The organism is Hymenobacter ruber, assembly GCF_054783255.1.
The window spans coordinates 1206268-1262859 of the sequence record NZ_BAAGQX010000002.1; the positions used below are offsets into that span (position 1 = coordinate 1206268).

Genomic DNA, 56592 nt, shown 5'->3' on the forward strand with positions numbered 1-56592 from the left:
CCGAAACACCAGCACCCGCAGTAACGCGGAAAGCCAGTGCCATCGCCCCTTCTGTTGCTGACTCTCCTGGCCAACAGCCGGCGGTGGGCAGTACTGCTGGGCACGCCGCAGCCCCGGCCGCAGCCACTACGGCAGCCGTTGCTTTGGGCCGGCAGCAGCGCGAAAGCTCACTGCCTTTGCTGAGCCGGGCAACCGTTTCCGGCGCGGCAACGCCAGTTGATGCGGCACCGGAAACGGCCGCTGAGACTTCCGCAGCGGTTGCGCCGCTTGCGCCCATTGCGACCCGGCTTGCGGTAGCTGCTACGGCTGGCCTGCCCGCCCCGCTGCTGGCGGCCGCCACGGTGCCCGCCAGCTTGCCCGTACCACCGCTTCGGCAGCCCCGTTTCTATGTTGGGCTGGTGGCTGCGCCGGACCTGAGCACGGTAAAATTTGTGGACGTAGAGCGCCCTAAACTGAATGTTGGCGTGGTGCTGGAATACCGCCTTACCAACCGGCTACTCGTGAGCACCGGCCTGCTGCGCGTCAACAAAGAATACTATGCCCGCCGCGAAGACTACGACTGGAGCGCTTATCCGAAAGCGACTACGCGCAATTTCTATTGGGTCGACGGTGCCTGCACGGTGCTCGACGTCCCACTGAACCTGCGCTACGATGTCGTGGTGCGGCCGCAGGCGCGGCTGTTTGGCGCTGCAGGTTTGTCGTCGTTTTTTATGCAGCGCGAGCGGTACAGCTACGACTACACCGAGAACAACTCGACTTACCTCTGGGAGCGCAGCTACGTGAACGAGAACCAGCACCTGTTCAGCGTGCTCAATCTGTCGCTTGGCTACGAGCACAGCTTCGGCCCCCACTGGCGCGTGCAGGCCGAGCCCTACGCCAAACTGCCTCTGGGCGGCGTGGGGGCCGGCAAAGTGCGCCTGACCAGTGGCGGCGTGTTCTTCGGGCTGAAGTACGGTTTCTAGCCACCGGGGCCGTCTGGGGCTTGTACTGTACTGGCCCAAAATCACCTCACTTTTCGTTGTTTCAACTTTGTCCTTTTTTGGCATGCCCTTTCCCGCCCCTTATTCTGCATTTATCCGGCCGGCTTTGCTGAGCGCCGTGGCCACGGCGCTGCTGGGCCTGGCGGCCAGCTGCACGTACTCGCACGGCGACCCCGCTCCGGCCTGCGACGTGCCCAGCGAAACCATCACCTACGCCGGAGTCATTTCCCCCATTTTCGAAGCCAACTGCCGCCGCTGCCACGGCGCGGCGGTGTACGCCACGCTGGGCGGCGGCAACGATTTCAGCAGCTACGCGGCCATCAGTAGCTACCCACAGGGCATCCTGCTGGGCTCCATCAAGCATTCCCCCGGCTACGATTTTATGCCCAAGGACGGCGGCAAGATTTCGGACTGCGACATTGCCCGCATCGAAGCCTGGTATGCCAAGGGCAAACCCCAGTAACCCCACTTCCTCCCCTCCTTGCTATGAAACGCTCCTTATTTCTGCTATCAGTCTGCCTGTTGTTCTCGGCGCTCGCGGGTGCCCAGGCGCAGAGCAAGTACATGACCAAAACGGGGCGTGTGTCGTTCTTTTCGGCCACCCCGATTGAGGACATCGAAGCCAAAAGCCAGCAAACGGCCGCCATTCTCGATTTTGGGACCAGCCAGCTGGCCTTCTCCGTGCCCATCAAGAGCTTTGTGTTCCGGCGCACGCTCATGCAGGAGCACTTCAATGAGAACTACATGGAGTCGGACAAATTTCCCAAAGCCACCTTCACGGGGCGGTTCGTGGGGTTTGATGCCGCTACGCTGCCCACTGCCGGCCCGCACAACGTGCAGGTAGAAGGCGACCTCACCCTGCACGGCGTGACGCACCACATCCAGGTGCCGGCCAGTGTGGAACTGAAAGGCGGCCAACTGATGGCCTTTGCTACCTTTCCGGTGGCTTCGGCCGACTATAACATTGAAATTCCGCTGCTGGTGCGCAACAACATTGCCAAGGTCGTGACCGTGCGCGTGGCCCTCTCCTGCGACCCCGTGGCGGGAGCCGTGGGTGCCACCACCGCGCCACGCTAGTTGCCGTCGTTCTGTTCTTCGCTTTCTTTCCTGCTTCCCTTATGACTCAAAATCTTTACCCTTCCCGTGGCTTCCTGGGCTTGTTGGTGGCCGGGTTGCTGGCATTGGCCAGCCCCGCCCGCGCCCAAACCGACCTGCTGCAGGACCTCGAAAGACAAACCGCCGACTCGACCAAGCGCGAGGTGGTGGCCGCCACGTTCAAGGGCACGCACATCATCAATTCGCAGTCGGTCGAAACCCCGGGACAGGGCACGCTGGCCTTCCTTATTCAGCACCGCTTCGGCACCCTGAACAGCGGCGCGTATAACTTTTTCGGCCTCGACCAGGCCGTGCTGCGCCTGAGCTTCGAGTACGGCCTGACCAACCGGCTGGCCGTGGGCATCGGCCGCAGCAACATCGAAAAAACCTTCGACGGCTTCGTGAAATACCGGGCCTTGCGGCAAACCAGCGGGTCGCGGCCCATGCCGGTATCGGTCACGCTGTTTGGGTCGGCGGCCATCACCACGCTCAAGTTTGGCACCCTGCTCACGGAACGCACCACGGCGTCGCGCCTCGACTATACCTACCAGGTACTCATTGCCCGCAAGGTTAGCTCGGGCCTGTCGTTGCAGCTCATGCCCACGCTCATTCACCGCAACTACGTGCCGCTGGCCGGGATGCAGAACGACGTGTATTCCATCGGCGGGGGCCTGCGCCAGAAGCTCACCAAGCGCATTGCCCTTACGGCCGATTATTTCTACGTGCTGCCCGGCTACGCGGCGGATAATTTCCGCAACGCCCTCGGCGCGGGGTTCGACATCGAAACCGGCGGCCACGTCTTCCAGCTGCACGTCACCAACGCCCAGGGCATGACGGAGAAGTTCTTCGTGCCTCAAACCAGCGGCGATTTCTTCAAGGGCGACATCTACTTCGGCTTCACGGTGGCGCGGAATTTCACCGTCAAGTCGCAGCTGAAATAGCTTGGTATTAAACAATCAAAAAGGCCCGCCTGAATTATCAGGCGGGCCTTTTTGATGTCGTTGAATTATGTGCAATTATACTGTAATGCCTTCGGCTACGACGCTTTGCACTTCGGGCACCATGCGCTTGAGCAGGTTTTCGATGCCCGATTTTAGAGTAACCGTAGCCGAGGGGCAGCCCGAGCACGAGCCTTGCAGGTTCACGGTCACGATGCCTTCGTGGTAGCTTTTGAAGGTGATGTTGCCACCATCCTGCTCCACGGCGGGGCGCACGTAGTTATCGAGTAGGTCGATGACTTTCTGGGCAATCTGGCCTTCCTGCTGGGTAGGGTCGCCGGCGGTGGCGGCCTGCGCGGCCTTCTGCTCAGCGGCGGGGTCGACCAGGAAAATGGGGCCACCGGCCTCTACGTAGCTTTTCAGGAACTGGCGCAACTCGGGAATGAGCTGGGTCCAGGCCAGCTCGGGCTGGGATTTGGTGACGGTGACGAAGTTCTGGGCGATGAACACGCGGCCCACGTAATCGAACCCGAAAAGCTCCTGCGCCAGCGGCGAGTTGGCGGCGGCTTCGAGATTGGGGTAGTCCACGCTCACACCATCCACCAGCAGGTTTTGGTTGAGGACGAATTTCATGCTCTCCGGATTGGGAGAGGCTTCGGCATAAATGGAAACAGCAGACATAGTTTCGGGGCTTAAAATCAGGGGGAAGCGCCACCGTGGCGGCAGCTGCAAAGGTACAACCACAATGGGGTGGCGGAGGTTGCAAATGTACCTACATCATTTCAGTTATACCCGGTTGGCGCGGGCGCGCAGCAGCAAATCGGCCAGCACGAGTTGCGTCATGGCTTCCACGATGGGCACGGCGCGGGGCAGCACGCAGGCATCGTGGCGGCCCCGGCCCACCAGCGTGATGGCCTCGCCCTGGTCGTTGATGGTTTGCTGGGGCTGCAGCAGCGTAGCCACGGGCTTGAAGGCCACCCGGAAATAAATATCCTGACCATTGGAGATGCCGCCCTGGCTGCCGCCGCTGTGGTTGGTGCGGGTGCGCACGGCCCCCACGGCATCGGTGTAAAACTCGTCGTTGTGCTGCGAGCCGGGCAGTTTCGTCCCCTCAAAACCGGAGCCAATCTCAAAGCCCTTCACCGCATTGATGCTAAGCATGGCCTGGCCCAGCAGGGCCGGCAGCTTGTCAAATACCGGCTCACCGAGGCCGGCAGGCACGTGGCGCGCCACGCCCGTAATCACGCCGCCCACGGTGTCGTGCGCGGCCTGCGCGGCCCGGATGCGGGCTTCCATCAGGGCGGCGGTTTCGGGATGCGGGCAGCGCACCAGGTTGCTGTCGATGAGGTTCAAATCCAGCAATTCATAGCCCACGGGCACTTCTACCTCGCCCACAGCCGAAACGTAGGCTACCGTTTCAATGCCGAAATGGGCCAGCAGTTTTGCCGCCACGGCCCCGGCGGCCACGCGGGCGGCCGTTTCGCGGGCCGAGCTGCGGCCGCCGCCGCGATAGTCGCGGCGGCCGTACTTGGCGTCGTAGGTGTAGTCGGCGTGGCTGGCGCGGTAGGCGTGCGCGATGTGCGAGTAGTCGTCGGAGCGCTGGTCGGCGTTGGGGATAAACAGGCTAATGGGCGTCCCGGTGGTCACGCCCTCGAACAGGCCCGACTGAATGTGCACGGTATCAGCTTCCTTGCGCGGCGTGGTGAGGTCGGACTGACCAGGCCGGCGCCGGTCGAGCGCGGCCTGAATGTGGGCGGCATCCACGACCACGCCCGCCGGGCAGCCGTCGATAATCACGCCGATGCCCGCCCCGTGCGACTCGCCAAAGGTGGTGATGCGAAAGAGGGAGCCGAAAGTATTGGACATAAGTTATTATTGATTAATGCTTAATGGTTAGCGGTTAATGTTATTGGAAGCGCGGTCCTGACTCAGAAACACACAGATTAACCATTTATCACTAACCGTTAACCACTGACAAAACTACGCCCGCCGCCCGGCCCGCCACCAGCCAAAGGCCGCCACGCCCGCCAGCCCGATGAGCAGCCAGTCGGCGTAGCGGCGCACGTCGCGGTACACGTCCAGCGCCTGCATGGTGGTGTCGGCCCCGGCCAGCGCCGGACCGTAGAAAGGGTCGTCCGCAGGCCGGGCCAATGGCTCCGCGGCGGCCACCACGCCCTGCACCAGGGGGCGCAAGCCGGGCCGCAGCACGTCGTAGCGGCCCGTGGTGGGGTTAAACACCGTTAGGTGCAACAGGCTGTCCAGGGGCAGTACGCCGGGCCGCCGGGCCACCAGCCGGTACCGGAACAGCTTGCGCCCGCCGCCCGGCGCAGGCTCCTCACGCACGTCGGGGCCGTACACGTCGAGCCCGGGCCAGGCAGCCACCGTCGGGGCCAGCACTGCCGCCAGGTTGCCCTGCCCCGCCACGCCAAAGGTGTACGTGAACGACTCGCCCACCCGAAACTTTGTCCGGCTGATGGCTTCCTGCAACTCGAACCGGCCCACGGCCACGGGGCCGCCGGGCGTGGCCGGAGGCAGCGGCTGCACGGCCACCGCCAGGCCGGGCGCGGTGTAGGTTTTGTAGCCCGCCAGGCGGTTGTCCTGGCCGGGCTCGGGCTTTTTCAGGAGCTTGAATTTCACCATCGTCAGGGCCAGGGGCGGGAAGCGCAGGGGCTGGGCCGTGAGGGGGTAGTAGAGGTTTTCGGCCAGCCGGAAGCGCAGGTACTTCTGGCCCAGGTGGCGCGCGGTGTCGGGCGTCACGCTGGGTTCGGGGCCGGGTTCCTGCCAGGCGGTGGGCTGGTGCAGCTCGTGCAGCAGCGGTGGCAGCTGGTCGGTAAAATCGTGGAAAGCCAGCAGGGCCTGGTCTTCGGGCTTGAGGTAGAAATACAGCCCCACGCGCACGCCTTCGCCCACATACACGCGCGGCCGGTCGGCCAGCACGGCCAGGAAGGCGTGGTCGGCACGCTCTTCATACAGCACCGGCTTGGGCTTGCCAAACATTTTGTCGAGGTCGCCCACGGCTTGTAGCGGCGCGGTGGGATTCACCGGTTTCGTAATGGAGCTGGGGTTGGGCGGGGCGGCCGGGCCCACCCGCACAGTGGCGGCCTTGCTGCGCAGCAGCACCCCGTTCACCGTCATTTGAAAGGGTTTGATAACGATTTCGCCCTCGCCGTAGGGCACGTAGCGCTGGGTGATGGTGAGGTCGGAAAAGCGCCGGCCCTGCACGATGCGCGTGGTGGTGGTGCTGGTTTTGCCGGTTTTCTTGAAGCCTTCCAGCTCCGGAAACTCCGAATACTTGTCGAGCGCGCCCCCGCGCAGCCGGAAAGCCAGCGTGAAAATGCCCGTGACGGGCAGCGTGGCCGGCCCGGGCAGCAGCTCTACATCGGCCGGATTGGTGGCGGGGGGCTTGGGCTGAGCGGCTGGCGCAGCTTGGCCGGGCTTGGCTGGGGTGGCCGGTGGGGCCTGGCCCAATTCGGCCAGCCAAAGCCCGGGCAGCAGTCCCAATACCCAAAAAAGTCCTCCCATAGTCGCTAGCGCATTATCACCCGCTAAAAGTAGCTCAAAACGCTGGGTTCAGCCATTCTGGCTAAAACCACAATTCATTATTTGCTACCCGGCGGCGGGGACCATAACAAAAAATACGGGCATAATCAATCCCTATCCCCAGCAATTGCCGTATCTGCTTTCAAATCACCCACACGGTTGCGGTTTAATTCTATTGCAGACGGGCTCCTGGCACCGTCCGGGACTGTATTGCCTTCTCCGTTGGTTCCAATTTCCACCTAACCACTTCACGCTCATGTCTGACAATCTCCAGCCCCGCGGCTCCGACGATACCTCGTTCGCTCAGCCGCTCTACACTCCCATCAAGCGTCGTTCGTTCTTTATGTATGCCGGCGCTACGGCTGGGGCCACGGCCCTTGTGCTGGCCGGTTGCTCGAAAGACTCTGACAACGCTACTCCGTCGCTGCCCGCCGGCAACAGCGTTACTTCCAGCGGTGCCATCAGCCTGGGCTCGGGCGATGTGGGCGTGTTGAATTTTGCTTATGCGCTTGAACAGCTTGAAGCTGACTTCTATAGCAAAGTGGCAGCACTGACTAATGGCTCGACTCTGCTTGGGTCTGATTTTGCCTACTTCCAGCAGGTAGCCAAGCACGAAGCCATCCACCGCGATTTCTTCAAGGCAGCCCTCACCCGCGACGCTAGCAGCCAGGTACTTCGTGGCCTCACGCCCAAATACCCTGCCCCAACGTTCACTGACCGCACCAACATCCTGGCGACGGCCAAAGCATTTGAGGACCTGGGCGTAGCAGCCTACAACGGTGCCGGCAAGCTCATAAAGAAGGCTGATTACCTGGTTATCGCCGGTCAGATTGTATCGGTTGAGGCCCGTCACGCCGCTTATATCCGCGACCTGATTACGCCTGGCTCGTTTGCGGCCGACGAAATTGTGAACAGCACCACTGGCTTGGACGATTCTAAAACGCCCAAGGACGTGCTTGCCATTGCCCAAGCTTACATCACGGAAACGCTCGACGGCAGCTACGTTGGGGTTAATAGCTAAGCGTCCTTTCCTTCATTCGTAATTCTCCTTCGCCATGGATTTCTTCAAAATAATTGACCAGCTTTCGGAAGTAGACGCCGACGTAATGGGCCGCTTCGATTCGCGTCGCTCCGTCTTTAATTCCCTCGGTAGCATGGCCAAGCGCACCGCGCTGGCAGCTACTCCCCTGTTTCTTGGCTCGCTTTTCCAAAAGGCCTACGCCGGCACTACCTCCACTGCGGTAGAAGTGCTGAACTACGCGCTGACTTTGGAATTGCTGGAAGCCGACTTCTACCGTCAGTTCATCGCCACCGGCTTTATTCCGACGGGTGCTCCGGCCAATGCCATTGCCCAAATTAAGAAGCACGAAGATGCCCACGTCACGCTGCTGACCGGGGCCATCAACCAAATGGGTGGTAAGCCCGTAGCTGGTACGGCTACCACGGGTGTTCGTTTTAAGGGCTTGCCGGCTGGCATCCCCAACACCTACGCGGGTTACCTGAGTGTGGCCCAGCTGCTGGAAGACGCCGGGGTGCGTGCCTACAAAGGCCGCGCCGGCGAACTCATTGGCACCGATTTGCTGACTACGGCGCTGCAAATCCACTCGGTGGAGGCCCGCCACGCCGCCCACATCCGCACCATGCGCAGCCAGACGCCTTGGGTAAGCCCCACCGACGACCTGGCTACCCATCCCGTGTACACCAGCGGCCTTACTTCGGGCAGCACGGCGCCCACCTCCATTACCGCCGGGGGCAGCAGCTATGGTATTCCTGCTTATTCGGCTGCTAGCCCGGTAGAAAACAACACGACTCAGTCGGGCGTAGCCATCACCACGGCTCTGGCCAACCAGTATACGGCTGCCGATGCCGCCGCCTCGTTCGACGAGTACCTGCAAGCCGCCGAAATACTGGACGCTTCGCGCGCTGGTGGTTTGGCATTGCTGTCTTAGAGTCTGTAGTGAGCTGCTTTTTGGCAGCAATTGTTTCAGAGCCGGTTCCGCACACGCGGGGCCGGCTTTGTCGTTTATAATACCCGCCGGGGCCGGGGTTTCGTTTCCGGGGTGTGCAACGAGTTAGCTTTGTATCGGCATCTTCTAACCGAATCTGCTTCGGCCTTCGGGAAAATGGGCTGGTTGCGGGTTTCGCACCGGCCCGGCCCCAAGCCAATGGCTTTTGCAGTTGCCCCTCCTTTTGCTCATCAAACGCTATTTACTCATGTCCGATACGCTTCGGCCCACTGATTCTCAAAGCCTGCAGCCGGTGCAGCCCTTGCTGGCACGCATCAAGCGCCGGTCCTTCTTTATGTATGCCGGCGCCACGGCTGGGGCCACGGCGCTGGCCCTGGCCGGCTGTTCGAAGGATGAAACCACGCCCAGCAGTGCCGCCACCAACGTCAGCTTCGGCACCGGCGATGCCAGCGTGCTCAACTACGCCTACGCCCTCGAGCAGCTCGAAGCCGCCTTTTACGCCAAGGTGGCCGCCCTCACTACCTCGCCCCTGCTGGCGGCCGAAGTACCGTATTTTGCCAAAGTGGCCACCCACGAGGCCATTCACCGCGACTTTCTGCGCACGGCCATCAACCGCGACTTTGGCGGCACCATCATCCCCGACCTCACGGTGAAATTTGACAGCATCGACTTCACCAAGCGCGTGAAGGCCGCCACCGATACCAAGCTGGGCATTCTCGATGCTGCCAAGGCCTTCGAAGACCTGGGCGTGGCGGCCTACAACGGCGCGGCCAAGCTTTTCAAAGGTTCGGTGTACCTGGGCATTGCGGGCCAGATTGTGTCGGTCGAGGCGCGGCACGCCGCCTACGTGCGCGACCTGATTACCCCCGGCTCCTTCGCCACCAACGAGGGAACCGACGTGCTTGGCTTCGACCGGCAGCTGACGCCAACCGCCGTATTCGCCATCGCGCAAACCTTCGTGGAGCAAAAGCTCGACGCCAGCACCATCGGCCAGTAATCTTCTTCTTCCGACTTCTTTTTTGCCATGAATTTTTTCAACATCATTGACCTGCTGGCGGAAGCTGACCCCGACGTACTGGACCGTTTCAGCTCGCGCCGCGCCGTGTTCAACTCGCTGGGCACCGTGGCCCAACGCGCGGCCATGGCCACCTCGCCCCTGTTTCTGGGCGCTCTGTTTCAGAAAGCCTACGCTGGCACGGCCTCGCTGCCCACCGACATTCTGAACTACGCCCTGACCCTGGAGTTGCTCGAAGCCGACTTTTACCGCCAGTTTCTCGCCGCCGGCCAGATTCCGGCCGGTGCGGCCTTCGATGCCATCACCGTCATCAAAACCCACGAGGACGCGCACGTAGCCTACCTGCGCAACGCCGTCATCGCGGCCGGGGGCACGCCGGTCGCAGGCTCTGCCACCACGGGTATCCGCTTCAACCCCAGCTTGCTGCCCGCCACCTACGCCGACCAGCTGAAGTACGCCCAGGTGCTGGAAGACACCGGCGTGCGCGCCTACAAAGGCCGCGCTGCCGAACTGATTGGCACCGATTTGCTTACGCCGGTGCTCCAGATTCACTCCATCGAAGCCCGGCACGCGGCGCACATTCGCACCATGCGCGGCCAGCAGCCCTGGGTGAGCCTCAGCGATGACTTGGCCACCAATACAGCCTACACCAGCGGTGTAGCCAGTAGCACGCGCACCACCATCGCCCTCGGCGGCACCACCTACGGCATCCCGACCTTCAACCCGGCCCTGCCCAGCCCCCAGGAAAGCAATCTGCAGCAGGGAGCTGCTGGCACGAAACTCGCCCTGCTCATCACCACGGGCATCGGTAGCACCACGTACCTGCCTGATGATGCCGCCGCCGCCTTCGACGAGCCCTTGCAGGCCGCCGAGGTACTGGACTCTTCCCGCGCCGGCGGGCTGCTGGTTTAAGCCAGAACCACACTCTGAGCGGCACTCTTTCGGCCGCCAGCCGGTTCTGCCCCGCGCAGGACCGGCTTTGTTTTTTAGGGCTTTGCAACCAATGGATGGGTAGCGAGTACCTTTGTAATGGCTGGAACCCGGCTTTTCGGGTTAGCGGGCTGGCTTGAATACTTTACGAATGTCTGACCACACTTTTTTGCCCGCTTGGCGGGAGCAGTCGCTGGGGCGACGCGTGTTTCTACGGGTTTCGGCGGCTTCGGCGGCCTCAGTAGCCCTGATTGCGGCCGGCTGCTCGGGCACTACCACCACCCCCACCCCTGCCGACCCTTACCAACTGGCCCTGCCAGCCGGCGACTCCGGCCTGCTGTACTATGCCTACCTGCTGGCCCTGGCCCAGATTACGCTCTACCAGAAAGTGGTAGACGCTCCGCCCTCGGACCTGACCACTGCCGAGCGCGCCGTTTTTACCGACCTGCGCGACCATGAGGTGGTGCATCAGAAAACCATTAGCTACCTCATCGACACGACGGGCGCTACGCAGCTGGTTCCTACCGACTTCGTATTCAATCTCAGCAAGTTCACGCTCAGCACCCGCGCAGGTGTGCTGGCAGCCGCTCAGCAGGTTGCCGACCTCGTGGCGGCTGCTTACCCGGTGCTGCTGACGTTGTTCACCACCAGCAGCGTGCCGCAGCGCACCATTCTGCTCAAGATGTCGTCGGTGCAGGCCCGCCAGGCCGCGGCCGTGCGCGACCTGCTCACGCCCGGCTCCTTTGCCAACAGCGACGTGGTGGACAGCGCCGGCCAGCTGCTCACCAAAACACCTACCGAAGTAATAACGGCCCTGGCCCCCTACTTCGCTCCTTACGTTATTTCCGTGGCCAGCCTGGCTGTTCCTGTATGAAGCTGATTTCCATCCTTGACCAGCTGGCAGCCACGCCCGCTACCACCGCGCCGGCTCCTCGCCGCGCCCTGCTGGCCCAGCTGGGCCGGGCCGCCGTAGCGGCTCTGCCGCTGGGGGCCGCTGCCCTGCCCGTCGCCGCCGCCCCGGCCGATACGTCGTTTGATGCCGTGACGCAGCTGCTCCAGCTCGAGCGCACGCAGGTAGCGCTCTACTCCCAGGCGCTGGCCGCTACCGGCCTCATTCCGGTGGCGCAAACGGCCGATTTCCAGCGCCTGCTGGTCCACCAGACCCAGCACGCCGCCCTGCTCCTCAAGGCTCTGCAGGATGCCGGTGCCCTTGTGCCCGCCCTGCCCCAGTTCGATTTCAGCGGCAAGCACGGCGTGGCCACCAACCCGGAGTTATTTCCCAACGTGCTCACGAACTTCGATGCCTTTCTGGCACTGGCCCAACAGCTGGAAGACCTGGGCGTGCGCCTCTACCAAACGCAGTCCATTAACATCAGCGACTCACAGCTGCTACGGGCCGCGCTGCGCATTCACGCCGTGGAGGCCCAGCACTCGGCCCACATTCGCGGGCTGCGCAAAGACCGGGGTGTGGTGGTACAAAACTGGCCCAGCGAGGAAGACGCTACCATCGTGCGGCCCGCCGCCGCCCAGGCCCTGACCACGGCCGCTACCGGCGGCGAAGAAAACGGTGTTCAGTACGTGACGCCGGGGGTGCCAATCCCATTCGCTTCTTTGCTGCTCATCAGTACCAACACGGCTATTCACGACCCGGCGCTGGCCGAGGCTTTTGATGAGCCCGTAAGCAGCGCAGTAGCTCAAGCAGCCCTGAATTTGTTCGTATAACCCGCGATTATAAAATTTTGGCTTTTTACCCAAAAAGAGTGGCCCTGGCTGCTCTTTTTGCGTATTCGGGCAGTTCGCGCTCTATTTCAAGAGCTCCAAGGATTGTGATAATATTAAGTATATATAGTAACTTTAAAACCTGACAGCGAAGCTCAACAATTAAAGCTGCTCGGCTCTTACTTACTATTCCACCTTCCTTTTTTCATACCCTATGATAGACTACATGAAAATGATTCTGACCAAGGTCAGCTTCAACAAGGCCCTGTTTGAGAAAGAATTGCGCAAAGCTCTTAAGATGATAAAGCCTGCCGAACTGCCCGATTTCCGCACGTGGTGCTACCGGCAATTCGTGCGCCTCTACCGCCGGGTACTGAAACGGGTATTTGCCAGCACCACGCCGGAAATCGGCTTGGCCTAGGAAAATCCCCCGCGCGGGCCGGCGCTATTCGGCCACAAACCTGATGTTGCGTTTCAGCCCTTCGTAACCCGTGCGCTTCACGGCCGACTGACGGAACAGCTCCGTAAATAATTCGTGGGTGATTTCGCGCCAGTCGCCGGGCGTCAGGTCCTTCAGGCCGGGCGCGGGGTTGAATTGCGGCTCGTTGTGCGGCTTCGCGAAGCGGTTCCACGGGCACACGTCCTGGCAGATGTCGCAGCCGAATATCCAGTTGCCGAACTGCCCGGCCACTTCGGTCGGAATCTGGTCCTTGAGCTCGATGGTGAAGTAGCTGATGCACTTGCTGCCATCCACTACGTAGGGCTCTGTTATGGCTTGGGTGGGGCAGGCATCCACGCACTTGGTGCAGGTGCCGCAGTAGTCCCGAATGGGGCCGTCGGCGGGCAGTTCCACGTCCACAATCAGCTCGGCGATGAAGTAGAACGAGCCCGTGCCGGGCGTAATCAGATTCGAGTTTTTGCCCACCCAGCCGAGGCCGGATTTCTTGGCCCAGGCCTTGTCCAGCACCGGCGCCGAATCGACAAAGCAACGGCCTCCGATGGCTCCGATTTCGGCTTCCATGTCGGCCAGCAGCGTTTTCAGCTTGTCTTTGATGACAAAGTGGTAGTCGCGGCCGTAGGCGTATTTGCTGATTTTGAGGGTATCGTCGGGCTGCTGGGTTTCGGGCGCGGGGTAATAGTTGAGCAGCAGCGAAATCACCGATTTCGCGCCGTCCACCAGCAGGCGTGGGTCGAGGCGCTTGTCGAAGTGGTTTTCCATGTAGCCCATCTTGCCGTTCATGCGGCGCGTGAGCCAGGTTTCGAGGCGCGGGGCTTCTTCCTCCAGAAATTCCGCCTTTGAAATGCCGCAGGCCATGAAGCCGAGCTCGGCCGCGCGGCGCTTGATGAAGGGAGCCCACTGGGACTGGGGAAGCATGGGCAACGAGATAACTGAGCTGCAAAGAAACAGGAAACGCGCCGCTGGGGGCGGCGCGTTCCGTTTGGGTTGTAGCGCGGACTTTGTAGTCCGCGACTAAACGATTCATTCGTGGACTACAAAGTCCGCGCTACAATCGCTACGACGTTATCTCGTCAAACAAGCTGGCGCCGTTGTTACCGCGCAGGTGGTTTGGTAACAGCCGCCCAAGGTGCTGATAAGCCGCCTCGGTAGCCTCACGGCCACGCGAAGTGCGCTTGATGTAGCCTTCCTGAATCAGGAATGGCTCGTACACTTCTTCTATGGTTTCGCCTTCTTCGCCGCAAGCCGTAGCGATGGTGCTGATGCCCACCGGGCCGCCCTTGAACTTGTCGATGATGGTGGTCAGGATGCGCTTGTCCATGTCGTCGAGGCCGCGGGCGTCCACGTCGAGGGCATTGAGGGCGAACTGCGCGATTTCGACCGTGATGGTGCCATCGCCCTTAATTTGGGCGAAGTCGCGGGTGCGGCGCAGCAGGTTGTTGGCAATGCGGGGCGTCCCGCGCGAGCGGCGGGCAATTTCGAAGGCCGCGTCCTCGTGAATGGGCGTGCCCAGAATCTCGGCCGAGCGCTGCACGATGGTGGTCAGCAGCTTGGAATCGTAGTATTCGAGGCGTGCCGAAATGCCAAAACGCGCCCGTAGCGGGGCCGTGAGCATGCCCGAGCGCGTGGTAGCGCCCACGAGGGTGAAGGGCGACAGCGAAATCTGCACCGAGCGGGCATTCGGGCCCGAGTCGAGCATGATGTCGATGCGGTAGTCCTCCATCGCCGAATAGAGGTATTCTTCCACCACGGGGTTCAGGCGGTGGATTTCGTCGATGAACAGCACGTCGTGCGGCTCCAGGTTGGTGAGCAGGCCGGCGAGGTCCGAAGGCTTGTCTAGCACCGGGCCGCTGGTCATCTTAATGCCCGAGCCCAGCTCGTTGGCAATGATGTGCGAGAGAGTGGTTTTGCCCAGGCCGGGAGGGCCGTGCAGCAGCACGTGGTCGAGGGCATCGCCGCGCATTTTGGCGGCGGCCACAAACACTTTCAGGTTCTCCAGAATCTTGTCCTGGCCCGTAAAATCGTCGAAACTGAGCGGCCGGAGGGCTTTGTCGATGTCCTTGTCGGTGGCATCGAATCCGTCGGTGCCGCCGGTGAGATAGGCTTCGCGCATAATGATATTGCTAAAATGATTGGTCGGCGCTTGCTAAGCGTATGAGTAACCGAAGCAAGGGTAAAAAAGCTCCTTTTGAAGGCAAAAATTCGTTTGTCATCCTGAGCGCAGCGAAGGACCTTATCACGTTGGAACAGAACGCTCGGGCGTGATAAGGTCCTTCGCTCCGCTCAGGATGACAAAAGCCCTGATGGAGCCCCGCCCTACTCGTGCAGCAGTACTTCGATGTCGAGGTGCAGCCAGTCGGTCTCCCAGGATTTGTGGTTGAGGCGGGCCGAGAGGTGCTTGCCGGCATCGAGCAGGCGGGCGACGGTCTCATTGCGGCCCTCGGGCAGGTAGCCGAGCCAGACGTTGGCGGGGTCGGTGGCGGGGGCGGTGTGCACCTGCACGGCCCAGTCGTCGTAGTGGTTATCGGCTTCGCGGCTGAGGTGCAGGGCCTGGCCGACCTTCAGCTTGGGCTCGTATTTCTCCAGGTTGGGGCGGTGCGAAGTGCCGGCCACGAGGCATTCGAGCAGCACAAGGGGTTCGGAAGCAGGGACGACTTTCATCATGGGGCCAAATTACGGCACCGGGATGGCTTCTGCTACCGGCACGGCGGCCACGGCCGGCGCAACGAGTGGCGGGACCGGCCCAAAACGACTCCGCTTGTACCGCGCCTTGATGTAGTGGTTGCAGGGCATTTCCACGAAGCGGTGCAACAGGTAGCTCAGCACTATGCTTAGCACGAAGATGAGGGCGGCCAGCACGTACATGTTATCGAAGAGCCCGCGATGGTCGTTCTCGTACTTCAGCCACCGGATTACCAGCTGGTGAATGAGGTAGAAGCTGAAGCTGATTTCGCCCAGCAACACCATCGTCCGGCCAGACAGCAGCGTCGACAGGTAGCCCCGCTGGTAGGAAAACGAGAGGATTACGAAGGCAATGGGCAGCCAGTAGTAGCACGAATACCGGTACACGATGGCGAAGTCGCGGTGAAAATGAAACACCGTGACGAAGGCCGCCAACGACAACACTTCGAGCGCGGTAGCACCCAGGCGGGAACGATAGGCCCGGCCCACGAAGCCCTGCTTGTAGACCTGGTGCAGGGCAATGCCCAGCAGAAAATCGACCAGCCGAAAGAACGGATTGATGTAGAACAGCTTGTGAAACTCGTCTTCCTGCGATACCTGCATTAGAAATGGTACCGCCAGAAACAGCACCCACCCAAAACGCAGCAGCAGCTTGTTGCGGACCAGCAGAAACACCACGAACGGGAACGTGAAGTAGAAGAACATTTCATCCGAAATACTCCACGACGGCCAGTTGTAGGAGAAATAGTAAGGCATCTCCGGAATGAAGGCCTGTAACAAGGTGGCGTTGGTGAACAGCACGTTGAGCCCGGTGGCCATGCTCTGGAAGGGGCCCGCATATTCCTCGGCCGAATAGAGCATGAGGCCAAGGGCCAGCAGCATGGTGACCAGGTGCAGCGGATACACCCGGGCAATGCGGGCTACCCAGAACTCACGAAACGACACCCGCCGGCTGAGCAGCCGCTCATCGTAGTTCAGCGACAGGATGAAACCGCTCAGGATAAAGAAAAAGCTGACCCCGATAAAGCCTTCGCCCATTATCAGTTCGTACCAGCGGGCATACCGGGGGTAGGTGGCCGCATCGAAGAACTGAATGTGGCTGGCAAACACCATGAAGGCAAACAGAAACCTCAGCGAGGTGAGCGGCTTAATCATTGAGCTGTGCGTAGCGGGACTGCGCCCGTATGGGTTAGTAATTGGGTGATTATGTGCCGGCCACTGGGGTAGAGGGGCGCTGGCAGGGCGTGAATACCCTGTAGTACGGGGCCGATGCCCCGGGTGGGAAAGATTAACTGTGAAGCGCTAGCCCTAACAGACAGTTCTGGTTAAAGCTGTATATCAGATAGCTGAACTGCCCGCCGGCATTGCTGTTCGTATTGCCGCTGAATAAGTCCGGTACCGAAGTTTTGCACCGATAACGCTGCGTAACAAAGAGTAAAACTACGGTACGGATGGCAGTTTTACCGTGCAGGCGCAGCTGAGTAGGCCGCATTTTCAGGTTTTCTTCCCAATTTACCGTAGCCATCGTGCGTGGCAACTCAGCCCTCCCCCCATGGCCGATTTTGATGATGACGACCTGGACGCAGATGCTGAAGAAGAGCGTACTGCCGAGCAGGCCGCACAGTTCGAAGCCGAGTTGCAGCGGCAGATTGCCCTACTGCCGCCCGAGCTTTACGAGACCATGCAGCCGCTGCTGCTGCTCGGCAGCGTGGCCAACTACATGCTGCTGGGCCACGACGACGACCCCGTGCCCCTGGCCCTGAGGGAGCTGCTGGGCTACGACATCGACACGCTGCAGTTGGTGGTAGCCGTGACCGACAACCCCAGCCTGGCCCGCGTGATGGCAGCCCATACCCTCCAGTTGTTCGACTTTGTGGTGGTGGGCCGGCTGGTGTACGAAAGCTCCCTGGATGAGCCCCTGCGGGCCTACCTGGCCCGCAACCAGGCCCCCGAGGAGGAGTTTGCCGGGCCGCGCGAGTACATGCTCACCTTTGGCGAGTCGCTGCTGGAAAATATTGCGCAGTACCTAGCCGGGACCGATGCCGAGCTACGCGAGGAGTTGCACCTGCGCCGCCTGCAAACCGAAAGCATCTTCGCACGCCTCGACGACACGCTGCGGCCCTACTACCCGCCCGGCCACTCACCTGAAGAGCTTCAGGCCGAGGCGCTGGATGCGGCCGACGAAGCCGAAGACGCAGAAGAACCAGCCGTGCACGTCACCTTCAACGAAGGCCAGCGCGTGACGCTGAGCACCGCCCTGCGCCTGCCCTACATCCTGGCCGAGCTGGGCGAAACCGCTTTTGGCCGGGCGCTGGGCGGCGTGCGCCGCCTGCGCCGCAAGGCCCTGAAGCGGCTGGCCGCCCGCCTGGCCTCGTCGGAGGCCGAAGAGCCATTCAGCCTCAGCCGCTCGGAGCTGCTGCGGCTGTACCAGGCGGCGCAGGTATGCGCCCTGAGCACCGTGACCGACGTGATGGCCGCCGGCAGCCTGGAAGACGTGATGCGCACCGCGGCCGCCGGAAACGAAGAAACCGCGGAAGAAATAGCTGCCTCGGCCCACCACGCCCGCGAGGTGATGCTGATGATGATGGCCGGCTTCGTGGAAGTGGTCGAAATCAACCACCCCGATGATGAGGAAATAGCCGAGGCAAAAGCCGAAATCTCGCAGCTGGCCGAGCTGCTGGCGGAGTGATACTCCGGCCGTAGGTGGCTTAGCTTTACTCTTGTAAAACCGTAACAATCCTTTCCAACCATCTTTTCCTATGACAAACTTTTACTCACTTCCTCGCTGGGCACTGCGCACCGGCTTGCTGCTGGCCCCGGCAGGCGCGGCGCTGGCCCAGGCCCCCGTCATCACGTCCGTTATTCCGATGACCAATGCGGTGGCGGCGGCCCGCAGTGGCCCCGTCACGGTCAACTTTAATCAACCGCTCACGGCGGCTTCGGCGGGAGCCCTCAAGGTATTTAGCAGCCAGCGGGGCGGACTACGCACGCGCGGCACCACCCCGGCCGTGGTGAGCGGCAGCACGTTGAGCTTCACACCGTCGGCCTACGACTTCCGGCCCGGCGAGACGGTGCAGTACACCGTGACCACGGCGGCGGCGAGTAGCGGCGGGGCGCTGGCGCGGGGCCGCGTGGTGCAGTTCACCACGGCGGTGGGCGGCACGGGCACGGGCGGGAGTTTTAGCCTCCCGGCCACCAACCCCGAAGTGCCCACGAACGACTATCCAGGAACAGTAGTGCTGGGCGATATGGATGGGGATAGTGACCTTGATTTTGTCGCGACTTGCCAAGGCTCAACGGTTAATCCCGGTTCGGTGAGAGTGTATTTCAACAATGGGCGGGGTGAGTTTACTAGCGGTCCGGATGTGGCTGTGGGCCGGATTTACTACAACACGAAGCTGGGCGACCTGGATGGGGACGGCGACCTGGATTTACTCATCGTTAGCGACAGCGGCATGGTGAGCGTACGCCTGAACAGCGGAAATGGCACGTTTGTCGTGCCAGGCAATACGCCGGAGGTGGCAGTGGCCAATAATGCAGGGGGTACGGTAGTAGGCGATGTAGACGGCGACGGCGACCTGGATGTCCTAATATCCAATGGGAATAACGCGAGCGTGCGGCTCAACAACGGAGCCGGCGTTTTTACTGTCCCGGCCACCAACCCCGACGTTGCCTTTATCAGCCCAGGAAACCTGACGCTGGGCGACGTGGACGGCGACGGCGACCTGGACCTGCTCACAATCAATTACAATGGCTCCGTCGCACCTGCCTCTCTGAGTGTGCGCCTCAACGATGGGCAGGGCAGCTTCACGGCATCACCGCTCATTCCTGACCTTGCCCTTACCTACTATCCTCCCAGTAGCCTGGTGCTGGGCGATGTGGATGGCGACGGCGACCTGGACGCATTTATGGCCATCCAGGCTGGCGGCTGGGCTGTCTTATGTCTTAACGATGGCCAGGGCCACTTCTCTGTATCAGGTTCCCTCAATGGCATCGAGACAGGTTATTATCCAGGTAGTGTAGCGCTGGGCGATATGGATGGTGACGGCGACCTCGACCTAATTATTACCAGACAAATTAGCGGAGTAGGGTACCCTACAGCGCGAAATGGCGTGGTTGCGATACGTTTCAACAATGGGCAGGGTGATTTCACGACCATGCCCATTAATGCTAATTTCTCCACGGGCCGCTTCTCCTCCAGCACAGCCCTGGGTGATATCGACGGCGATGGCGACCTGGACTTTGTGGTTTCCAACTACGAAGGCTTTTCGGTGAGCGTACGCCTCAATGGCGGCAGCGGCCCGTTGGCCACAACCGCCGGCCACCTCAACGCCCCAGCCCTCGCCCTCTTCCCCAACCCCGCCCATGGCGCGGCCACTCTCACCGGTGCCGCCCCAAATGCCCCACTCGCCGTGCTCGATGCCTTGGGCCGGGTGCTGCTCACCGCTACCGCCAATGCTGCCGGCATGGCGCGGCTGGCGCTGCCGGAAGGGCTACCGGCGGGCGTGTACCTGGTGCGCAGCGGCGGGCAGGTGCGCCGCCTGGCCGTGGAGTAGGTGTGTTGGCTACTTTTGCCTTGCTCCCACCTCACTCTTTTCCATCGTTCGCATGAAAAAAGCATTTCTCTCCGTGGCGCTGACGCTGGCCGTGGCTGGCTCATGGGCGTTTTATCCCAACGCTGCGCCCGCCCCTACGGGCTACCTAATGGTAGTGGGCAGCGGCCGCCCGGGCAATGAGTCCTACGTGCCCGAAGTCATCACCATTCAGCCCGATGGCAAGCAGCAGGTGCAGCGCCTGACCAACGTGAAGCCCGGCACCGACCGTACCAGTACCGACGTGGCCGTGGCCCTGCACCATGCCGAGGTATTACAGGTGAATGCCCTGGCCGCCAAAGGCTGGCGGTTGGTGAGCGTGGCCCAAAGCACCGTGGGCGTGGGGGCCACCACCGAAACCGTGTACATAATGGAACGGCGCTAAGGATTTCTTTTATCAAGCAAAAACGGCCGCCTCATTGCTGAGGCGTCCGTTTTTGCTTGGGGCATTGCACCCCCTGAATCAGGGCTTACTTGAATGCCTGGATGCCGGTGATGTCGGCACCCGTGATGAGCAGGTGAATGTCGTGCGTGCCCTCGTAGGTAATCACCGATTCGAGGTTCATCATGTGGCGCATGATGGGGTACTCGCCGGTGATGCCCATGCCGCCGTGAATCTGGCGGGCTTCGCGGGCCACGTGCAGGGCCATATCCACGCTGTTGCGCTTGGCCATGCTGATTTGGGCGCTGGTGGCTTTGCCTTCGTTTTTGAGCACTCCGAGGCGCCAGGCCATGAGCTGGGCTTTGGTGATTTCGGTAATCATCTCGGCCAGCTTCTTCTGCTGGAGCTGGAAGCCGCCGATGGGCTGCCCGAACTGCTCGCGCTGGAGCGAGTATTTCAGGGCCGACTCGTAGCAATCGATGGCCGCGCCGATGGCGCCCCAGGCGATGCCGAAGCGGGCCGAATCGAGGCAGGAGAGCGGGCCTTTGAGGCCGTCGACGTTGGGCAGGATGTTCTCTTTCGGGATTTTCACGTCCTCAAACACCAGTTCGCCGGTGGTGCTGGCGCGCAGGCTCCACTTGTTGTGGATTTCGGGCGTGCTGAAGCCTTCCATGCCGCGTTCCACGATAACGCCTTTGATGCGGCCCTGCTCGTTTTTGGCCCACACCACGGCCACCTGGCACTCGGGCGAGTTTGAAATCCAGAGCTTGGCCCCGTTCAGCAGGTAATGGTCGCCCATGTCCTTGATGTTGGTGGTCATGCCGCCGGGGTTCGAGCCGTGGTCGGGCTCGGTGAGGCCAAAGCAGCCCAGCCACTCGCCGGAGGCCAGCTTGGGCAGGTATTTCTTGCGCTGCTCCTCGGAGCCGTAGGCGTAGATGGGGAACATCACCAGCGAGCCCTGCACCGAGGCGGTGGAGCGCATGCCGGAGTCGCCGCGCTCAATTTCCTGCATGATGAGGCCGTAGCTGATGTAGTCGAGTCCGCCGCCGCCATACTCCTGCGGAATGGTGGGCCCGAACGCGCCCACGTCGCCGAACTTCTTCACCATCTCGCTGGGGAAGTGTGCGTCCTGCGCCCATTTCTCGATGTTGGGGCTGATTTCCTTCTTCACGAAGTCGCGAATGGACTGGCGGATGAGCAGGTGCTCCTCGGTCAGCAGGCCGTCGAGGTCAAAATAATCGGTGAAGCCGTTGGCGTTGGTGCTGCCTTTCTGGGCAGTGTGGGCTTTGGCTTGGGGGGAGAGAACGTCAGCTTCGGATGACATGGGGGCGGGGATTGGGGTGAGGGGTGGGAATGTGCCGGTAAAGATAACAGGCGGGCCGGAGCCGCCGGGAGTTGGTGTGGCGGACAGAGTCGGAGTGGGCGGCTTACATTTCGACACCTTTACTGGGGCTGGCAGATGGCTTCCCGCTTGCCGGCTTCGTTTAAAGCCTACTGCCCTTCTTTCTGCTCGCCGCGCTATGCCCAACCCGATGCCCACCCATCACCCTGAAAAGCTCAACGAGCTGGAGGCTACCGCCATTTGCGGCAACGATATTTCCTCGTCGTGCCTGTACGTGTCGGCGCTGGCCATTTCCTACGCCGGGCAATACGCCTGGCTGGCCCTGCTGATAGTGGGCGTGGTGCTGTTTCTGTTTCGCAAAATCTACGGCGAAGTGGTGGGCGCGCTGCCCCTGAACGGCGGCGCCTACAACGTACTGCTAAACACCACCAGCAAGCGCAATGCCGCCCTGGCCGCCACGCTCACCATCCTGTCGTACATGGCCACAGCTGTGCTTTCGGCCAACGAGGCCATGCACTACCTGCACACGCTGTGGCACGGGCTGCCCATTATATGGGCCACGGTGGGCCTGCTGGGGCTGTTTCTGCTGCTCACCATTCTGGGCATGTCCGAGTCGGCGATTGTGGCGGTCATCATTTTCATCACGCACCTGGCCTCGCTCACGCTGCTGGTGGGCGTGGCGGGGTGGTACCTGGCCACCCACGGCCTCAGTAATCTGACGCTCAACTTTGCACTGCCGGTGAAGGGCGGCAGCATCACCGACGCGCTGTTTTATGGGTTTAGTGCGGCCATGCTGGGCATTTCGGGGTTCGAGAGCTCGGCCAACTTCGTGGAAGAGCAGGCCCGGGGCGTGTTCCAGAAAACGCTGCGCAATATGTGGGTGGTGGTCACGGTGTTCAATCCGCTCATCGCGTTTCTGGCCGTGGCGGTGCTGCCCATGGTAGAAGTGGGCCAGCACACCGAAACGCTGCTCTCGTACCTGGGTACCGTCACGGGTGGGCCGTGGCTGGGCACGCTTATCTCGGTGAATGCCGTGGCGGTGCTGAGCGGGGCCGTGCTCACGTCCTTCGTGGGCGTGAGCGGCCTGATGAAACGCATGACCCTAGACCGCATTCTGCCGCAGTTCTTCCTGAAGGAAAACGGCCGGGGCAGCAACTACTTCATCCTGCTGGCCTTTTTCCTGCTCTGCATTTCGGTGCTGCTCATCACCAACGGGCAGTTGGGGCCGCTGGCGGGCGTGTACACCATCTCGTTTTTGTCGGTGATGGCCTTTTTTGCCTTGGGTAATTTCCTGCTGAAGGGCAAGCGGCCCAACCTGCCGCGCCCGGTGGTGGCGGGCATTCTGACGGTGACGCTGGCGCTGGCCGGCGTGCTGCTGGCCCTGTTCGGCAACGTCAAGATTCACCCCGAGTACCTGATTGTGTTCCTCGAATACTTCCTGCCGGCCATAGCGGTGGTGTCCGTCATGCTCAACCGCATTGCCATTCTGAGGCTGCTACTGCTGGCCATGGAGTGGCTGGTGCAGCACCTGCCGCGGGTGGCGCGCCTGGCCCGCCTCAAAATTCAGCGACACCTGCGCGAGCTGGCCCGGCAGGAATTCGTGTTTTTCACGAAAGGCGATAACGTGGCCAACCTCAACAAGGTGATGACCTACGTGGTTGAAAACGAGTTTACCAACCGCCTCAAAATAGTAACCCTGCTCCAACCCGGCGAGAAATACCCCGAGGAGTTGCTAAACGATATTAAAGTGTTGGACCGCGCCTACGAGCAGATTGAAGTAGACTTCGTGACCATGGAAGGCCATTTCGGCCCGACCCTGATTGAGGAACTGTCGAAGCGCTGGAACATCCCCAAAAACTTCATGTTCATTGGCTCGCCCGGCGACCGTTTTCCCTACCAGATTTCGGAGCTGGGCGGCGTACGGCTCATCATCTGACCACGGATTCGCTCGGATTTTTCGGATTTCACGGATTTTGTGGACGGCGCTATGTAGCCGAAAGCTCGAACAACATCAAACAAAAAGGCCGCTCGTTGAGCGGCCTTTTTGTTTGAAAACTCAACTGATTAATCGTCCACAAAATCCGTGACATCCGAAAAATCCGAGCGAATCCGTAGTCTAGAAACGCAGATTCAGCGAAGCCAGGAAATTGGTTTTGGCCTGCGGGTACACGTAGTTGAAGTACTGCGTCTGCCCGCCATACACGTAGCCGTAAGTGTAGCCGTTGTTCACGTATTCGGTGGCGAAAACGTTGTTGACCAGCAGGGCCAGTTCCACCTCACGCAGGCCGGCGAAGGCCGCCGGGTGCCAGAGGTAGCGCAGGCGCACGTCCTGCACGTAATAGGGCGCGATGCTACGGCTTGCGGTGCTGGTGTTGTCGAGGTATTGGCGGCCGGCGTAGCGGGCCAGCGCGGCCAGCTTCAGGCCGGCCACGGGCTCCACCTCGGCGGTGTAGGCAGCGGTGAAGTCGGGCGAGAAGGCGATGTTAGTCTGCTTGAAATAGGTGGCTTTTTCGCCGCCCTTGTCGTAGTCGGCCAGGTAATCGGTGTAGTTGTTGATTTTATTGCGGCTGGCCGTGGCCGTGGCCGTGAGGGTGAACTTGGATACCGGCTGCCAGGCAAGCTGGCCCTCCACCCCGGCGCGGTACGAGTCGGCCACGTTGGTGTGGATGGGGTTGCCCACGTCGTCGAGGTGGCCCGACAGTACGAGCTGGTTTTGGTAGCGCATGTAGTAGCCGTTCAGGCTGGCCTGCACCTTGCCGGCGGTGCGGCGCAGGCCGGCTTCGTAGTTGAACAGGGTTTCGGCCGTGGGGCGGCGCTCGGCGGGCGTGTCGGTGTAGTCGGTGCGGGTGGGCTCGCGCTGCGCCACGGCAAACGAAGCGTAAGCTTGCGTGCTACCCGTGAGCTGATAGGTGAGGCCGGCCTTCGGATTCAGGAACTGGAAGTTGATGGCCTGCTGGCTTTTGGCACCATCGGGGCGGCCGTCGGGCGCAAACAGCTCGTAGCGCACAGTGCGGTACTGCAAGTCGCCGAAGATGCCCAGGGCGTCGGTCAGGCTCACGTTGGCGCGGGCGTAGATATTGAAATCCGTCTTGTGGGCGTTGGGCTCGTCGTAGTAGCGCGTGCCGGTTTCGGGGATAAATGTGCCGCGCTGGGCCCAGGCCAGCTCATCGAAATGCTGGCCCCGGTAGCCCACGAACGCGCCGCCCAGCGTGGCCTCGGTCAGGCGGCCGGCGGTGGGCCGCAGCTGCAGTGCGTAGGTGGCGCCGTACAAATCAGTCTTGAGCCAACGCCGGCGAATGACGTCGGTGCTCGTGAGCGTATCGAGGCTGCCACTGGCGTTGGGCTGGAAAACCGGCCCGCTGATGCCGTACTTGGCGAAGTCCTGGTTGGCTTTGTATTCCTCGTAATAGCCGCCGCCCCGCGTCCAGAACGGCGTTACACTCAGGTTGAGGGTCTCAGTAAGCTGGTGCGAAATGAGGAACTGATAGTAGTCCTGCTGGTAGTTGTCGGTCTGGTTTTTATAGCCCGGCTGGTGCTGACCGGCGTCGGTGCCGGCTTCGTTGTAGCGGCGGTTTTTGTGCAGCAGCGAATCGGCCAGGCCGTACCAGCTTTGATAAGTGGTTTCGTAGCCGGTGAGGACGAGGGCGCGCAGCAGGGTCTTTTTATCGGAATACGTGCCGGCCAGGTACAGGCTTTTCAGCCGCGACCAGCCCCGGTCAATATAGCCTTCGCTCTGCACGCGCGAGGCGCGGGCATCAACCGTAAAATGGCCGTTTATCAGCCCCGTACCGGCCATAATGGTCGATTTCCAGGTACCAAACGAGCCGGCCGAGTTGTTCACTTCGGCGTAGGCTTTGGGCCGCAGGCCGAGGGTTTCCACGTTCAGGCTGGCCCCGAAAGCGCCCGCGCCGTTGGTGCTGGGCCCGGCCCCGCGCTGCACCTGAATGCTTTGGGTGGAAGAAGCCAAATCCGGCAAATCGACGAAGAACACGCCGTGGCTTTCGGCTTCGTTCACCGGCACGCCGTTCAGCGTCACGTTGATGCGGGTGCCATCGGTGCCCCGAATGCGAATGCCGGTGTAGCCCACGCCGGTGCCCGCGTCGGAGGTCGTGACCACGCTCGGCGTTTGGTCGAGCAGGTAGGGAATGTCCTGGCCGAAGTTGCGGGCCTGCAGCTGCTCGCGGCTCACGTTCTGGTAGGTGGTGCCAGTTTTGTCGGTGGCGCGGGTGGCCGTCACAATGGCCCCGGGCGTAAGAATGCGGCGGGCAATGGTCGTATCATTGGGCACGGTGCCGGACACGGGGACTTGCGCCCACGCCGGCGCGGTGGCCAGCGCACACAGCGCCGCCCCCGCAAAGAGTACAGTTTTCAAAAAAGGGTTGGGTAAAAAGTGGAACGCGCCGTCGCCCCAGGGGTCGGAGCGGCCGCGGAATCGTCCGTGGATTGTTTATTCCCTTCGCCGGCATTACCCGGTTCAGGTTCGATGGGTATCATCTCAGCCGATGTCGTGCACAACATCAGCACCCCTAAACATGGCGCAAAGATATAGCCTGCCGCTTTGGGGCGCATCTTTTTTATTTTTCAGGGCGGGCGCAGGCGGCGGTTTGCTGACTGTCAGTTAATTTAGGGACGTCGGCCGGCGGAACGCCGGGCCGGGGGCCTACGTTATAGACTCCGCACCGCTTTAGCCGCTTTCGCCATGTTCAGCTTAGTCTACGCCGTTGCTATTTGCGCCTTTTTCCTGTTCGTGCTGGTGCTGCCGCGCCGCCGCCGCGTAGTGCCCCCGCCCCCGCCCAGCGATGGCGACGACGACGGTGGCGAACCCCATGACCCGGGCCTGCCCGACCTCGACCTGCCCCCCGGCATTTCGCGCCCCATCAACGACTGGGAGCCCGACTACAACCGCCGCCGGGTGGAGATATAGACAGTTGATTTACGAAAAGAGGAGTTAACAGGCCAAAGCCCCGTTGAAGGCGGATTTGGCCTGTTAACTCCTCTTTGCTTATGCCTTCCTCACAGCGCCACGGCCATGCGCACGTAAGCCACGGAGCCTTTATAAAACGTTTCGCCCTCGGGCTGCAGGCCAAACCGGGCGTAGAAACCGGCGCTGTCCTGCCGGGCATCACACCAGATGCGGGTAGCACCCAACTGCCGGGCCTCCGTGAAAACGTGCCCGAGCAAGGTGCTGCCAATGCCCTGCCCCTGGCAGTCGGGCCGGGTGGCGAACTTGCGAAAACGGGCCGTCTCGTTCTCCACAAACAGGGAGATTACCGCCACCAATTCCTCTTGCCGAAACGCACCGAAGTGGTGGCCCGTGCTGTCATCTTCGATTTTGACGTAAGCCAGCGGCTTATCGGGCCACAGCACCTGGTGGCGCAGGGCATACGTGTCCTCCGGCCGGACGGGGCGGATATCAAAAGAGTCAGGCATTGGCTAACTGAAATCAGCCGACAGTGATGGTGTAGGCGGCGGTGAAAACCTGGCCGGGCTCCAGGGTCAGGATGCCTTCTTTCTCGCTGAGTTCGCCGGGCTTGCCGGCCGCGCTGGCGATGCCGTGCCAGGGCTCCACGCACACAAAGTTGGCTCCCGGGCCTTTAGTCCAGAGGCCGAGGTAGGGAAAGCCATCGAACTGGAAGCGCACGAAGTGGGACGATTTGCGCGAGCGCAGTGTGAGGCCGCTGAAATCATAGTGTTTGAACACCAGCGCGTCATCGGCAAACAGGCCGTAGCTGAGCGGCAATTCCTGTTGCCCGGTGAGCACGGGGGCCGTCTGGCCCGTGAGCAGGCCGCCTTGCAGCAGGTGGCGCTCCAGGGTCACGGGGTGGTCGAACTCGAAGTAGTAGTCCTCAAATTTTTCATCCGGCAGCAGGGGGCAGCGCACGGCCGGGTGCGCCCCAATGCTGAAGAGCAGCGGCGCATCGGTGGCCGGGTTGCGCACGTCCCAACGCACGGTGAGCTCGGTGTCGCGCAGGGTGTAGGTGATGGTGAGCTCGAAGGCGAAGGGGAAGACGGCGCGGGTGGTTTCGTCGTGGTGCAGGCGAAACACCAGTTCGGTGGCCGTATGGCGCACCACGGCAAATTCCTGGTCGCGGGCGAAGCCGTGCTGCGGCAGCTTGTAGGCACGGCCCTCGTAGGAGTAGGCGTCATCGGGCAGGCGGCCCACCAGCGGGAACAGCACGGGCGCGTGCCGGGCCCACACGGCAGGGTCGGCGGGCCAGATGTATTCGAGGTCGTCGGCGGTGGTGCGCAGGCTGGTGAGCTCGGCCCCGTGGGCGGCAAACGTGGCCTGGCAAGCGGGCGTGCTGAGAGTGTAGTGGGCGGGATGGTAGGCCATGCGGGGTTCTTCTAAAGTAAGAGCAGAATCAGCAGCAGAATAGTGGGCGGCCGTACGCAGCAGCTCATCTACTAGAAACCGGGCCTGGGCAAAGCGGCGCTCGCCGGAGCCGGAAATTTCGGCAAAGTTGGACATGCGCTCGCTCAGCTCGCGGCGGTAGAGGTCGTAGAAATGCTGGCGCAGGTGCGGGTGCTCGCGGAGCGGGTCGGGCTCCCAGGGCAGGTCGACGCCCATGAGCAGGGCCAGGTCGTACTGCTGCTGGTCGATGGTGCGCAGAATCCACTCGGGGCAGGAGCCGAAGGAATGCTCGGACCAGATTTTTATCACCAGCAGGTCGCTGTCGCAAAAAAATACGCCGTTGCGGGCGCGGGCAGCGGCTTCGGCTTCGGCGGCGAGCTGGCCGCGGGCTATTTCCTCCAGGTCCTCGGGGGTGTAGTGCGGGCCGGACAGGGCCAGGTACTCGCGGGCAAACTCGGGGGCAAAGGAGGTGCCGTAGTGCGCCGCCAGCTGGGCGGCCAGCGTCGATTTGCCCGTGGATTCGGGGCCGGTGAGGGAAACGCGGAGCAACGTATTGGGGTGGTGAAGAGGAAAACAGAGGGCAAGCAAGCGTCGGAAGCCATCATCTGGGTGGGATGACACGGGTGTCCCCCGGCGCAATTGGTCAATTTATCGGCGGGCCGAAACCGCTCATACGGCAGCCGGGGTGGGTGGTACGGCGGTGGGGTGCACTAATTCGCGCCGCCACTGCCAGTAGCCGTAGACAGCCAGCCCCAGGTAGAGCGCGTAGAGCAGGCTGGTGGGGTAAAGGTCTTTGTACCAGAGCACGGGCACGTAAATCAGGTCGACCAATATCCAGATGAGCCAGTTTTCGAGGCGCTTGCGGGTGAGCAGGTACTGCGCCACGATGCTGCCGGCGGTGGTGAAGCTGTCGAGGTGCGGCAGCGAGGCATCGGTGTTATAATGCAGGTAATAGCCGAAACCCAGCGTGAAGGTCAGGGCGAAGGCCACGCCCGCCAGCCACTCGCGGCGGGTAGCGTGCGTCACGCCCAGCTCGGTGGCGTTGCGGCCGCCGTACAGCCACTCGTACCAGCCGTAAATGCTGAGGGCGATGAACAGCACCTGGAGGTAGCAATCGGAATAGAGCCGCGCCCGGTAGTAGACGAAAACGTAGAGAAGGCAGCTGATAATGGCCACCGGGAAGTTCCAGATGGACTCGCGCGCGGCCAGCCACACGCAGGCAAACCCCGTAACCACGGCCACCAGCTCCAGCGCGGTGGTGGCGTGCCAGTACTGCACAAACGAAGTCGGAATATCGAGCAACAAAGAAGCAAACACGCGGGCACGGCCTGGTATGAAGCCGCAAGGTAGAACGCGACGGACCTATTTTTGCAGCTTCAATCCCGCTCTATGTCCAGCTTCTCCCTAGAAATCAGCCCCGAAGACCTGCACCGCCGCCTGCAAGCCGGCGAAGATATTCAGCTCATCGACGTGCGCGAGGAAATGGAGTTTGAGTATTGCCACCTGCCCGGCAGCCTGCTGCTGCCCCTGGACGAGCTGCCGCGCCGGGCCGCCGAAATCCGCACGGAGGGGCCGGTGGTGGTCATTTGCCACCACGGGGTGCGCTCGGCCCACGCCCTGGGCTACCTGCGCCAGCGCCTGGGCCGCACCAACGTTATCAACCTGCGCGGCGGCGTGGATGCCTGGGCCGAACGAGTCGACCCGGCATTTCCCACGTATTAGGCCCAGCCGCGGCCGCCACTTGCCGGGGTTCGTTGTTATCCCTGCCAACCGCTGCCGCTCTTCATGCCCGATTTCCCGCTGCCCACCAGCCCTATTTCTTCCGCCCTAGCCCCTACCCTTTCGGACCGGCTGGCCCTGCGCGAGCGGCCCATGGGCCAGCCCCTGCTGCGCCAACAGTGGAGCGAACTGCTATTTCTGCACTGGGCCGTGCCGGCCGAACTACTACAGCCGCACCTGCCGCCCCGCCTCAAAATTGACCTGCACGACGGCATGGCGTGGCTGGCCGTGGTGCCGTTTCAGATGAGCAAGGTGCGCACCCGCCTCACGCCGGAAGTGCCGGGCACCAACGCCTTCCTGGAGCTGAATGTGCGGACTTACGTGCATCTGGACGGCGTGCCGGGCGTGTGGTTTTTCTCGCTCGATGCCACCAGCGCGCTGGCCGTATGGGTGGCGCGCACGTTTTTCCGGCTGCCCTACCTGCGCGCCGACATGCGCTTGGAACGGCCCAGCGCCGATTTACGGCAGTTCACGGCTACCCGCACACATGGCAGCACCCCGCCCGCCAGCTTCCGCGCCACCTGGAAAATCGGCGCGCCGCTGCCGCCTTCGGAGCCGGGCTCGCTGGCGTTTTTCCTCACCGAGCGGTATGCGCTCTACACCAGCAACAAGGCCCAAACCAAGCTCTACCGGGGCCGGGTGGCGCACGCGCCGTGGCCGCTCAGCACGGCCCAGGTGCTGCACTTGGAGTCGAACCTGATTGAAGGCCATGGCCTGCCCACGCCGGCCGGAAAACCCGTGGTACATGCCGGCGGCCCCGTGAGCGTGGAGCTGTGGCCCATGCAGCAAGTGTAGCACGGCTGCTACGCACGCAGCCAGCGGGTCATTTGGGGAAAGCCATCGGTCGTCGTCATCTCCATCCAGACCAGCAAGGGCAGGCCGGGGTAGATGCTTTGGCGGAAATTATTCAGAATCCAGTTGCTGGAGTTGCGGTAGCCGGCAGGGTGAAATACGATTTCGGGCAGCACGCCAATGACCTGAGCTGCAGCATATGACCAGAGCATGGCCACGATTTCTTCGCCGTCGATGCCGTTTTGGTCGGGCTTGCCGGCCATCACATTGCCGGCCAGCTGGACGCGCTCGGCGGCGGGCGTCACGGCCAGATGGCCGGCTTCGTGCAGGATGTCGCCGGGGTAAAGCAGCTTGGCGGGGTCAATCAGCAGGCCACCGTTTTCGATGAGGATGCCGGGCAGGAAGGTCTCGACGGTAATCTCAACTTCCTGAGTCGGAATGCCGATTTCGGCCAGAAACTGCCGCATAGCGGGCAGGTAGGCGAGAGCAGCCGCATTGATGGGCGGGGAAGACACTTGGTTAGATGACATTGGGAAAGAGGCACTATGCGGTTGCAGACCAAACTTAACGCCGTTTCGGCAATCGGTAGCCGGCAGCCCCACGCCTCTGCGGCAATCGCACGCGGACCCGCCGCCCCGCTTCAGGCCGTAATTTTGGCCCGATGCCCAACGCCTTCGTCCTGCCGCCCCTCCCCGACCTGCCCATTATCGCGGCGCTGCCTGAGTTGCGGGCCGCACTGGCCGTCCACAGCCGCGTGGTGCTGGAAGCGCCGCCCGGCGCGGGCAAAACCACCGTGGTGCCGCTGGAGCTGCTGGCCGCCGAATGGCGCAACCCCAACGATAAAATCCTGGTGCTGGAGCCGCGTCAGCTGGCCGTGCGCGGCGCGGCCGCCCGCCTGGCCCAGCTGCTGGGCGAGCCCGTGGGCCGCACCATCGGCTACCGCGTGCGACTGGATAGCAAAGTGAGCCAGGAAACCCGCGTGGAAGTCATCACCGAGGGCATTCTCACGCGCATGATTCAGGACGACCCGGCGCTGGAAGGCGTGGCGGCCGTGGTGTTTGATGAATTCCACGAGCGGAGCCTGAACGCGGATTTGGGCCTGGCGCTGGCGCTGGATGCGCAGGCGGTGCTACGGCCCGAGCTGCGCATTCTCATCATGAGTGCCACGCTGGAGGCCCAGCGGCTGGGCCAGTGGTTGCCCGCGCCGGTGGTGTCGTCGGCCGGTTTTCTGTTTCCGATTGAGACGCACTACCTCGACCCGCGCCGCGCCTCGGCCCTGCCCAACAAGCCCAATGAGCGGCTGGCCGAGCTGGTGCCCGCGCAGGTAAAAGCCGCTTTGAATGCCCACCCGGAAGGTGACATCCTGGTTTTCCTGCCCGGCGTGGGCGACTTGCAGCGCAGCGCCCGCAAGCTCGAATCATTACCCGAAAACATCGACCTGCACCTGCTGCACGGCGAACTGCCGCTCGAAGCGCAGGACGCGGCTCTGCGTCCCTCAAAGGCGGGTCGGCGCAAGGTCATCCTGGCCACCAGCATTGCCGAAACCAGCCTCACCATCGAGGGCGTGCGGGTGGTGATTGACGGCGGCTTTGCCCGGGTGCCGCGCTTCGTGCCGCGCACCGGCTTCACCACCCTCGAAACCGTGCCCGTGGCCCGCGCCGCCGCCGACCAGCGCCGGGGCCGCGCAGGCCGCCTCGCGCCCGGCACCTGCTACCGCCTCTGGACCGAAGCCGAGCACCACAACCTGCCGGCCCACCGCCCGCCCGAAATCCACACCGCCGACCTCAGCAGCCTCGCCCTGGAGCTGGCCCTCTGGGGCGCGGCTGAACCTACCAGTCTGCGCTGGCTCGATGTGCCGCCGACGGCTGCGTTTGCCCAAGCACAGGAGCTGCTGCTGCGGCTGGGCGCTTTGTCTGAGTTAAGAGTTAGGAGTGAAGAGTTAAGGGTTGGTGAGCCGGTGTCAACTCTTAACTCCAAAAAGCCCACTCTGCAAGGCCGCCAATTAGCCGCGCTGGGCCTGCCGCCGCGCCTGGGCCACCTCGTGGTACGCGGGCAGGAGCTGGGCCACGGGGCGGCAGCAGCTTCTATCGCTGCGCTTTTGGCCGAGCGCGACCTGCTGCGCTGGGCCGCCCCTACCGACACCCGCCCCGCCCCGCCCGACCTGCGCCTGCGCCTCGAAGCCTTGGCCAGCGGCCGCCCGCCTCTGCCCGGCCTCGCCCTCCACCACGCCACGTTGCAACGGGTGCGCGACGTGGCCCGCAACCTTACCGGCCGCATGGGCAAACCCAATAATTCACCCACTCACTCAATTACCCATTCACCCGTGGGCTTGCTCACTGCACTAGCCTACCCCGACCGGCTGGCCCAGCGCGAAACCCACGACCGCCTGCGCCTCGTGACGGGCCAACGCGTGAGCCTGAACACAACCGATGTAGACCCACAGGCTACGTTTTTCGCGGTGGCGCATTTGGCGGGCACGGCCTCGGCCCCGCGTGCCACGTTGGCGGCACCGCTGGGCCAAGATGAGCTGGAACTGGCTTTCGGTGACCAGATTACGACCACTGACGAAGTACGCTACGACCCCAACACGCAACGCGTGACCGGCCGCCGGGTGCGCCGCCTAGGCGCGTTGCTGCTCGATGAAAAAGTCATTGGTCAGCCTGATGCGGCGCTGGTGGCGCGGGCCCTGCTCGACTATCTGCAGGAAGCCGGCGTGAGCAAGCTTAACTGGACGCCCGCCGCCCGCCAGCTCCAGCAGCGGCTGGAGTTTCTGCGGCAGCACTTCCCCTCAGTTGATAGTGCAGAACCCTGGCCCGCTTTTGATGATGCCACGCTGGCTCACGAGTTGGCCGACTGGCTCGGGCCGCACCTCACCGGCCTCAAAACCCTTGACCAGGTGCAGCGCCTCGACCTCTACGAGCCACTCCTCTCCCGCCTGCCTGGCGGCTGGAACCAGCGCCAGGAACTGGACCGCCTCGCCCCGGCCGCGCTGGAAGTGCCCAGCGGCTCGCACATCACCTTGGATTACAGCGACCCGGCTGCCCCCGTGCTGGCGGTGAAATTGCAGGAGTTGTTCGGCCTGACCGAAACGCCCACCGTGGCCGCCGGGCGCGTGCCGCTGCTGCTGCACCTGCTGTCGCCCGGCGGCCGGCCAGCGCAGGTCACGCGCGATTTGCGCAGCTTTTGGGAGAAGGGTTACTTTGAAGTGCGCAAGGATTTGAAAGGCCGTTACCCCCGCCATCCCTGGCCCGACAAGCCAATGGAACACATCCCAACCCGCCTCACCAAGAAGCGGTTGGGACAGTAAACCGGGACGGCGCGTCCTGCTATTACGACCCCAAAACGGCCGCTAAAAAACCGTTTCGCTGCCGGGCAGCCGTCACGTAACTTCGTAGTAACAACGCTCCTTTCCACAGTTACATGGCTGCTACTGCTCCCTCCGAAGCGCCGGTTATTGCCGGCGACCAACTCACGCCGGGCTGGCTCAAAATCGTTTGGCTCTACCTGATGCTCACCCCGGCGCTGGTGTGGGGCTTTTCCAGCTTGTCCGGGCCGCGCAGCCTGGCCTCGGCCCTGATTACGGTGGTCACGGTGGGCTTCGGGCATTCCATTGGCCTGCACCGCGGCATCATTCACCGCTCCTACCGCTGCGCGCGGTTTACGCGGGGGCTGCTGGCGTATTTATTTGTGCATACGGGGCTGGGTGGGCCGCTGTCGTGGGTGCGGGTGCACTACTTCCGCGACTACTGGCAGAACCGCATGGACTGCCCGGCCTACTTCCGCTACGACCATTCCATTGCGAAGGATTACTACTGGAACCTGCATTTCGCCCTGAAATCGGGCGATATCGGCCGCTACGAAATTCCTGACGAAGACCTGTACGACCCCTGGCTAGCCTTCCTCGAAAAAACCTGGTACCTGCACGTATTGGCGGCGGCCGGCCTCATCTGGGCCTTTTTCGGGTTCGAAGCCATGATAGTGTGCGTGCCGCTGCGCATCAGCATCACCATTCTGGGGCACTGGTTCGTGGGCTTCATCTCGCACAAATACGGCTACGCCCGCTACGACATCGACGACGCCACCGAGCACGGCTACAACAACTGGGTGCTGGGCGCGCTATCCTTCGGTGAGGGCTTCCACAACAACCACCACGCCCACCCCAGCTCGGCCAAAATGAGCACCGAATGGTACGAGCTCGACCTGGGCTGGTACCTGGTAGCCAGCCTGCGTGCCGTGGGCCTGGTGTGGGATGTGCAGGTAGTCGGCCGCGACCACACCCAAAAAGCCCGCGCCAAAGAGCGCAGCTTCCGCTGGCGCTGGCCGTGGCAGAACTAGCGGCTGATATTAGCGCATCTCATTGTCGTCCAGAAAGTTCTTGCCATCGGCCCGGGGCGAGTAGTGGCGGTGCAGCCAGCGGCTGAGGCCACCAAGGCCCGGCAGCAGCACCCGCTCGGTGATGTTGGCCTGGTCGAGCTTATCGCGCACTTCCCACTTGAGGCGGGCGGGAATGATGATGCGGAAATACAGCTCCGGCCGGTCGGCCAGCCAGTCGTGCAGCACGCTCTGGGCCGTGCTCATCAAGGAGAACAATGCGTACTGATGCACAATGCGGGCATCGAGGCTGGGGGGCTCCAGAAACAGCACGTAAGGCTCGGCCTGCAGCTCTTCGAGTTCGCGCAGGCTGCTGCTCACGGGCTGTAGTAGTTCGGAGGTGAAGACGTTGGAGCCTTCGGATTGCAGGGCTTGACGCAGGCGCTGAGGCAGGTGCTCGGCGGCTTTCACGTAGTTCAGCGCCCAAATGATACCGTCTTCGTGGTAGGCCGCAATATCGTCGGTAGCGAAGTGCAGGGCCACGTAGGGCGAGTACGTCCAGTCGAGCAGGCGGGTGGGCAGGCCGTGGTGCTGGGCCAGCGCCAGCCAGTCCCAGGTGCTGGTAGTAGCAGTGGGCAGGCTGGTTTCGCGGGCATACTTGCGGAAGTTGCGCAGCAGGTGGTGCTCCAGATTCTGGTATTCTCCCCCCAGCCGCTGCAGGCTGGTTTCGAGCTGAAAATGGCGCGAGCGGCCGCCCCGGTACACAAACGGCGACCGGAACCGCCCAATGCGCGCATCCCAGGTATTCTGAAACAGCAGCCGTTGCAGGTCTTCCCAGGAAGTGGCTTCGTAGTCGTTGTTAGCAGATAAGGGCATGGGGCGAAGATACGTTGGGCGGACAGGCTTGTAAAAGGTAGGGGCGGGGCTTGCCCCCGCCCGGTCGTCAGAACCGAACCAACGATTCCGCTCAACAACCGGGCGGGGACAAGCCCCGCCCCTACCTCATACGTTACCTACTCGCCAGCCGGAAAATCGGCTGCGTCGCCTACTTCGGCGTACTGCTCCAGTTCTTTGGCAATGCCGGCGAATTTCTCGCGCGCACCTTTCACGGCCGCTTTGCCAAGGGGCAGGTGCAGCGGCGGGTTCTCCAGCTGCACCACGTCGTACATGGCTTTGGCGGCGCGCACGGGGTCGCCGGGCTGCTTGCCGCTGTAGCCTTGGATGCCACGCAGGTTTTCGCCCACGGTGGCTTGGTAATCGTCAATTTTGGTATCAGCAATGGTGGCCGACTCGCCCGCCCACTTCGTGCGGAAGCCGCTTGGTTCGATGTTCGTCACCTTAATGCCGAGCGGCCCCACCTGCTGGCTCAGGCTCTCGCCAATTGCCTCCAGGGCAAACTTTGAGGCATTGTAAATACCCACGCCGGGGAAGGTTTTCAGGCCGCCGATGCTGGTGATGTTGAGCACGTGGCCGCTACGCTGCTTGCGCAGCTGCGGCAACACGGCGCGCAGCACATGCAGGGCACCGAACACGTTCACGTCGAACTGGCGCTGCACTTCCTCGGCGGGCACTTCTTCAATGCTACCCATCGAGCCGTAGCCGGCATTGTTTACGATGACGTCGAGCTGGTTGAACTTGGCAATGGCATCGGCAATGGCCCTTTTGACGGTGGCCTCATCGGTCACGTCGCACACCAGGCCGAGGGCGCGGTCGGCGGCTTTCTTGGTGAATTCGTCGGCTTGCTCGGGCTTGCGGAAGGTGGCGGCCACGCGGTCGCCTTTTTCGAGCACATAGTCGGCCAGGGCTTCGCCGAAACCGGACGAGGCCCCGGTGATAAACCAGGTTTTGGCAGTGGAATCAGACATGATAAGTCATTTATTGAAATGGTAGGTGCTAAGACGGGTTAGAGTGGGCAATTGTTTGCGGATAGATTGTTTGCGGATAGTTGGTACCGTCTGTCATCCTGAGCTTGCGAAGGACCTTATCACCGATGACCAGCTTGCAGTTAATTCGAAATGTGCTGGCGTGACAAGGTCCTTCGCAAGCTCAGGATGACAGACGACTCCAAAGCCCCCACTGGTCATGCCGTACCTTCACGGCTCGAATTTTCCAATCCTTCCAACTCCCACCCGCTCCTATGAAAAAGCTTTTCTCGCTGCTGCTGGCGCTCATCGGCTTCACCGCTCAGGCCCAGGTCACCTTCAAAATCACGGCCGTGCCAGCCAACACGCCGGCCAATGCCACCCTCTACATCGCGGGCACCTTCAATAGCTGGAACCCTGGCAGCGCCGCCCACGCCCTCACCCACAACGCCGACGGCAGCTACCAGATTACGCTGCCCGCCGCCACCGGCACCATGGAATACAAGTTTACGCGCGGCTCCTGGGCCGCCGTCGAAACCAACGCCTCGAATGGCTCGGTGCCCAACCGCACCTATACGTTTGGCACGGCTCCGGCCACGGTGCTGGTTCAGGTGCTGAACTGGGAAGACCTCGCCGGCCCCGGCGGTGGCGGGCCAACTTCAACGGCTGCCGCCAACGTAAGCGTGATTTCGACCGCTTTCGCCATGCCGCAGTTGGGCCGCACCCGCCGCGTGTGGCTGTATCTGCCGCCCGGCTACGCCACCAGCGGCCGCCGCTACCCCGTGCTATACATGCAGGATGGCCAGAATGTGTTTGATGCCGCTACCTCCTTCGCCGGCGAGTGGGGCGTAGATGAGGCCCTGAACCAGTTGGCCGCCAGCGGCCAGGACCCCACCGGCTGCATTGTGGTAGCCATCGATAACAGTGCCAACCGCCTTGACGAATACTCGCCCTGGAACAACCCGGCCTACGGTGGCGGCCAGGGCGATTTGTACATCGATTTCCTGGTGCAAACCCTCAAGCCTTACATCGATACCAACTACCGCACCCTGCCCGACCGCGCCAATACTGGCATCGGCGGCTCCAGCATGGGCGGGCTCATTGCCACCTACGCAGCCCTGCGCGAGCCGACGGTGTTTGGTAAAGTGGCGTCGTTTTCGCCGGCCTACTGGTTTGCTTACCCGCAGCTGGCCGCCTACGCCCACCAGCACCCGGCCAACCCCAACACCCGCTTCTACTTCGTGAGCGGCACCACCGAAAGCGCCACCATGGTGCCCCAGATGCAGGCCCTGCGCGACTCGCTGCAACGCGGCGGCGTACCGGCCGCCAACCTCAACTTCAACACCCGCACCGACGGCCAGCACGCCGAATGGTTCTGGAAGCGCGAGTTTCCGGCCGGCTATTCCTGGCTGTATGCGCCCGCCACCGCCACGGCCACGCGCGCGGCCCAGACGCTGAGCGTGAGCCTCTACCCCAACCCCGCCGCCCGTGAGCTGCGCGTGGCGCTGCCCGCTAATCTGACCGGCGATGCCCTGCTCGAAATCAGCGACGCGCGGGGCCGGGCCGTGCTGCGTACCCGCGTGCACAACGGCCAGAACGTGGACGTGAGCCGTCTGGCCTCGGGCCTGTACCTGTCGCGCCTCACGGCCGGCAGCGCGGTGGGCACCAGCAAATTCACCAAAGAATAATCATAGGGCGGCGGGCAGGTGGGCTTCTAACCCAACTTCCCGCCGTACCTTTGACTGGCAAAAGGCCCCAACCCCCAACCCCTTTTGCCATGGCGGATTCCGCAAACCCCAAAATTGCCTTCGAGGCCCTCACCTACGACGACGTACTGCTGCTGCCAGCGTACTCCGAGGTTTTGCCCCGCGACTGCGACACCGGCACCCGCCTCACCAACAACATCCGGCTGCAAACCCCGCTGATTTCGGCGGCCATGGACACCGTTACGGAGTCGGACATGGCCATTGCGCTGGCGCAGGAAGGCGGCCTGGGCATCATTCATAAGAATATGTCCATCAAGGCGCAGGCCGAGCAGGTACGCCGCGTAAAGCGCAGCGAGTCGGCCCTGATTCAGGACCCCTTCACCCTGCCGCCCACCGCCACCTTGGCCGACGCCCGCCAACTGATGCGCAAGCACAACATCGGCGGCATCCCCGTAGTGAACGGCGGCCACGTCCTCGAAGGCATCCTCACCAGCCGCGACCTGCGCTTTGAGAAGGACATGAATCAGCCCGTAACCACGGTGATGGTACCGCTGAGCCGCCTCGTGACGGCCCCCGCCGGCATCACCCAGGCTGCGGCCGAAACCCTGCTCACCGATAGCAAAGTCGACAAGCTCCCGCTGGTCGATTCCGAAGGCCGCCTCGCCGGCCTGATGACTTATAAGGACATCCGCAAGCGCCGCCGCGCCCCGCACGCCAGTAAGGACCACCTTGGCCGCCTGCGCGTAGGAGCCGCCGTGGGCGTGACACCCGACCTGCTCCAGCGCGTGGCCGCGTTGGTTGAAGCCGGCGTGGACATTGTGAGCCTCGACACCGCCCACGGCCACTCCAAAGGCGTGATGGACGCCGTGCGGGCCATCAAAAATGCCCACCCCAACCTCGACGTGATGGCCGGCAACGTGGCCACCGCCGCCGGCGCTCGCGCCCTGGCCGACGCTGGGGCCGACTGCGTGAAAGTGGGCGTGGGCCCCGGTTCCATCTGCACCACGCGCATCATTGCCGGCATCGGCGTGCCGCAGCTTTCGGCCGTGCTCGAAGCCGCCAAGGGCCTGGAAGGCACCGGCGTGACGCTGGTGGCCGACGGCGGCATCAAGTTCTCCGGTGACCTTGTGAAGGCCCTGGCCGGCGGCGCGGCTGCCGTGATGGTGGGCTCGCTGCTGGCCGGCACCGAGGAAGCCCCCGGCGACCTCATCATCTACGAAGGCCGCAAGTACAAGTCCTACCGCGGCATGGGCTCGGTGGAAGCTATGGAAGACGGCAGCAAGGACCGGTACTTCCAGGATGCCGAAGACGATGTGAAGAAGCTGGTGCCCGAGGGCATTGTGGGCCGTGTGCCGTTTAAAGGCAATGTATCGGAGGTGATTTACCAGCTGGCGGGCGGCCTGCGGGCGGGCATGGGCTACGTGGGTGCCGCCAACATTGAGGCACTGCAGGCGGCGCAGTTCGTACGCATCACCGGGGCGGGCCTGCGCGAGAGCCACCCGCACGACGTGCAGATTACCCGCGAAGCGCCAAATTATTCGAGCCGCTAGCCTAATATCAACGTCGCCAAAGCCCAAGCAGCGCTTTGAATTACAAGGGGCAATGCCGATTACGGTCGGCATTGCCCCTTTTTTATGCCTTTTACCAGATGGAGCCTTTTCAAATAGCCGATTGTATCTTGCACGCCGGTTGAGCGTCGGCTACGGCGCGGCGGGCTGGTGTGCTTGTGTTATTCCTGGTTTCTGTCTGTGCGTCATCCGTTACTATACATTGGTTTTCTATTAGCGCTGCTGAGCGGAGCGCTGGCCATCGGCAATTTGCTGGCTGACGGCAACACCGGGCCCACGCCCTGGGCCATCTGGCTGCTATTGCTGGCCGACCTGGGCACCCTGGCAGTGCTGCTTAAGCTGTTTTTCCGGGCACCCGCTACGCAGCGCAGCGCCCCCCCGGCGGCCCTGCGCGAGAACGAGATGCTCAGCCTGCAGCGCCTGGCTCAGATTGTCCAGCGGGGCCAGACTTCTACCGAGGTGTACACCGTTTTGCTGGAATCGGCGGTGCAAACCGTGCAGGCCGACGCCGCCTGGCTCGACCTCGACGCCAACCACACCGGCACCGACGACACCAACGCCACGCAGTATCACAACATCACGCCCGCGCAGGCCGAGGCCCTGCGTGCCGGCCTGCGGGCTCACCCCCTGGTGGAAGGTGAGTACGTGACCAACGACCTGAACCGCCGCCCCGGCTTTCTGGGCACCTCGCAGGCCTACCGCTCACTCATCCAGCTGCCGCTGCGCGGCCTGCACTTCAATTACGGTACACTGTATTTGCTAAAAGTGGAGCCCGGCACCTTCAACCGCGAAGATGTCAGCATCCTCCAGACGTTCACCGGCCAGGCCGTGCTCAGCATCGAAAACCTGGAGCTGATGCGGGCCTCGCTGGCCAATCAGCGCACTCAGGAAGAGCTGAAAATTGCTTCCCAGGTTCAGGACAGCCTCATTCCCAAAAACCTGCCCACCGATAACTGGTTCGAAATCAGCTCGCACTCGCTGGCGGCCAAGGAAGTGGGCGGCGACTTCTACGATTTTCTGCACCTGCCGGGCCGGCGGCTGGCCGTCATCATCGGCGACGTGAGCGGCAAGGGCGTGACCGCCGCCTTCCACATGGCCCAGATGAAAGGGATTTTCCACTCGCTGATGCAGGAAAACCCGCTGGCCAAGAACGAGCGCGACAAATTTCCGGTGCCCAGCAAGTTCATGGCCCAGGCCAACACCGCCCTCGTGCACTGCCTGGAGAAGTCATCGTTCATCACCTCCTCGCTCTACATCATTGACTATGAGCAGGGTGGTTTCGTATTTGCCCGCGCCGGGCATTGCCACACACTCTACTACCACGCCCTGCGCGAGGAAGTTTTCTACTTCGACTCCGCCGGCCTTGGCCTCGGCATCATTCGGAACGAGAGCTACGAAAAGCACATCAAAAACCAGTTTTACGATTACAGCCCCGGCGATGTGATGGTGATTTACACCGACGGCATTGTGGAGGCGCGTGGTGGCTCCGGCACCGACGAATACGGCGAAGACCGCCTCAAGCTGCGCCTGGAGGAAAGTTATTTTCAAGAGGCCGAGGACATTAAAAACTTCATCCTCGACGACCTCAACGCCTTTACCCACGGCTTCCCCATCCACGACGACCAGACCCTGCTCGTGATTAAATTCAAGTCGGCCCAACCCCTACCGTAGGCCTGACGTATCGCCCTCATTATGAAAGTTACCGCCCAACCCTCCGCCGATACCCTCACCCTGCTGCTCGATGGCGAGCTGGATGCCAGTTCCGCCATTGTGCTTGATACTGAGCTGGCTAAACCCGACATTCTCAATTACCGCAAAGTCCTCATTGACTGCGCCAAACTCAGCTACATTTCCTCGGCTGGCCTGGGGGTTTTCATTTCGCACCTCCAGCGCTTTCAGGATGCCAACGTGAAGCTGGTGTTCTTCAACATGCAGGAAAAAGTGTTCAACGTGTTTGAAATCCTGGGCCTGGATGCGCTGATGACCATCGTCCCAAGCCTCACCGAAGCCGAAGCCGCTTAATTGACGTTTTGAGTGTTGAGGGTTGAATGTTGAGTTGACGAGGACTTCGGTTCTTTAGCTTCTACACATTAATCAGCTCAACATTCGACCCTCAACTATCAACATTTCCCAAGTGAAGTCTGCCCTCCGCATTGCCTGCTCGCGTGCCCACCTGCAACAGGTGCGCGATTTTGTGCGGAATTACCTTAACAGTCGGCAGCTTTCCGAGGTGACGGTGAATCAGGTGGTGCTGGCCGTAGATGAGGTCGTGGCCAACTTCATCATCCACGCCAACGGCGAGGACGAAACCCAGTTTCTGGACCTTACCCTGGCCTTTGATAAGCACGACCTGAACGTGGAGATTGCCGACAACGGCGACACCATTTTCCTGCCCGGCCCCACGGCCAGCCCCGATTTTCACGCCTACATCCAGCAGGGCCGCAAAGGCGGCATGGGAATGACGCTGGTGAACCGGCTCATGGACCGCGTGGAGTTTTTTACGCGTGGCAACCACACCGTGTGCCACCTCAGCAAGCACTTGGCCTGAACCCTGCTTTTGCACCTTATTTTTGAGACCGTTGTGCCCTGCACGACGGTCTTTTTTTTATCCGGCCTCTCCGGCTGAGAACATGCGCCATTCCGCCCGGAAATTAGTTAATTTCGCACCGGTAATTTTATGCCCGCGCCGCTACTTACTACTGGCTTAGCGCTTTTGTCTTCTAACTTTTCCTATGCATAAACGCATTTTGTACGCCGGCGCGGCCGTTGTCACGCTGCTGGCTGGTTGCCAAACTTCCAAACCGGCCGCATCGGCCACTACGGGTTCTACTGCTACCGGCCCGGCCGTTGAAACGCTGGGCAACTACCCGGTACCGGCCAACGAGTTTGCCTACGTCTACCGGAAAAACAACAGCTCGGCCCCCGACTACGGCACCCGCCAGAGCGTAAGCGACTACCTGGACCTCTACACCAACTTCCGCCTGAAAGTGCTGGAAGCTGAGCAGAAGGGCCTCGATACCACGCAGGCCTTCAAGCGCGAGCTGGAGGGCTACCGCCAGCAGCTGGCCCAGCCTTACCTCACCGAGAAGAGCGTGACCGACCAGCTGGTGCGCGAGGCCTACGACCGCATGAGCCAAGAGGTGAATGCCTCGCACATCCTCGTGCGCGTATCGCCCGATGCCACGCCGCAGGACACCCTGATTGCATACCAGAAGATTGTGAAGCTGCGTGAGCAGGCCCTGTCCGGCACCGACTTTGGCCAACTGGCCCGCGCCAACAGCGAAGACCCCTCAGCCAAAGAGAACGGCGGCAAGCTGGGCTACTTTACGGCCATGCAAATGGTGTATCCGTTTGAGTCGGCGGCCTACAAAACGCCCGTGGGGCAGGTATCGCAGCCCATCCGCACGCGCTTCGGCTACCACATTATCAAGGTAAACGACAAGCGCACGGCGCAGGGCGAAATCAAGGTAGCTCACCTGATGATTCGCATGAACGCCAACGCCGCCAAAAACGACTCGCTCACGGCCAAAAAGAAAATCGACGAGTTGTACAGCCGTCTGAAAAAGGGCGAGAACTGGGACAAGCTTGTGGCCCAGTTCTCGGAAGACGCCGGTTCGGCGGCCAACGGTGGCGAGCTGCCGCCCTTCGGCACCGGCCGCATGATTCCTTCGTTCGAGGACGCCGCCTTCAAGCTGCAAAAGCCCGGCGACATCGCGCCCCCGGTCCAGACGCCCTACGGCTGGCACATCATCAAGCTGATTGAACGCCAGCCCTTGGCCAAGTTTGCCGACATGGAGCCCAGCCTGAAAAGCAAAGTGGCCAAGGACTCCCGCTCGGAGCTCAATAAGGCTGCCTTCCTGAAGCGTGTGCGCCAGGAAGACCAGTTCTCGGAAGTGGCCCTGGCCAAAACCTATGCGTTCAGCAAAGCTGACACGGCACTGGTGGCCGGCCGCTTCAAGTACTCGGCCCCTACCACCATGGCAAAAGTGTCGAAAGGCACTACCAATGATGCTTCGACGCTGTTCACCATCAAGGGCAAGCCTTATTCGGTGAAGGATTTCCTGACCTACGTGCAGCAAAACCAGCGGCCCCGCACGGGCGCGCAGCCGGCTTTCGCCATGCAGCAGCTCTACGACCAGTACGTGGAGCAGAGTCTGACCGACTTCGAGAAAAACAGCCTCGACACCAAGTATGAGGACTACCGCATGCTGGTGAAGGAGTACCGCGACGGCATCCTGCTTTTCCAATTGATGGACGAGAAGGTGTGGAGCAAGGCCATTGAGGACACTGTGGGCCTGAAAAAATATTTCGCCGACAACCAGGCCAAGTACCAGTGGGACCAGCGCGTGCAGGGCACCGTGGTGAGTGCCGCCACGCCCGCCCTGCTGGCTCGTGTGCAGCAAGCCATGAAGGCCGGGCGCTTCCCACTCACCCGGAGCGTGCCTCCCCGCATCACCTTCACCAACGGCACGGCGCTGGCGAAAACGGGCGTATTAGCGCTGGATGATATCAGCAAGCGCATGACCCAGGACACCAGCATGCTGGTAACCATCACGGGCCGCGTGAAAAAGGGCGAAAAAGCCAGCTTGGCCAATGCCCGCGCCGACTCGACGGTGCGCCAGCTGCGCCGCCGGGGCGTGGCGGCCAGCCGCATCCGCAAGGTGGTGCAGGCCAAGCCCGGCACCGATAACTCGGCCCAGGTGGCGCTGTTCAGCGGCAACCCCGCCGCCATCGAATCGGAGCTCAACGAGTTGAACCCGTTGTCGGTGCAAATCAGCCAGAAAGTATTCCAGAAAGGCGACAACAAGGTGATGGATGAGCTGATGACCAAAGGTCCCGGCACCTACAACGTGCAGAAGGACGGCCGCTACTACGCCGTCACCATCGACCGCACGCTGCCCGCCGGACCCAAAACCCTGGCCGAAGCCCGTGGCCAGGCCACGTCGGACTACCAGACCTACCTGGAAAAAGAATGGATTGCCCAGATGCGCGCCGCCCGCCCCGTGAAAGTGAACGAGGCCGAAGTAAGCAAGCTGGTAACCAAGTAATCCTTGATTTTCAGACCTTAGAACGGAGAGCTTAGCACTCAGAAATATTTAATTCTGAGTGCTAAGCTCTCCGTTCTAAGGTCTGGTTCTTATAGCTGCAACCTTCCGGGCGGGCTTGGGCTCCTTGTTTTTGTCTGCCAACGGATTTATGGTGAAATTTGTGGGGCTGTTTGGGTGTTAGACCTGCACGGACCAGGCCGGGGCACCTGTCCACCGGCTTTTCAATACGACTTTATGCTTGTTAATGTGAATCGCGCCGTAGCGTCGGCCCTGCTTACGCTATTGCTGTTACTGGGCTTTGCGCCCGCTTCCCAGGCCCAGTTGGGCATCAGCCGGCCCAAGGGCCAGCAGTTGCTCGACGGTATTATTGTGAAGGTGGACAATCAGATTGTGCTGCGCTCCGAAGTGGAGCTCATCTATGCGCAGGAGGTGGCCCGGGCCGAAGGCAAGCCGCTGCCGCCGGATTTGAAATGCAAAATCCTGCAAAGCTTGGTGCTGAACAAGCTGATGCTGGCCCGCGCCGACGTCGACTCCGTGACGGTGGAAGACAAGCAGGTGAACAGCGAAGTGGACCGCCGCATGGCCTATTTCGCGCAGCAGATTGGCTCCGAAAAGCGCCTTGAGGAGCAGTATGGCAAGTCTATCAAATCCTTGAAGGACGACCTGCGGCCCCAGATTAAGGACCAGCTCACGCAGCAGAAAATGCAGGAAACCATCACCGGCAAGGTGGCGGTGACGCCGCGTGAAGTGGCGCAGTACTTCACCCGCATTCCGAAAGACAGCCTGCCCTACTTCAGCACCGAGGTGGAAGTGGGCCAGATTGTGGTGCCCGCGCAGGTGAACGACAAGGCCAAGCAGGCCGCCATCGCCAAGCTCAACGATATCCGGGCGCAGGTGCTGGCCGGGGCTGACTTTGCCACGCTGGCCAAAGCCAATTCGGAAGACCCGGGCTCGGCCAAGGAAGGCGGCTACTTGGGCTTCTTTAAGCGCGGCGAGCTGGTACCGGAGTATGAGGCGGCTTCGATGAAGCTGGAACCCGGCCAGATGTCGCCGGTGGTGCAGTCGCAGTTCGGCTTTCACCTCATTCAGTTCATTGAGCGCAAGGGCAACACGTATTCGACGCGCCACATCCTGCTGAAGCCCGAAACCGGCTCGGCCGATGTGAGCGCCTCGGCCAAGCTGCTGACCCGTCTGCGTCGCCAGATTTTGTCCGACAGCATCACCTTCGCCAAAGCGGCCAAGGACAACTCCTCCGATAAAACCAGCAGCAGCAACGGCGGCCTGCTCGCCAACCGTCAGGACGGCGGCTCGCGCCTGCCCCTCGACAAGCTCGACCCGGCCATCTTCTTTACCATCGACACCATGAAGGTGGGCCATATTACCCCGCCCATGCCCTACCGCACCGACGACGGCAAGGACGCCATGCGCATCCTGTGGCTGAAATCGAACACGCCGCCCCACCAGGCCAACCTGCAGGACGACTATCAGAAAATTGCCGCCGCTGCCCTCAACGAGAAAAAAACGAAGGCACTGGACGAGTGGTTTGCCAAAAACCGCGGCACGGTGTACCTCGAAGTAGAGCCGGAGTACGCCCAGTGCAAGGTGCTGGACGCGGTGGAGAAATAACTTTCTGGCGCTTCGGAACGTCATGCTGAGCGCAGCCGAAGCATCTCTACCGCGAAGAGTAACCCAATCGTAATGATTAGTTACACGGTAGAGATGCTTCGGCTGCGCTCAGCATGACCGGCTTTCTTTCCTTTTCCCTCCTAAACTTTCGAATGGCTCAATTCCAAAACGACAAAGAAGCCGCCGACGCCCTGGCCGCCTCCTTCCAGAAGCTGCGCCAGGAAATCGGCAAGGTCATCGTGGGGCAGGACGAGGTGGTGCGACTGGTGCTTACCGCCGTGTTTTCGCAGGGCCACAGCTTGCTGGTGGGCGTGCCCGGCCTGGCTAAAACCTTGCTGATTCAGACTATTGCCGATTCGCTGGATTTGTCGTTTAACCGCATCCAGTTCACGCCCGACCTGATGCCCAGTGACATTGTAGGCTCGGAAACGATGAACCAGCAGCGGGATTTTCACTTCGTGAAAGGCCCTATCTTCGCCAACATCATTCTGGCCGACGAAATCAACCGGACGCCGCCCAAAACCCAGGCCGCCCTGCTCGAAAGCATGCAGGAATACGCCGTGACGGTGGCCGGGCAGCGCTACCCGCTCAGCCGCCCGTTCTTCGTGCTGGCTACCCAGAACCCCATCGAGCAGGAAGGCACCTACCCCCTGCCCGAGGCGCAGCTCGACCGCTTCATGTTCAATATAGAGCTGGGCTACCCGACTTATGCCGAGGAGTTGAACATTGTGAAGCAGACGACTTCGGACCGCAAGCAGACCGTGAACAAGGTGCTGCACGCGGCCGATATCCAGGCCTTCCAGGAGCTCGTGCGCCGCGTGCCGGTGGCCGACAACGTGGTGGAATACGCCGTGGGCCTCGTGCACAAAACCCGCCCCAACACCGAGCGCGCCGCCCCGCGCACCAACCAGCTGCTGGAATGGGGAGCCGGCCCGCGCGCCTCGCAGCACCTCATTGTGGGCGCGAAGTGCAACGCCCTGCTCAACGGCAAGTACTCGCCCGACATTGAGGACGTGCGCGCCGTGGCCGTGCCGATATTGCGCCACCGCCTCGTGCGCAACTTCAAAGCCGAAGCCGAAGGCATCGGCGTGGAGCAGATTGTGAAAGAACTTTTATAGAAAATGTCTATCATCCTGAGCGCAGCGAAGGACCTTATCACCGCTGAACAGTTTGCAGTAATTACTACTCCAAACATGATAAGGTCCTTCGCTGCGCTCAGGATGACAAAAGCCCTGACAAGTCCCTAATATGGAAGCCCAAGCCTACTATCAGCAATTTGAGCGCAACGTGCGCATCATCCTCGACGCCCTGGCCGCTGGCCTCGACCTGCGCACCACGGCCCTCGAAACCAGCCTGCCCATTGAAGTGTACGTGCTGTGCGAGGTGCTGAACCAGGGCGCCGGCGAGGATTTTACCCTAAGCGCCAGCGGCGTGGCCCGGCTGGCCGAGTTCCAGCAGCAATTCATGAAGCACGAGGGCCAGACGCTGGCCGCCATGCAGCGCGTGCTGGCCGACAAGCGCGGCACCATGCGCACGCCTGAAGGCCGCGTGCTGGTGAAGGAAATGCTCATCCGCCGCCTCGAATTCTTCAACGAAGCGGCCCGGCAGGTGAATGTGATGCGTACCCAGCAGTCGCTGGGTAGCCCCAGCCAGTACGTGGGCCTGAACAAATAGTCGATTTATTTCTTGTGAAAGGGCCGTTTCCGGGCACGGAGGCGGCCCTTTTTCCGTAGTACGCTGCTATGCTGCCCCGCGCCCCGCTCTACACCGAACGCCTCTGCCTGCGCCCCTATGAGCCGGCCGACGCCGGTGCGTTCTTCGCGTTGCTGCACGCCGACCGCCCCCGCTTCCAGCCCTCCTTCCCCGACCGCCTGCAAGCCGTGCGCTCCGTGTCCGATGCCGCGGTTTCGCTCCGTGCCTTTGCCGAGGACTGGCGCACCGGGCGCTTCTACGTGTTCGGCATCTGGCACCGCGCCTCGGCCGAATACGTGGGCGACATCTGCCTCATGCCCCAGCAAAAAGGCCAGGCCGAAATCGGCTACTACCTGGCCGCTGCCGCCGAAGGCCACGGCTATGCCCGCGAGGCCCTGGCCGCTGTCGTTGATTTTGCCTTCGAAGCCGTGGGCAGCCAGCGGCTGCTTGTGCGCTGCTTTCTGGGCAATGCGCGCGGGCAGGCCGTGGCCCGCGCCGTGGGTTTCCAGCCCGAACCGCCCCCTAAGCGCCCACTCTGGTTCCGCAATTCCGACGCGCTGAGCCAAATCTGCCGCTTCTGGCTGGCGAAATCTTAACCCCGGCTACTGCCCCACCCGTACGCGCTTGCCCACGTTGCCTAGCAGCCACTCCTGCCGAAAATTGAGGTACACGCCGAACGAGAAATCCAGCAGTTGGGCGTTGAAATCATAGAGCGGCTCGACGCGCACGGTGAGGGCCGCCGCGTCCGAAATGCGAAAGTCGCGCAGCAGCCGCACCAGCAGAATCTTGCGCTGGCGGTCCAGGTAATCGGGGTTCGAAACGGTGCGCGAGGCGCTCTGGTACAAGTCGCCCCCCAGCGGGGCCATGAAGCGCGAGCCTCGCCAGTAGCTCAGCATCACATCGGCATAGCGGGTTTCGAGGGTGGTGTTCAGGTACAAGCCCCGGCCGTATTTGAAAGGGTTCTGGCCCTGCGTGGGCGAGTTGTCTTGGAAGCCGAGCACGTAGCCGTTGAAGCGTAAAGCCTGGATTTTTGAATTGTTCAACGAGCGGCGCGCCTCAATCCCGACGGCTTCGTTAAACAACGTTTGCAGCGGCTTGTCAAGCGTATCAATCTGCCCGCCGTGGTGGATGGCTGTGAATTGAAACGGTACCGTTACCCGCCAGTCGCTTCCGTCGCTACTGAGCCGGTAGCTGCTGCTCAGGCCGCCCGCAATTTCCTCTTGGTAATTGCTGTAGCGGTACTGCTGCCGCTGCCAGTCCACCCAAAAGTCAAGAAACAACCGGTTACCTAAACCTAAATAGCGGTATTGTAGGCCCTCCTCCAGCGGGTTCAGCATCACCCGCTCAAAGTTGAAAAGCGGCTCGATGTAGTTATGGTTGAGGTTAGCCTGGATATTGCCTAGAATAAACTGGTGATGGCCCGTGGTCCAGGTGGCTCGATACGTGGGCCGCACCTGCTTCAACTGCGGGTTGCCAAAGTCCTTCCAGAGCAACACGCCCGCTTCGAGGCGCAAATCCTTAGTAGGATAGTAAACGAGTTGCGGATTTAACTGTGTACCAAAAAGCGTGTAGCCGTCTACAATCTTGTTGAAGTACTCGTTGTCCTTGAAGAAGGTGAAACTTTGTACCTGCAAGCGTAAATCTCCTATCTCAGACTTAGCATACACATCCACTCCTGGTATGTCACCATTAACAAAGGCTTCATCTATGAGATTGCCTCGGCCTGGAGTTGGTTGGGTAAAAGCCGAATTATTCAACTGCGCCCGTGCCGTTTCCACTTTAATTAGCACAGTCACAAGGCCAACTAATATTTTTAGATAATTCCTCATATATTTCGCCTCTCAACGGCACTAAACCACTAGTCGCTGTGTTAGAAAAAGCCGCCGCAAAACAGCCCATTTGGGGCTTTTAACAATGAATAGAATTATTCGATTGCGACCCGGCTAAAACCGTTAACTTTACCAAACCTAATTCCTTTTTCTCAAACACCCCCTCATGGCACTAGCTACCAAAGCGGCTCCCAAAGCCGACAAAGTTGAAAAAGCGGAGAAAGGCGATATGAACGTCGCTGCCGAAAAAATGAAAGCCCTCCAGCTCACGCTCGACAAGCTGGACAAAGCCTACGGCAAAGGCACGGTCATGAAGCTCTCCGACAACAAGGTGGGCGACATTCCGAGCATCAGCACCGGTTCGCTTTCGCTGGACATTGCCCTTGGCATTGGCGGGGTGCCCCGCGGACGTGTGATTGAAATCTACGGTCCAGAATCGTCGGGTAAAACCACGCTCACGATGCACATGATTGCCGAAGCGCAGAAGAAAGGTGGCATGGCCGCGTTCATCGACGCCGAGCACGCTTTCGATAAAACCTACGCCGAGAAACTGGGCATCGATACCAGCAACCTGCTCATTGCCCAGCCCGACAACGGCGAGCAAGCCCTCGAAATCGCTGACCAGCTGATTTCCTCGGGTGCCATCGACATCATCGTGATTGACTCCGTGGCCGCCCTCGTACCGAAAGGCGAACTCGAAGGCGACATGGGCGACTCGAAAGTGGGCCTGCACGCCCGCCTCATGAGCCAGGCCCTGCGCAAGCTCACCGGCACCATCAACAAAACCGGCTGCTGCTGCATTTTCATCAACCAGCTACGCGAGAAAATCGGCGTGATGTTCGGCTCGCCCGAAACCACTACCGGTGGTAACGCCCTGAAATTCTACGCTTCCGTGCGCCTTGATATCCGCCGCATCGGCCAAATCAAGGAAGACAAGGACAATGTGACCGGCAACCGCACCAAGGTGAAGGTGGTGAAGAACAAAGTAGCGCCGCCCTTCAAGGTGGTTGAGTTTGACATCATCTACGGCCAGGGCATTTCCAAAGTCGGTGAGATTGTGGACCTTGGCGTCGACATGGGCATCATCGGCAAGTCGGGCTCGTGGTTCAACTACGGCGACACCAAGATTGGCCAGGGACGCGAAGCGGTGAAAACCCTGCTGCTCGATAACCCCGAGCTGGCGGCCGAAATCGAAGGCAAAATCCGCACCATGGCCAAAGGCGACGAGGATGTGATTCCCGTCGACATGAGCATCGAGGATGACGGCGAAGACACGCTGTAAGCACTGTTGCGTCTTCCGCAAATAATCCAAAGCCCGTTGCAAATCGCAACGGGCTTTTTTTATGTTCGTACCTTTACCTTAGCTCCGGGGCTGGCATTACGTTTGTCTAGGGTCAGGCCGCCCCTTCTTTTTATTATAGTTATTGCTATGACGCGCCGCTGGTTATTCTTTACTCCTGCTATCCTGATTTTGCTCGCCTCCGCGCAACTCGCAATGGGCCCCGGCGATGCCGTGCGCAGCGTACCGCAGAACAGCTTCGGGCGCGGCGAAACCATTAAGTACACCGTGCATTACGGCCTCATCAACGGCGGCGAAGCCACGGTGGAAACGGCAGGCGGCCTGGAGCGCGTGAACGACCGGCCCTGCTACAAGGCCACGGTGAGCGGCAAAACCACCGGCTCGTTCGATTTTTTCCTGCGCATCCGCGACCAGTGGCGCGCCTACATCGACACCACCAGTATTCTGCCCATCCGCGCCCAGCGCGACATTGCCGAGAAGAACTACCGCAAGAAGGAAACCGTCGATTTCGACCACCTGCGCGACGTGGCCGAGGTGCAGGACCACAACAAAGACAACCCCAAGCACACCACCGTGAAGGTGGCCAACAACACGCTGGAGCTCGTGAGCGGCTTTTATTACCTGCGCACCCTCAACTTCGACCGCATGAAGGTGGGCGACGTGGTGCGCATGCCCGGTTACTTCGACGGCGACAATTTCATTTTGGACGTGGTGTACAAGGGCCGCGAAGTGGTGGAAACCAAGGCCGGCGATGTGCGCGCCTTCAAGCTGGTGCCCAAAATGCCGAATAACAAGCTGTTCCGGGGCGAAAACGCCATTTCGGTGTATCTCTCCGATGACCGTAACAAGATTCCGGTGCTGTTTCAGGCCGAGATGTTTGTTGGCACCGTAAAGGTGGATATGGTGCGCTATCAGGGCCTGAAGTGGAAGCTGAACCTGGCCAACTAGCCCGGGCCAAGCAGTCCGCTCATTCATTCTTCATAATTCATTGCCGGCTTGGCCTCACGGGTTACATTCGTAGTAGCCATGAGTTCCATCCCGCTGCTTATCGTCAATCTTTCCCCGGTTCCGCTTGTGGTGGCGTGCGTGGTGGGGCTGGTGCGGTACCGCCGCTACGAGGCCGTGCGGCGCTACCTGGTGTGGCTGTCGTGGCTGGCCTTGCTGGTGACGGCGGTGGCCCTGTGGCTTCAGCGCCAGCACCGGCCCAATCTGTTTCTGGCCCCCATCGATACCGCCATCGAGTTCACGCTGCTGGGGCTGATGTACCGGCGGGTGCTGTGGCCGCATCCCGTGGCCCGGTACCTGCCGGTTGGCATCGGGCTGTTTGTGGTGGGCACGGCGCTCACCAGCTGGCCCCGGCCCGGCACGGTTGAGTTCAGCCCCATTCAGCATTTCATCGAGAGTGTGGCCATGCTGCTGCTGGTGATGCTGTATTACCGGCGCGTACTCAAGACCCTTCCGGTATCATTGGCACCGCTGGAGCGTGAGCCCGTGTTCTGGATTTCGGCGGGCGTGTTTCTGTATTTCTCAGCCAACAGCCTGATTTTTCTCACCAGCAACCTGGTTCTGTTTCATTCTAAAGAGCTCAGCCTGAACATCTGGGCCATTCATGCTCTGCTGTATGCTTTTCTGAACGGGTTTTTCATCGTGGCGCTGTGTCTGCCGCCGCAGTTGCCGGAACGGCTGTCGGACTTCACACAATCGTAACATGACGCCGGCCGCCGCAAGCGGTACTTTTGCGCAAACATTGCCTGTTTCGCTTCACCTAAGCCCCAAACGCCGTGACTGCTGCCAAAACGCCCGTGTACAAGATTCTCGTGGTTGATGACGACCCGGACATTGTCGAGCTGCTGGAGTTCAATCTGAAAAAAGAGGGCTACCAAACCGCCTCCGCCTCCGATGGCCGCAAAGCCCTGGACGTAGCCGCCGAGTTTCACCCCGACATCATCCTGCTCGATGTGATGATGCCCAACCTCGACGGCATTGCGGCCTGCCGCCTGTTGCGCGAAAACCCCAGGTTCAAAGACACTTACATTCTGTTTCTCACCGCCCGCGCCGAGGAGTTTTCCGAAGTGGCGGCTTTCGAGGCCGGGGCCGACGACTTCATCGCCAAGCCCATCAAGCCGCGCGCCCTGCTGGGCCGTCTGGCCGCCGTAAAGCGCCGCGACCAGGACCCCCACGCCGCCGTCGATGCCATCGACATCAACGGCCTGCGCATCGACCGCACCGCCTTCGCTGTGTACCAGGACGGCAAGAAAATCACTCTTCCCAAGAAGGAGTTTGAGCTGTTGTCCTTCCTGGCCGCCTCGCCCCACAAGGTCTTTAACCGCGAAGAACTGCTCCAGAATATCTGGGGCAACGACGTGTTCGTGCTGGCCCGCACCGTGGATGTGCACGTGCGCAAAGTGCGCGAAAAGGTGGGCGACCACCACATCCAGACCATTAAGGGCGTGGGATACAAGTTCAACGCCGACTAAATCAGCCACTTACATTGCTTTGTCATCCTGAGCGCAGCGAAGGACCTTCTCACGGTTGAACAATCATTGTTCGTGCGTGAAAAGGTCCTTCGCTGCGCTCAGGATGACTTATTTTTACCCGAACAGTTCAAAATGATATGAACCTCTCCTCTCGCACTATTGCCATCCTCATTGCGCTGCTGGTGGCGGGCGTGCTCACCACCTACGCCCGAATCGGTCCCACGCTGCCGTTTCGGGAGGCTTTTCTGGCGGCGGGCGTCACGGTGGCGGCGTGCTTTCTGTTGATTTACTTGTCGTTTGAAGCGCTGATTTTCAAGGAAATCAACGGCATCTACGCCGGCCTGGAGCACATCAAGCGCAAGGAATTCAAGAAGCTGAGTAATAAGTTTCTGTTTCGGCCCGAGCCCGTGAAGCGCGTGCGCGACGAAATCCTGCAAATGGCCGAGCGCCGCCAGCAGGAGCTGGACGAGCTGGTGCGCCTGCAGGCCCTGCGCCGCGAGTTCCTGGCCGATGTGTCGCACGAGCTCAAAACGCCACTTTTTGCGGCCCAGGGCTTCGTGCACACCATTCTCGATGACGAGGACGACGAAATTGACCTGGCCACCCGCCGCAAGTTTCTCACCAAAGCCGCCGCCAGCCTCGACACGCTCGATGCGCTGGTGCAGGACCTGGTCACTATCGCGCAGCTCGAAAAAGGCGTGGTGCGCATGCGCCGCCAGCGCTTCGATTTGATTGTGCTGGTGCGCGAAATTTTCGAATTATTAGAGCAGCAGGCCGCCCGGCGAGGCACGCACCTGGAGCTATTTCCGCCCAGCCTGCCCGAAACCGGCCTGCTGGTGGTGGCCGACCGCAACCGTATCCGCCAGGTCCTCATCAACTTGATTGACAATGCCATCAAGTACGGCCGCGACAAAGGCCGCGTGGTGGTTTCGTTGGTTGAAAGCGGCCGTTCGGTACGTATCGCCGTGCGCGACGACGGCGCGGGCATTGCCCCCGAGCACCAGGGCCGCATTTTCGAGCGGTTTTACCGCATCGACAAAAGCCGCTCGCGCGAGTCGGGTGGTTCCGGGCTGGGGCTCGCCATCAGCAAGCACATTGTGGAGGCGCATAAGTCCACCATCAAGGTGAAAAGCACCGTGGGCGAAGGCACTACCCTGGAGTTCAAGCTGAATAAGCCCAAAAGCGGGTCCGTGGGAAGCGCAGCCTGAGGCCGTCGTACCTTTGCAGCCTCTTATGAAGCTCCCGAATTTCTCCGACCTCGTTATTTTCGAAAACGACGATTACCTCGTTGTCAACAAACCGCCGTTTCTGGCCACGCTCGATGAGCGGGTGGGCGGCGCGCCCAACATGCTACGCCTGGCCCGCCAGCACCACGACGATATTCAGGCGGCCCACCGCCTCGACCGCGAAACCAGCGGCGCGCTGGCCTTCGCCAAAAACCCGGCCGCCTACCGCCACCTGGCCATGCAGTTTGAGAACCGCGAGGTGAAAAAGCAGTACCACGCCGTGGTGTGGGGCACCCCGCATTTCGACCACCAGCTGGTGGAGCGCAGCATCGAAACCACCAGCCGCGGCAAGGCTCGCCTGGCCTTCAAAGGCAAACCTGCCGAAACCTACTTCACCACCCTCGAAAACTTCACCCGCCACTCGCTCATTCTCTGCGAGCCCGTCACCGGCCGCATGCACCAGATTCGCCTGCACCTGATGTATCTTCAGGCCCCAATTATTGGCGACAAGGACTACGGCGGGGAGGATTTTTACCTTTCTTCGCTCAAGAAGAAATTCAACATGAAGGAGGGCGAGGAAGAGCAGCCGTTCATCAAGCGCTTTGCTCTGCACGCCCTCAAACTACAATTCACCGGCCTGAACGGCCAAGAAATATCGGTAGAAGCGCCTTATCCGAAAGATTTTCGGGTGCTGGTGGAAACGCTGCGCCAGTTGGCGTAGTCGCACAACGGCCTGAGCAGCGTGCTTATTTAATGCGCTCAAAGACCGCCAGTTGGCAAGTCCCCCTGTCTGGGTGAGTAGCATCCCGAACGATGGAACCTTGCCAGCGCAGGCGGAATGCGGGGTTTCGTTGCAGCATTTCCAGCGGAATGTGGGCTTCCGTCTGTGCGTACACATCGTCCCAGACCACCAGAGAGTTTACTGGTAATGTCTCCAGAATGGGGTGCCAGTCCTTGGTTAATGCGGGGCAGTGGGCGGCATCAAATGGGTCGATGCCCAGTGCGGGGGCCACGTAGGGAGCCTGGAACGCTACCGGCGGCAGCTGTCCGGCGTATGTCTGGTACAGCCATTCGGCCGCGCGCTGGGCCAGCTCCTGGTCGGGCGCACGGCTGAAATCGCGGGATGGCCGGATGGCGTTGCGGGCCCCGGTAAACATCCAGCCGACTACCGCTACGGTTGCCACCAGCCGGATGCGCCGGCGGGCCGTTTCGGTATGGGCCCATTCCGTGAGCAGGGCGACGCCATTCAAAGCCACCACGGCCGCCAGCGGCGCAATGCCCGCCAACACCCGTGCCAGTCCCGCCGAATTGAATAAGCCCATGGCCCAGAAGATAGTATGAGCGGCTACAAAGACCGTAATGCTGCCGTATATCAGCAGCAGCTC

At 61.5% G+C, this 56592-nt stretch carries 53 protein-coding genes and 1 riboswitch (2 of these 54 cut by a window edge); of the genes, 36 read left to right on the plus strand and 17 right to left on the minus strand.

Annotated features, from left to right (window positions below; translation table 11 throughout):
• The 4 genes from ACYVM5_RS05730 to ACYVM5_RS05745 all read left to right on the plus strand — a co-directional run.
• Positions 1 to 962, plus strand: partial view of a porin family protein gene (locus ACYVM5_RS05730; protein WP_460617173.1) — the 3' portion only. It extends 601 nt beyond the left edge of the window; the window shows 962 of its 1563 coding nt (coding positions 602-1563); the start codon falls outside the window, past its left edge; its stop codon occupies positions 960 to 962.
• Positions 963 to 1044: 82 nt separating this feature from the next.
• On the plus strand, positions 1045 to 1443 hold the full coding sequence (locus ACYVM5_RS05735) for a c-type cytochrome (RefSeq protein ID WP_460617174.1): 399 nt from the start codon (positions 1045 to 1047) through the stop codon (positions 1441 to 1443).
• Positions 1444 to 1466: 23 nt separating this feature from the next.
• A complete protein-coding gene (locus ACYVM5_RS05740; protein WP_460617175.1) occupies positions 1467 to 2057 on the plus strand; it encodes a YceI family protein in 591 nt (196 codons plus the stop codon).
• 41 nt (positions 2058 to 2098) lie between these two features.
• The gene (locus ACYVM5_RS05745) at positions 2099 to 3016 is read left to right on the plus strand and encodes a DUF5777 family beta-barrel protein (protein ID WP_460617176.1); all 918 of its coding nucleotides are present in this window, start codon (positions 2099 to 2101) and stop codon (positions 3014 to 3016) included.
• Positions 3017 to 3091: 75 nt separating this feature from the next.
• Here ACYVM5_RS05745 and ACYVM5_RS05750 read toward each other — a convergent pair whose 3' ends face one another.
• The 3 genes from ACYVM5_RS05750 to ACYVM5_RS05760 form a co-directional block, all read right to left on the minus strand.
• Entirely contained in the window at positions 3092 to 3694 is a 603-nt protein-coding gene (locus ACYVM5_RS05750; RefSeq protein ID WP_198069922.1) for a NifU family protein, read from the minus strand.
• Positions 3695 to 3799: 105 nt separating this feature from the next.
• Entirely contained in the window at positions 3800 to 4879 is a 1080-nt protein-coding gene (aroC, locus tag ACYVM5_RS05755) for a chorismate synthase (RefSeq protein WP_460617177.1), read from the minus strand.
• A gap of 114 nt (positions 4880 to 4993) precedes the next feature.
• Complete coding sequence (locus ACYVM5_RS05760) at positions 4994 to 6535, minus strand: BatD family protein (protein WP_460617178.1); 1542 nt, start codon at positions 6533 to 6535, stop codon at positions 4994 to 4996.
• A gap of 274 nt (positions 6536 to 6809) precedes the next feature.
• Between ACYVM5_RS05760 and ACYVM5_RS05765 the strand changes: the two genes are divergently transcribed.
• From ACYVM5_RS05765 to ACYVM5_RS05795, 7 genes are all read left to right on the plus strand, one after another.
• Positions 6810 to 7574, plus strand: coding sequence for a ferritin-like domain-containing protein (locus ACYVM5_RS05765; protein ID WP_460617179.1), 765 nt, complete (start codon positions 6810 to 6812; stop codon positions 7572 to 7574).
• Between the two features lie 34 nt (positions 7575 to 7608).
• Positions 7609 to 8502, plus strand: coding sequence for a ferritin-like domain-containing protein (locus ACYVM5_RS05770; RefSeq protein ID WP_460617180.1), 894 nt, complete (start codon positions 7609 to 7611; stop codon positions 8500 to 8502).
• 265 nt (positions 8503 to 8767) lie between these two features.
• Positions 8768 to 9517 carry a ferritin-like domain-containing protein gene (locus tag ACYVM5_RS05775; protein ID WP_460617181.1) on the plus strand — a complete coding sequence of 250 codons (750 nt, stop codon included), beginning with the start codon at positions 8768 to 8770 and terminating at the stop codon, positions 9515 to 9517.
• Between the two features lie 27 nt (positions 9518 to 9544).
• Positions 9545 to 10447, plus strand: a complete 903-nt coding sequence (locus ACYVM5_RS05780) for a ferritin-like domain-containing protein (protein WP_460617182.1) — start codon at positions 9545 to 9547, stop codon at positions 10445 to 10447.
• Between the two features lie 169 nt (positions 10448 to 10616).
• Positions 10617 to 11339, plus strand: coding sequence for a ferritin family protein (locus ACYVM5_RS05785; protein ID WP_460617183.1), 723 nt, complete (start codon positions 10617 to 10619; stop codon positions 11337 to 11339).
• On the plus strand, positions 11336 to 12187 hold the full coding sequence (locus ACYVM5_RS05790) for a ferritin-like domain-containing protein (RefSeq protein WP_460617184.1): 852 nt from the start codon (positions 11336 to 11338) through the stop codon (positions 12185 to 12187). The genes ACYVM5_RS05785 and ACYVM5_RS05790 overlap by 4 nt, the downstream gene beginning before the upstream one ends.
• A 211-nt stretch (positions 12188 to 12398) precedes the next feature.
• Positions 12399 to 12605, plus strand: a complete 207-nt coding sequence (locus ACYVM5_RS05795; RefSeq protein WP_460617185.1) for a hypothetical protein — start codon at positions 12399 to 12401, stop codon at positions 12603 to 12605.
• Between the two features lie 24 nt (positions 12606 to 12629).
• On the opposite strand, the gene queG is transcribed toward ACYVM5_RS05795, so the two are convergent.
• The 4 genes from queG to ACYVM5_RS05815 form a co-directional block, all read right to left on the minus strand.
• The gene (queG, locus tag ACYVM5_RS05800) at positions 12630 to 13559 is read right to left on the minus strand and encodes an epoxyqueuosine reductase (RefSeq protein ID WP_460617186.1); all 930 of its coding nucleotides are present in this window, start codon (positions 13557 to 13559) and stop codon (positions 12630 to 12632) included.
• Between the two features lie 139 nt (positions 13560 to 13698).
• Positions 13699 to 14754, minus strand: coding sequence for a Holliday junction branch migration DNA helicase RuvB (gene ruvB, locus ACYVM5_RS05805; RefSeq protein WP_241938400.1), 1056 nt, complete (start codon positions 14752 to 14754; stop codon positions 13699 to 13701).
• Between the two features lie 203 nt (positions 14755 to 14957).
• Positions 14958 to 15305 (minus strand): HIRAN domain-containing protein, encoded by a 348-nt coding sequence (locus ACYVM5_RS05810; protein WP_198069910.1) that lies wholly within the window; start codon positions 15303 to 15305, stop codon positions 14958 to 14960.
• 9 nt (positions 15306 to 15314) lie between these two features.
• Positions 15315 to 16478, minus strand: coding sequence for an acyltransferase family protein (locus ACYVM5_RS05815; RefSeq protein WP_460617187.1), 1164 nt, complete (start codon positions 16476 to 16478; stop codon positions 15315 to 15317).
• A 397-nt stretch (positions 16479 to 16875) separates the two neighbouring features.
• Here ACYVM5_RS05815 and ACYVM5_RS05820 point away from each other — a divergent pair, with 397 nt between their 5' ends.
• The 3 genes from ACYVM5_RS05820 to ACYVM5_RS05830 all read left to right on the plus strand — a co-directional run bounded on the left by ACYVM5_RS05820 (position 16876) and on the right by ACYVM5_RS05830 (position 20300).
• The gene (locus tag ACYVM5_RS05820) at positions 16876 to 18012 is read left to right on the plus strand and encodes a hypothetical protein (RefSeq protein WP_460617188.1); all 1137 of its coding nucleotides are present in this window, start codon (positions 16876 to 16878) and stop codon (positions 18010 to 18012) included.
• A gap of 70 nt (positions 18013 to 18082) precedes the next feature.
• Positions 18083 to 19879: an FG-GAP-like repeat-containing protein gene (locus ACYVM5_RS05825; RefSeq protein WP_460617189.1), complete on the plus strand. Its 1797-nt coding sequence runs from the start codon at positions 18083 to 18085 to the stop codon at positions 19877 to 19879.
• Positions 19880 to 19931: 52 nt separating this feature from the next.
• Positions 19932 to 20300, plus strand: a complete 369-nt coding sequence (locus ACYVM5_RS05830) for a DUF4177 domain-containing protein (protein ID WP_460617190.1) — start codon at positions 19932 to 19934, stop codon at positions 20298 to 20300.
• 85 nt (positions 20301 to 20385) lie between these two features.
• Here ACYVM5_RS05830 and ACYVM5_RS05835 read toward each other — a convergent pair whose 3' ends face one another.
• Positions 20386 to 21621, minus strand: coding sequence for an acyl-CoA dehydrogenase family protein (locus ACYVM5_RS05835; RefSeq protein WP_460617191.1), 1236 nt, complete (start codon positions 21619 to 21621; stop codon positions 20386 to 20388).
• Between the two features lie 208 nt (positions 21622 to 21829).
• On the opposite strand from ACYVM5_RS05835, the gene ACYVM5_RS05840 reads away from it, so the two are divergent.
• On the plus strand, positions 21830 to 23575 hold the full coding sequence (locus ACYVM5_RS05840) for an APC family permease (protein ID WP_460617192.1): 1746 nt from the start codon (positions 21830 to 21832) through the stop codon (positions 23573 to 23575).
• Positions 23576 to 23755: 180 nt separating this feature from the next.
• On the opposite strand, the gene ACYVM5_RS05845 is transcribed toward ACYVM5_RS05840, so the two are convergent.
• Positions 23756 to 26011: a TonB-dependent receptor gene (locus tag ACYVM5_RS05845; protein WP_460617193.1), complete on the minus strand. Its 2256-nt coding sequence runs from the start codon at positions 26009 to 26011 to the stop codon at positions 23756 to 23758.
• A gap of 62 nt (positions 26012 to 26073) precedes the next feature.
• Positions 26074 to 26177, minus strand: a riboswitch (TPP riboswitch).
• A gap of 161 nt (positions 26178 to 26338) precedes the next feature.
• Between ACYVM5_RS05845 and ACYVM5_RS05850 the strand changes: the two genes are divergently transcribed.
• On the plus strand, positions 26339 to 26563 hold the full coding sequence (locus ACYVM5_RS05850) for a hypothetical protein (RefSeq protein WP_460617194.1): 225 nt from the start codon (positions 26339 to 26341) through the stop codon (positions 26561 to 26563).
• A gap of 89 nt (positions 26564 to 26652) precedes the next feature.
• Here ACYVM5_RS05850 and ACYVM5_RS05855 read toward each other — a convergent pair whose 3' ends face one another.
• From ACYVM5_RS05855 to pnuC, 3 genes are all read right to left on the minus strand, one after another.
• Complete coding sequence (locus tag ACYVM5_RS05855; RefSeq protein ID WP_460617195.1) at positions 26653 to 27069, minus strand: GNAT family N-acetyltransferase; 417 nt, start codon at positions 27067 to 27069, stop codon at positions 26653 to 26655.
• A gap of 13 nt (positions 27070 to 27082) precedes the next feature.
• On the minus strand, positions 27083 to 28540 hold the full coding sequence (locus ACYVM5_RS05860) for an aldose epimerase family protein (RefSeq protein ID WP_460617196.1): 1458 nt from the start codon (positions 28538 to 28540) through the stop codon (positions 27083 to 27085).
• Between the two features lie 120 nt (positions 28541 to 28660).
• The gene (gene pnuC, locus ACYVM5_RS05865; RefSeq protein ID WP_460617197.1) at positions 28661 to 29308 is read right to left on the minus strand and encodes a nicotinamide riboside transporter PnuC; all 648 of its coding nucleotides are present in this window, start codon (positions 29306 to 29308) and stop codon (positions 28661 to 28663) included.
• A gap of 72 nt (positions 29309 to 29380) precedes the next feature.
• Between pnuC and ACYVM5_RS05870 the strand changes: the two genes are divergently transcribed.
• Together ACYVM5_RS05870 and ACYVM5_RS05875 are read left to right on the plus strand one after the other, a co-directional pair.
• Positions 29381 to 29713: a rhodanese-like domain-containing protein gene (locus ACYVM5_RS05870; RefSeq protein ID WP_460617198.1), complete on the plus strand. Its 333-nt coding sequence runs from the start codon at positions 29381 to 29383 to the stop codon at positions 29711 to 29713.
• Between the two features lie 63 nt (positions 29714 to 29776).
• Positions 29777 to 30565, plus strand: a complete 789-nt coding sequence (locus tag ACYVM5_RS05875) for a YqjF family protein (RefSeq protein ID WP_460617199.1) — start codon at positions 29777 to 29779, stop codon at positions 30563 to 30565.
• An 8-nt stretch (positions 30566 to 30573) separates the two neighbouring features.
• On the opposite strand, the gene ACYVM5_RS05880 is transcribed toward ACYVM5_RS05875, so the two are convergent.
• Positions 30574 to 31092 (minus strand): hypothetical protein, encoded by a 519-nt coding sequence (locus ACYVM5_RS05880; protein WP_460617200.1) that lies wholly within the window; start codon positions 31090 to 31092, stop codon positions 30574 to 30576.
• Between the two features lie 131 nt (positions 31093 to 31223).
• Here ACYVM5_RS05880 and hrpB point away from each other — a divergent pair, with 131 nt between their 5' ends.
• Both hrpB and ACYVM5_RS05890 read left to right on the plus strand, forming a co-directional pair.
• Complete coding sequence (gene hrpB, locus ACYVM5_RS05885; RefSeq protein ID WP_460617201.1) at positions 31224 to 33869, plus strand: ATP-dependent RNA helicase; 2646 nt, start codon at positions 31224 to 31226, stop codon at positions 33867 to 33869.
• A gap of 113 nt (positions 33870 to 33982) precedes the next feature.
• Positions 33983 to 34897, plus strand: coding sequence for a fatty acid desaturase (locus ACYVM5_RS05890; protein ID WP_460617202.1), 915 nt, complete (start codon positions 33983 to 33985; stop codon positions 34895 to 34897).
• Between the two features lie 9 nt (positions 34898 to 34906).
• Here the strand turns inward: ACYVM5_RS05890 and ACYVM5_RS05895 are convergent, their stop codons facing one another.
• Together ACYVM5_RS05895 and ACYVM5_RS05900 are read right to left on the minus strand one after the other, a co-directional pair.
• Entirely contained in the window at positions 34907 to 35749 is an 843-nt protein-coding gene (locus ACYVM5_RS05895) for an FRG domain-containing protein (protein WP_460617203.1), read from the minus strand.
• A 137-nt stretch (positions 35750 to 35886) separates the two neighbouring features.
• Positions 35887 to 36738: a Rossmann-fold NAD(P)-binding domain-containing protein gene (locus ACYVM5_RS05900; protein ID WP_460617204.1), complete on the minus strand. Its 852-nt coding sequence runs from the start codon at positions 36736 to 36738 to the stop codon at positions 35887 to 35889.
• Positions 36739 to 37010: 272 nt separating this feature from the next.
• Between ACYVM5_RS05900 and ACYVM5_RS05905 the strand changes: the two genes are divergently transcribed.
• The 10 genes from ACYVM5_RS05905 to ACYVM5_RS05950 all read left to right on the plus strand — a co-directional run bounded on the left by ACYVM5_RS05905 (position 37011) and on the right by ACYVM5_RS05950 (position 48971).
• Positions 37011 to 38423: an alpha/beta hydrolase-fold protein gene (locus ACYVM5_RS05905; protein ID WP_460617205.1), complete on the plus strand. Its 1413-nt coding sequence runs from the start codon at positions 37011 to 37013 to the stop codon at positions 38421 to 38423.
• An 89-nt stretch (positions 38424 to 38512) separates the two neighbouring features.
• The gene (gene guaB / locus ACYVM5_RS05910; RefSeq protein ID WP_460617206.1) at positions 38513 to 39991 is read left to right on the plus strand and encodes an IMP dehydrogenase; all 1479 of its coding nucleotides are present in this window, start codon (positions 38513 to 38515) and stop codon (positions 39989 to 39991) included.
• A gap of 198 nt (positions 39992 to 40189) precedes the next feature.
• A complete protein-coding gene (locus ACYVM5_RS05915) occupies positions 40190 to 41680 on the plus strand; it encodes a PP2C family protein-serine/threonine phosphatase (RefSeq protein WP_460617207.1) in 1491 nt (496 codons plus the stop codon).
• Positions 41681 to 41701: 21 nt separating this feature from the next.
• Positions 41702 to 42031: an STAS domain-containing protein gene (locus tag ACYVM5_RS05920; RefSeq protein WP_198069888.1), complete on the plus strand. Its 330-nt coding sequence runs from the start codon at positions 41702 to 41704 to the stop codon at positions 42029 to 42031.
• Between the two features lie 112 nt (positions 42032 to 42143).
• Positions 42144 to 42557, plus strand: coding sequence for an ATP-binding protein (locus ACYVM5_RS05925; RefSeq protein ID WP_460617208.1), 414 nt, complete (start codon positions 42144 to 42146; stop codon positions 42555 to 42557).
• Between the two features lie 184 nt (positions 42558 to 42741).
• Complete coding sequence (locus tag ACYVM5_RS05930) at positions 42742 to 45057, plus strand: peptidylprolyl isomerase (RefSeq protein ID WP_460617209.1); 2316 nt, start codon at positions 42742 to 42744, stop codon at positions 45055 to 45057.
• Positions 45058 to 45303: 246 nt separating this feature from the next.
• On the plus strand, positions 45304 to 46683 hold the full coding sequence (locus tag ACYVM5_RS05935; RefSeq protein WP_460617210.1) for a peptidylprolyl isomerase: 1380 nt from the start codon (positions 45304 to 45306) through the stop codon (positions 46681 to 46683).
• A gap of 152 nt (positions 46684 to 46835) precedes the next feature.
• Positions 46836 to 47801 (plus strand): AAA family ATPase, encoded by a 966-nt coding sequence (locus ACYVM5_RS05940; RefSeq protein WP_460617211.1) that lies wholly within the window; start codon positions 46836 to 46838, stop codon positions 47799 to 47801.
• A 130-nt stretch (positions 47802 to 47931) separates the two neighbouring features.
• Positions 47932 to 48357 carry a hypothetical protein gene (locus tag ACYVM5_RS05945; protein WP_460617212.1) on the plus strand — a complete coding sequence of 142 codons (426 nt, stop codon included), beginning with the start codon at positions 47932 to 47934 and terminating at the stop codon, positions 48355 to 48357.
• A gap of 68 nt (positions 48358 to 48425) precedes the next feature.
• On the plus strand, positions 48426 to 48971 hold the full coding sequence (locus ACYVM5_RS05950; protein WP_460617213.1) for a GNAT family N-acetyltransferase: 546 nt from the start codon (positions 48426 to 48428) through the stop codon (positions 48969 to 48971).
• 6 nt (positions 48972 to 48977) lie between these two features.
• On the opposite strand, the gene ACYVM5_RS05955 is transcribed toward ACYVM5_RS05950, so the two are convergent.
• The gene (locus tag ACYVM5_RS05955) at positions 48978 to 50009 is read right to left on the minus strand and encodes a hypothetical protein (RefSeq protein WP_460617214.1); all 1032 of its coding nucleotides are present in this window, start codon (positions 50007 to 50009) and stop codon (positions 48978 to 48980) included.
• 424 nt (positions 50010 to 50433) lie between these two features.
• Here ACYVM5_RS05955 and recA point away from each other — a divergent pair, with 424 nt between their 5' ends.
• The 6 genes from recA (at position 50434) to ACYVM5_RS05985 (ending at position 55928) form a co-directional block, all read left to right on the plus strand.
• Entirely contained in the window at positions 50434 to 51486 is a 1053-nt protein-coding gene (gene recA / locus ACYVM5_RS05960; protein ID WP_460617443.1) for a recombinase RecA, read from the plus strand.
• Between the two features lie 147 nt (positions 51487 to 51633).
• Positions 51634 to 52452, plus strand: a complete 819-nt coding sequence (locus ACYVM5_RS05965; RefSeq protein WP_460617215.1) for a DUF3108 domain-containing protein — start codon at positions 51634 to 51636, stop codon at positions 52450 to 52452.
• A 78-nt stretch (positions 52453 to 52530) separates the two neighbouring features.
• A complete protein-coding gene (locus tag ACYVM5_RS05970) occupies positions 52531 to 53211 on the plus strand; it encodes a hypothetical protein (protein WP_460617216.1) in 681 nt (226 codons plus the stop codon).
• Positions 53212 to 53285: 74 nt separating this feature from the next.
• Positions 53286 to 53981 carry a response regulator gene (locus tag ACYVM5_RS05975; RefSeq protein ID WP_198069878.1) on the plus strand — a complete coding sequence of 232 codons (696 nt, stop codon included), beginning with the start codon at positions 53286 to 53288 and terminating at the stop codon, positions 53979 to 53981.
• Positions 53982 to 54118: 137 nt separating this feature from the next.
• Positions 54119 to 55189 carry a sensor histidine kinase gene (locus tag ACYVM5_RS05980; protein WP_460617217.1) on the plus strand — a complete coding sequence of 357 codons (1071 nt, stop codon included), beginning with the start codon at positions 54119 to 54121 and terminating at the stop codon, positions 55187 to 55189.
• A gap of 25 nt (positions 55190 to 55214) precedes the next feature.
• The gene (locus ACYVM5_RS05985; RefSeq protein ID WP_460617218.1) at positions 55215 to 55928 is read left to right on the plus strand and encodes an RluA family pseudouridine synthase; all 714 of its coding nucleotides are present in this window, start codon (positions 55215 to 55217) and stop codon (positions 55926 to 55928) included.
• A gap of 25 nt (positions 55929 to 55953) precedes the next feature.
• Here the strand turns inward: ACYVM5_RS05985 and ACYVM5_RS05990 are convergent, their stop codons facing one another.
• On the minus strand, positions 55954 to 56592 hold the 3' end of the coding sequence (locus ACYVM5_RS05990; RefSeq protein ID WP_460617219.1) for a hypothetical protein. The gene runs 825 nt beyond the window's last position; only the last 639 of its 1464 coding nucleotides appear in the window; the start codon falls outside the window, past its right edge — the gene reads right to left on this strand; the stop codon is at positions 55954 to 55956.

Bases quoted from the DNA above. Each gene is read 5' to 3' on its own strand.
- ACYVM5_RS05895 (WP_460617203.1), bottom strand. From the start codon at position 35,749: ATGCCCTTATCTGCTAACAACGACTACGAAGCCACTTCCTGGGAAGAC.
- ACYVM5_RS05840 (WP_460617192.1), top strand. From the start codon at position 21,830: ATGCCCACCCATCACCCTGAAAAGCTCAACGAGCTGGAGGCTACCGCC.
- ACYVM5_RS05825 (WP_460617189.1), top strand. From the start codon at position 18,083: ATGACAAACTTTTACTCACTTCCTCGCTGGGCACTGCGCACCGGCTTG.
- ACYVM5_RS05970 (WP_460617216.1), top strand. From the start codon at position 52,531: ATGAGTTCCATCCCGCTGCTTATCGTCAATCTTTCCCCGGTTCCGCTT.
- ACYVM5_RS05735 (WP_460617174.1), top strand. From the start codon at position 1,045: ATGCCCTTTCCCGCCCCTTATTCTGCATTTATCCGGCCGGCTTTGCTG.
- ACYVM5_RS05765 (WP_460617179.1), top strand. From the start codon at position 6,810: ATGTCTGACAATCTCCAGCCCCGCGGCTCCGACGATACCTCGTTCGCT.
- guaB (WP_460617206.1), top strand. From the start codon at position 38,513: ATGGCGGATTCCGCAAACCCCAAAATTGCCTTCGAGGCCCTCACCTAC.
- ACYVM5_RS05745 (WP_460617176.1), top strand. From the start codon at position 2,099: ATGACTCAAAATCTTTACCCTTCCCGTGGCTTCCTGGGCTTGTTGGTG.
- ACYVM5_RS05785 (WP_460617183.1), top strand. From the start codon at position 10,617: ATGTCTGACCACACTTTTTTGCCCGCTTGGCGGGAGCAGTCGCTGGGG.
- ACYVM5_RS05850 (WP_460617194.1), top strand. From the start codon at position 26,339: ATGTTCAGCTTAGTCTACGCCGTTGCTATTTGCGCCTTTTTCCTGTTC.
- ACYVM5_RS05945 (WP_460617212.1), top strand. From the start codon at position 47,932: ATGGAAGCCCAAGCCTACTATCAGCAATTTGAGCGCAACGTGCGCATC.
- ACYVM5_RS05740 (WP_460617175.1), top strand. From the start codon at position 1,467: ATGAAACGCTCCTTATTTCTGCTATCAGTCTGCCTGTTGTTCTCGGCG.
- ACYVM5_RS05930 (WP_460617209.1), top strand. From the start codon at position 42,742: ATGCATAAACGCATTTTGTACGCCGGCGCGGCCGTTGTCACGCTGCTG.
- hrpB (WP_460617201.1), top strand. From the start codon at position 31,224: ATGCCCAACGCCTTCGTCCTGCCGCCCCTCCCCGACCTGCCCATTATC.
- ACYVM5_RS05835 (WP_460617191.1), bottom strand. From the start codon at position 21,621: ATGTCATCCGAAGCTGACGTTCTCTCCCCCCAAGCCAAAGCCCACACT.
- ACYVM5_RS05830 (WP_460617190.1), top strand. From the start codon at position 19,932: ATGAAAAAAGCATTTCTCTCCGTGGCGCTGACGCTGGCCGTGGCTGGC.
- ACYVM5_RS05870 (WP_460617198.1), top strand. From the start codon at position 29,381: ATGTCCAGCTTCTCCCTAGAAATCAGCCCCGAAGACCTGCACCGCCGC.
- ACYVM5_RS05900 (WP_460617204.1), bottom strand. From the start codon at position 36,738: ATGTCTGATTCCACTGCCAAAACCTGGTTTATCACCGGGGCCTCGTCC.
- ACYVM5_RS05890 (WP_460617202.1), top strand. From the start codon at position 33,983: ATGGCTGCTACTGCTCCCTCCGAAGCGCCGGTTATTGCCGGCGACCAA.
- ACYVM5_RS05775 (WP_460617181.1), top strand. From the start codon at position 8,768: ATGTCCGATACGCTTCGGCCCACTGATTCTCAAAGCCTGCAGCCGGTG.
- ACYVM5_RS05855 (WP_460617195.1), bottom strand. From the start codon at position 27,069: ATGCCTGACTCTTTTGATATCCGCCCCGTCCGGCCGGAGGACACGTAT.
- ACYVM5_RS05940 (WP_460617211.1), top strand. From the start codon at position 46,836: ATGGCTCAATTCCAAAACGACAAAGAAGCCGCCGACGCCCTGGCCGCC.
- ACYVM5_RS05875 (WP_460617199.1), top strand. From the start codon at position 29,777: ATGCCCGATTTCCCGCTGCCCACCAGCCCTATTTCTTCCGCCCTAGCC.
- queG (WP_460617186.1), bottom strand. From the start codon at position 13,559: ATGCTTCCCCAGTCCCAGTGGGCTCCCTTCATCAAGCGCCGCGCGGCC.
- ACYVM5_RS05795 (WP_460617185.1), top strand. From the start codon at position 12,399: ATGATAGACTACATGAAAATGATTCTGACCAAGGTCAGCTTCAACAAG.
- ACYVM5_RS05950 (WP_460617213.1), top strand. From the start codon at position 48,426: ATGCTGCCCCGCGCCCCGCTCTACACCGAACGCCTCTGCCTGCGCCCC.
- ACYVM5_RS05790 (WP_460617184.1), top strand. From the start codon at position 11,336: ATGAAGCTGATTTCCATCCTTGACCAGCTGGCAGCCACGCCCGCTACC.
- ACYVM5_RS05820 (WP_460617188.1), top strand. From the start codon at position 16,876: ATGGCCGATTTTGATGATGACGACCTGGACGCAGATGCTGAAGAAGAG.
- recA (WP_460617443.1), top strand. From the start codon at position 50,434: ATGAACGTCGCTGCCGAAAAAATGAAAGCCCTCCAGCTCACGCTCGAC.
- ACYVM5_RS05750 (WP_198069922.1), bottom strand. From the start codon at position 3,694: ATGTCTGCTGTTTCCATTTATGCCGAAGCCTCTCCCAATCCGGAGAGC.
- ACYVM5_RS05985 (WP_460617218.1), top strand. From the start codon at position 55,215: ATGAAGCTCCCGAATTTCTCCGACCTCGTTATTTTCGAAAACGACGAT.
- ACYVM5_RS05880 (WP_460617200.1), bottom strand. From the start codon at position 31,092: ATGTCATCTAACCAAGTGTCTTCCCCGCCCATCAATGCGGCTGCTCTC.
- ACYVM5_RS05810 (WP_198069910.1), bottom strand. From the start codon at position 15,305: ATGATGAAAGTCGTCCCTGCTTCCGAACCCCTTGTGCTGCTCGAATGC.
- ACYVM5_RS05965 (WP_460617215.1), top strand. From the start codon at position 51,634: ATGACGCGCCGCTGGTTATTCTTTACTCCTGCTATCCTGATTTTGCTC.
- ACYVM5_RS05905 (WP_460617205.1), top strand. From the start codon at position 37,011: ATGAAAAAGCTTTTCTCGCTGCTGCTGGCGCTCATCGGCTTCACCGCT.
- ACYVM5_RS05815 (WP_460617187.1), bottom strand. From the start codon at position 16,478: ATGATTAAGCCGCTCACCTCGCTGAGGTTTCTGTTTGCCTTCATGGTG.
- ACYVM5_RS05770 (WP_460617180.1), top strand. From the start codon at position 7,609: ATGGATTTCTTCAAAATAATTGACCAGCTTTCGGAAGTAGACGCCGAC.
- ACYVM5_RS05780 (WP_460617182.1), top strand. From the start codon at position 9,545: ATGAATTTTTTCAACATCATTGACCTGCTGGCGGAAGCTGACCCCGAC.
- ACYVM5_RS05920 (WP_198069888.1), top strand. From the start codon at position 41,702: ATGAAAGTTACCGCCCAACCCTCCGCCGATACCCTCACCCTGCTGCTC.
- ACYVM5_RS05980 (WP_460617217.1), top strand. From the start codon at position 54,119: ATGAACCTCTCCTCTCGCACTATTGCCATCCTCATTGCGCTGCTGGTG.
- aroC (WP_460617177.1), bottom strand. From the start codon at position 4,879: ATGTCCAATACTTTCGGCTCCCTCTTTCGCATCACCACCTTTGGCGAG.
- ruvB (WP_241938400.1), bottom strand. From the start codon at position 14,754: ATGCGCGAAGCCTATCTCACCGGCGGCACCGACGGATTCGATGCCACC.
- ACYVM5_RS05760 (WP_460617178.1), bottom strand. From the start codon at position 6,535: ATGGGAGGACTTTTTTGGGTATTGGGACTGCTGCCCGGGCTTTGGCTG.